50 protein-coding genes (1 of these 50 running past the window's edge) are annotated in these 57,671 nt (G+C 45.4%); 29 read left to right on the top strand and 21 right to left on the bottom strand.

Annotated elements, in window-relative coordinates; all coding sequences use genetic code 11:
• Both ATB76_RS19140 and deoD read left to right on the top strand, forming a co-directional pair.
• Positions 1 to 214: the end of a phosphopentomutase gene (locus tag ATB76_RS19140; protein ID WP_061035958.1), read on the top strand. The gene continues 1,007 nt to the left of window position 1, outside the view; only the last 214 of its 1,221 coding nucleotides appear in the window; the start codon falls outside the window, past its left edge; the stop codon is at positions 212 to 214.
• Between the two features lie 145 nt (positions 215 to 359).
• Entirely contained in the window at positions 360 to 1,079 is a 720-nt protein-coding gene (gene deoD, locus ATB76_RS19135; RefSeq protein WP_038865914.1) for a purine-nucleoside phosphorylase, read from the top strand.
• Positions 1,080 to 1,169: 90 nt separating this feature from the next.
• Here deoD and ATB76_RS19130 read toward each other — a convergent pair whose 3' ends face one another.
• Positions 1,170 to 1,775, bottom strand: coding sequence for a YtjB family periplasmic protein (locus ATB76_RS19130; RefSeq protein ID WP_038866054.1), 606 nt, complete (start codon positions 1,773 to 1,775; stop codon positions 1,170 to 1,172).
• Between the two features lie 91 nt (positions 1,776 to 1,866).
• Between ATB76_RS19130 and serB the strand changes: the two genes are divergently transcribed.
• Positions 1,867 to 2,847 (top strand): phosphoserine phosphatase, encoded by a 981-nt coding sequence (serB, locus tag ATB76_RS19125; protein ID WP_061035957.1) that lies wholly within the window; start codon positions 1,867 to 1,869, stop codon positions 2,845 to 2,847.
• Between the two features lie 56 nt (positions 2,848 to 2,903).
• Here the strand turns inward: serB and ATB76_RS19120 are convergent, their stop codons facing one another.
• Positions 2,904 to 5,252 (bottom strand): PilZ domain-containing protein, encoded by a 2,349-nt coding sequence (locus ATB76_RS19120; RefSeq protein ID WP_038865919.1) that lies wholly within the window; start codon positions 5,250 to 5,252, stop codon positions 2,904 to 2,906.
• A gap of 151 nt (positions 5,253 to 5,403) precedes the next feature.
• Here ATB76_RS19120 and radA point away from each other — a divergent pair, with 151 nt between their 5' ends.
• The gene (radA, locus tag ATB76_RS19115; protein WP_038865921.1) at positions 5,404 to 6,783 is read left to right on the top strand and encodes a DNA repair protein RadA; all 1,380 of its coding nucleotides are present in this window, start codon (positions 5,404 to 5,406) and stop codon (positions 6,781 to 6,783) included.
• 217 nt (positions 6,784 to 7,000) lie between these two features.
• The gene (gene fusA / locus ATB76_RS19110; RefSeq protein WP_038878985.1) at positions 7,001 to 9,088 is read left to right on the top strand and encodes an elongation factor G; all 2,088 of its coding nucleotides are present in this window, start codon (positions 7,001 to 7,003) and stop codon (positions 9,086 to 9,088) included.
• 117 nt (positions 9,089 to 9,205) lie between these two features.
• Here fusA and ATB76_RS19105 read toward each other — a convergent pair whose 3' ends face one another.
• Positions 9,206 to 10,132: a LysR substrate-binding domain-containing protein gene (locus ATB76_RS19105; protein ID WP_061035956.1), complete on the bottom strand. Its 927-nt coding sequence runs from the start codon at positions 10,130 to 10,132 to the stop codon at positions 9,206 to 9,208.
• A gap of 97 nt (positions 10,133 to 10,229) precedes the next feature.
• On the opposite strand from ATB76_RS19105, the gene ATB76_RS28840 reads away from it, so the two are divergent.
• Positions 10,230 to 10,439 carry a DUF1127 domain-containing protein gene (locus ATB76_RS28840; protein WP_038865927.1) on the top strand — a complete coding sequence of 70 codons (210 nt, stop codon included), beginning with the start codon at positions 10,230 to 10,232 and terminating at the stop codon, positions 10,437 to 10,439.
• Between the two features lie 50 nt (positions 10,440 to 10,489).
• Here the strand turns inward: ATB76_RS28840 and ATB76_RS19095 are convergent, their stop codons facing one another.
• From ATB76_RS19095 to ATB76_RS19060, 8 genes are all read right to left on the bottom strand, one after another.
• Entirely contained in the window at positions 10,490 to 11,341 is an 852-nt protein-coding gene (locus ATB76_RS19095; RefSeq protein WP_038865928.1) for a hypothetical protein, read from the bottom strand.
• 3 nt (positions 11,342 to 11,344) lie between these two features.
• Entirely contained in the window at positions 11,345 to 13,735 is a 2,391-nt protein-coding gene (locus ATB76_RS19090; RefSeq protein ID WP_038878992.1) for a fimbria/pilus outer membrane usher protein, read from the bottom strand.
• A 10-nt stretch (positions 13,736 to 13,745) separates the two neighbouring features.
• Positions 13,746 to 14,429, bottom strand: a complete 684-nt coding sequence (locus ATB76_RS19085; RefSeq protein ID WP_038865930.1) for a fimbria/pilus periplasmic chaperone — start codon at positions 14,427 to 14,429, stop codon at positions 13,746 to 13,748.
• A gap of 95 nt (positions 14,430 to 14,524) precedes the next feature.
• The gene (locus ATB76_RS19080; RefSeq protein ID WP_038865931.1) at positions 14,525 to 15,118 is read right to left on the bottom strand and encodes a hypothetical protein; all 594 of its coding nucleotides are present in this window, start codon (positions 15,116 to 15,118) and stop codon (positions 14,525 to 14,527) included.
• A 206-nt stretch (positions 15,119 to 15,324) separates the two neighbouring features.
• Positions 15,325 to 15,960 (bottom strand): response regulator transcription factor, encoded by a 636-nt coding sequence (locus tag ATB76_RS19075; protein ID WP_061035955.1) that lies wholly within the window; start codon positions 15,958 to 15,960, stop codon positions 15,325 to 15,327.
• Between the two features lie 332 nt (positions 15,961 to 16,292).
• Positions 16,293 to 17,984, bottom strand: coding sequence for an AMP-binding protein (locus ATB76_RS19070; protein ID WP_061035954.1), 1,692 nt, complete (start codon positions 17,982 to 17,984; stop codon positions 16,293 to 16,295).
• Positions 17,985 to 18,137: 153 nt separating this feature from the next.
• Complete coding sequence (locus ATB76_RS19065; protein ID WP_061035953.1) at positions 18,138 to 18,953, bottom strand: transglycosylase SLT domain-containing protein; 816 nt, start codon at positions 18,951 to 18,953, stop codon at positions 18,138 to 18,140.
• An 11-nt stretch (positions 18,954 to 18,964) separates the two neighbouring features.
• Complete coding sequence (locus ATB76_RS19060) at positions 18,965 to 19,828, bottom strand: LysR family transcriptional regulator (RefSeq protein ID WP_038865937.1); 864 nt, start codon at positions 19,826 to 19,828, stop codon at positions 18,965 to 18,967.
• Positions 19,829 to 20,160: 332 nt separating this feature from the next.
• Here ATB76_RS19060 and ATB76_RS19055 point away from each other — a divergent pair, with 332 nt between their 5' ends.
• From ATB76_RS19055 to ATB76_RS18990, 14 genes are read left to right on the top strand one after another with little or no spacing between them, the layout of a single operon-like run.
• Positions 20,161 to 20,364 (top strand): Flp family type IVb pilin, encoded by a 204-nt coding sequence (locus ATB76_RS19055; RefSeq protein WP_038865939.1) that lies wholly within the window; start codon positions 20,161 to 20,163, stop codon positions 20,362 to 20,364.
• Between the two features lie 27 nt (positions 20,365 to 20,391).
• Complete coding sequence (locus tag ATB76_RS19050) at positions 20,392 to 20,835, top strand: prepilin peptidase (protein ID WP_061035952.1); 444 nt, start codon at positions 20,392 to 20,394, stop codon at positions 20,833 to 20,835.
• Positions 20,836 to 20,851: 16 nt separating this feature from the next.
• Entirely contained in the window at positions 20,852 to 21,697 is an 846-nt protein-coding gene (gene cpaB, locus ATB76_RS19045) for a Flp pilus assembly protein CpaB (protein ID WP_061035951.1), read from the top strand.
• Entirely contained in the window at positions 21,697 to 23,046 is a 1,350-nt protein-coding gene (locus ATB76_RS19040; protein WP_061035950.1) for a pilus assembly protein N-terminal domain-containing protein, read from the top strand. The genes cpaB and ATB76_RS19040 overlap by 1 nt, the downstream gene beginning before the upstream one ends.
• Positions 23,043 to 23,519 (top strand): hypothetical protein, encoded by a 477-nt coding sequence (locus ATB76_RS19035; RefSeq protein WP_038865944.1) that lies wholly within the window; start codon positions 23,043 to 23,045, stop codon positions 23,517 to 23,519. The genes ATB76_RS19040 and ATB76_RS19035 overlap by 4 nt, the downstream gene beginning before the upstream one ends.
• Positions 23,519 to 24,754 (top strand): chromosome partitioning protein ParA, encoded by a 1,236-nt coding sequence (locus tag ATB76_RS19030; RefSeq protein WP_061035949.1) that lies wholly within the window; start codon positions 23,519 to 23,521, stop codon positions 24,752 to 24,754. Before ATB76_RS19035 ends, ATB76_RS19030 begins: the two co-directional genes overlap by 1 nt.
• Complete coding sequence (locus ATB76_RS19025; protein ID WP_042603172.1) at positions 24,751 to 26,028, top strand: CpaF family protein; 1,278 nt, start codon at positions 24,751 to 24,753, stop codon at positions 26,026 to 26,028. The genes ATB76_RS19030 and ATB76_RS19025 overlap by 4 nt, the downstream gene beginning before the upstream one ends.
• On the top strand, positions 26,028 to 26,930 hold the full coding sequence (locus ATB76_RS19020; RefSeq protein WP_042603215.1) for a type II secretion system F family protein: 903 nt from the start codon (positions 26,028 to 26,030) through the stop codon (positions 26,928 to 26,930). Before ATB76_RS19025 ends, ATB76_RS19020 begins: the two co-directional genes overlap by 1 nt.
• The gene (locus ATB76_RS19015; protein WP_042603173.1) at positions 26,927 to 27,787 is read left to right on the top strand and encodes a type II secretion system F family protein; all 861 of its coding nucleotides are present in this window, start codon (positions 26,927 to 26,929) and stop codon (positions 27,785 to 27,787) included. The genes ATB76_RS19020 and ATB76_RS19015 overlap by 4 nt, the downstream gene beginning before the upstream one ends.
• Complete coding sequence (locus ATB76_RS19010; RefSeq protein ID WP_042603174.1) at positions 27,787 to 28,485, top strand: tetratricopeptide repeat protein; 699 nt, start codon at positions 27,787 to 27,789, stop codon at positions 28,483 to 28,485. The genes ATB76_RS19015 and ATB76_RS19010 overlap by 1 nt, the downstream gene beginning before the upstream one ends.
• 14 nt (positions 28,486 to 28,499) lie before the next feature.
• A complete protein-coding gene (locus tag ATB76_RS19005) occupies positions 28,500 to 28,985 on the top strand; it encodes a TadE/TadG family type IV pilus assembly protein (RefSeq protein WP_038865950.1) in 486 nt (161 codons plus the stop codon).
• Entirely contained in the window at positions 28,985 to 29,509 is a 525-nt protein-coding gene (gene tadF, locus ATB76_RS19000) for a tight adherence pilus pseudopilin TadF (RefSeq protein ID WP_038865953.1), read from the top strand. The genes ATB76_RS19005 and tadF overlap by 1 nt, the downstream gene beginning before the upstream one ends.
• 2 nt (positions 29,510 to 29,511) lie before the next feature.
• Complete coding sequence (locus ATB76_RS18995; RefSeq protein ID WP_042603175.1) at positions 29,512 to 31,020, top strand: pilus assembly protein; 1,509 nt, start codon at positions 29,512 to 29,514, stop codon at positions 31,018 to 31,020.
• Between the two features lie 5 nt (positions 31,021 to 31,025).
• Positions 31,026 to 31,709, top strand: a complete 684-nt coding sequence (locus ATB76_RS18990; protein ID WP_038865955.1) for an OmpA family protein — start codon at positions 31,026 to 31,028, stop codon at positions 31,707 to 31,709.
• A gap of 88 nt (positions 31,710 to 31,797) precedes the next feature.
• On the opposite strand, the gene chrA is transcribed toward ATB76_RS18990, so the two are convergent.
• Positions 31,798 to 32,937: a chromate efflux transporter gene (chrA, locus tag ATB76_RS18985; protein ID WP_061035948.1), complete on the bottom strand. Its 1,140-nt coding sequence runs from the start codon at positions 32,935 to 32,937 to the stop codon at positions 31,798 to 31,800.
• 112 nt (positions 32,938 to 33,049) lie between these two features.
• Between chrA and ATB76_RS18980 the strand changes: the two genes are divergently transcribed.
• On the top strand, positions 33,050 to 33,967 hold the full coding sequence (locus ATB76_RS18980) for a LysR family transcriptional regulator (RefSeq protein WP_061035947.1): 918 nt from the start codon (positions 33,050 to 33,052) through the stop codon (positions 33,965 to 33,967).
• Between the two features lie 52 nt (positions 33,968 to 34,019).
• Here ATB76_RS18980 and ATB76_RS18975 read toward each other — a convergent pair whose 3' ends face one another.
• The 5 genes from ATB76_RS18975 to mrdA all read right to left on the bottom strand — a co-directional run bounded on the left by ATB76_RS18975 (position 34,020) and on the right by mrdA (position 42,685).
• Entirely contained in the window at positions 34,020 to 35,462 is a 1,443-nt protein-coding gene (locus tag ATB76_RS18975; RefSeq protein ID WP_038865960.1) for an amino acid permease, read from the bottom strand.
• 203 nt (positions 35,463 to 35,665) lie between these two features.
• Entirely contained in the window at positions 35,666 to 36,115 is a 450-nt protein-coding gene (locus tag ATB76_RS18970; RefSeq protein WP_061035946.1) for a beta-galactosidase subunit beta, read from the bottom strand.
• A 3-nt stretch (positions 36,116 to 36,118) separates the two neighbouring features.
• The gene (gene ebgA / locus ATB76_RS18965; protein WP_061035945.1) at positions 36,119 to 39,217 is read right to left on the bottom strand and encodes a beta-galactosidase subunit alpha; all 3,099 of its coding nucleotides are present in this window, start codon (positions 39,215 to 39,217) and stop codon (positions 36,119 to 36,121) included.
• 341 nt (positions 39,218 to 39,558) lie between these two features.
• Positions 39,559 to 40,545 carry a transcriptional regulator EbgR gene (gene ebgR / locus ATB76_RS18960; RefSeq protein WP_038879030.1) on the bottom strand — a complete coding sequence of 329 codons (987 nt, stop codon included), beginning with the start codon at positions 40,543 to 40,545 and terminating at the stop codon, positions 39,559 to 39,561.
• A gap of 241 nt (positions 40,546 to 40,786) precedes the next feature.
• Positions 40,787 to 42,685 carry a penicillin-binding protein 2 gene (gene mrdA / locus ATB76_RS18955; RefSeq protein ID WP_061035944.1) on the bottom strand — a complete coding sequence of 633 codons (1,899 nt, stop codon included), beginning with the start codon at positions 42,683 to 42,685 and terminating at the stop codon, positions 40,787 to 40,789.
• A gap of 456 nt (positions 42,686 to 43,141) precedes the next feature.
• Here mrdA and galE point away from each other — a divergent pair, with 456 nt between their 5' ends.
• The 4 genes from galE (at position 43,142) to galM (ending at position 47,787) form a co-directional block, all read left to right on the top strand.
• Positions 43,142 to 44,161, top strand: a complete 1,020-nt coding sequence (galE, locus tag ATB76_RS18945) for a UDP-glucose 4-epimerase GalE (protein ID WP_061035942.1) — start codon at positions 43,142 to 43,144, stop codon at positions 44,159 to 44,161.
• A gap of 95 nt (positions 44,162 to 44,256) precedes the next feature.
• Positions 44,257 to 45,309, top strand: a complete 1,053-nt coding sequence (locus tag ATB76_RS18940) for a UDP-glucose--hexose-1-phosphate uridylyltransferase (RefSeq protein ID WP_045421010.1) — start codon at positions 44,257 to 44,259, stop codon at positions 45,307 to 45,309.
• Positions 45,310 to 45,548: 239 nt separating this feature from the next.
• On the top strand, positions 45,549 to 46,709 hold the full coding sequence (galK, locus tag ATB76_RS18935) for a galactokinase (RefSeq protein WP_061035941.1): 1,161 nt from the start codon (positions 45,549 to 45,551) through the stop codon (positions 46,707 to 46,709).
• A 19-nt stretch (positions 46,710 to 46,728) separates the two neighbouring features.
• The gene (gene galM / locus ATB76_RS18930) at positions 46,729 to 47,787 is read left to right on the top strand and encodes a galactose-1-epimerase (protein WP_061035940.1); all 1,059 of its coding nucleotides are present in this window, start codon (positions 46,729 to 46,731) and stop codon (positions 47,785 to 47,787) included.
• 182 nt (positions 47,788 to 47,969) lie between these two features.
• Here the strand turns inward: galM and ATB76_RS18925 are convergent, their stop codons facing one another.
• Positions 47,970 to 48,968 carry a substrate-binding domain-containing protein gene (locus tag ATB76_RS18925; protein WP_005427398.1) on the bottom strand — a complete coding sequence of 333 codons (999 nt, stop codon included), beginning with the start codon at positions 48,966 to 48,968 and terminating at the stop codon, positions 47,970 to 47,972.
• 259 nt (positions 48,969 to 49,227) lie between these two features.
• Entirely contained in the window at positions 49,228 to 50,637 is a 1,410-nt protein-coding gene (gene ptsG, locus ATB76_RS18920; RefSeq protein WP_061035939.1) for a PTS glucose transporter subunit IIBC, read from the bottom strand.
• A 380-nt stretch (positions 50,638 to 51,017) separates the two neighbouring features.
• Between ptsG and ATB76_RS18915 the strand changes: the two genes are divergently transcribed.
• From ATB76_RS18915 to ATB76_RS18905, 3 genes are all read left to right on the top strand, one after another.
• Entirely contained in the window at positions 51,018 to 52,787 is a 1,770-nt protein-coding gene (locus tag ATB76_RS18915) for an SgrR family transcriptional regulator (protein WP_061035938.1), read from the top strand.
• Positions 52,788 to 52,908: 121 nt separating this feature from the next.
• Entirely contained in the window at positions 52,909 to 53,241 is a 333-nt protein-coding gene (locus tag ATB76_RS18910; protein WP_005436572.1) for a tRNA-binding protein, read from the top strand.
• A 145-nt stretch (positions 53,242 to 53,386) separates the two neighbouring features.
• Positions 53,387 to 53,983 (top strand): outer membrane beta-barrel protein, encoded by a 597-nt coding sequence (locus tag ATB76_RS18905; protein ID WP_061035937.1) that lies wholly within the window; start codon positions 53,387 to 53,389, stop codon positions 53,981 to 53,983.
• Between the two features lie 38 nt (positions 53,984 to 54,021).
• Here the strand turns inward: ATB76_RS18905 and ATB76_RS18900 are convergent, their stop codons facing one another.
• Complete coding sequence (locus ATB76_RS18900; RefSeq protein ID WP_042603193.1) at positions 54,022 to 54,573, bottom strand: gamma-glutamylcyclotransferase family protein; 552 nt, start codon at positions 54,571 to 54,573, stop codon at positions 54,022 to 54,024.
• A 200-nt stretch (positions 54,574 to 54,773) separates the two neighbouring features.
• On the opposite strand from ATB76_RS18900, the gene ATB76_RS18895 reads away from it, so the two are divergent.
• Positions 54,774 to 55,958: an NnrS family protein gene (locus tag ATB76_RS18895; protein WP_061035936.1), complete on the top strand. Its 1,185-nt coding sequence runs from the start codon at positions 54,774 to 54,776 to the stop codon at positions 55,956 to 55,958.
• 321 nt (positions 55,959 to 56,279) lie between these two features.
• Here ATB76_RS18895 and mltC read toward each other — a convergent pair whose 3' ends face one another.
• Positions 56,280 to 57,392: a membrane-bound lytic murein transglycosylase MltC gene (mltC, locus tag ATB76_RS18890; protein ID WP_042603819.1), complete on the bottom strand. Its 1,113-nt coding sequence runs from the start codon at positions 57,390 to 57,392 to the stop codon at positions 56,280 to 56,282.
• Positions 57,393 to 57,671: the final 279 nt, after the last annotated feature.

Below are 57,671 nucleotides of genomic sequence, written 5' to 3'. Positions count from 1 at the left end.
AGAAGACGATGTGCTTATCCTAACGGCGGATCACGGCTGTGACCCAACATGGCCAGGTACAGACCACACTCGTGAGCACATCCCAGTGATTGTTTACGGTAAGAAAGTACCAGCAGGTTCACTAGGCCGTCGTGACAGCTTTGCTGATATCGGTCAAACATTGGCAACGTACTTCGGTATTTCCCCAATGGATTACGGTAAGAACTTCCTATAATTATTTAGGTTTTGAAAACTAGGAGCATCATGCTCCTAGTTTTATGTTCGCAGCATGAAAATGTTGCTTGTCGGAAATGAGAATATTCTAGCCAAAACCGCCAACAGCAGCGCGGATCGCTAGAGACAGGTTAAGGAAAAGAAACATGGCAACTCCACATATCAACGCAGAAATGGGTGCTTTCGCAGACGTCGTTCTAATGCCGGGTGACCCACTACGTGCAAAATACATCGCAGAGACTTTCCTTGAAGATGTTGTTCAAGTGTGTGACGTTCGTAATATGTTTGGTTACACAGGCACTTACAAAGGTCGTAAGATCTCAGTAATGGGCCATGGTATGGGTATCCCATCTTGTTCAATCTACGTGACTGAGCTAATCAAAGACTTCGGCGTTAAGAAAGTGATCCGTGTAGGTAGCTGTGGCGCTGTGAACGAAGACATCAAAGTACGTGATGTTGTGATCGGTATGGGCGCATGTACAGACTCTAAAGTGAACCGCATTCGCTTCAAAGGTCATGACTTTGCCGCTATCGCTGACTACAAAATGGTTCGTGCAGCAGAAGAAGCAGCAAAAGCTCGCGGCGTAGATGTGAAAGTAGGTAACCTATTCTCTGCAGAGCTGTTCTACACGCCAGATCCAGAAATGTTCGACGTAATGGACAAGTACGGTATCGTAGGTGTGGAAATGGAAGCGGCAGGTATCTACGGCGTTGCAGCAGAGTATGGCGCGAAAGCTCTGACTATCTGTACTGTTTCTGACCACATCAAGACTGGCGAGCAAACCACATCTGAAGAGCGTCAAAATACGTTCAACGATATGATGCTGATTGCGCTTGATTCAGTACTACTAGGCGATGAAGAGTAAGACGAAGGGATAGCGTTCTTTTCGCTTTAAAGCATTACAAAAACAGCCCGCATTGTGCGGGCTGTTTTTTTATCCGAGATCGAATGAGAGCTACTTTGTCAGTAACAGGTTTTCACCTTTTTTACGGCGGATTGGTTGTCTGCGTAAAATCATAATGAACAGCATGCCGCACACAAAGCTCATCAGAACCATCATGTACATGTAGCGATCACTCTTGCGGTAATGGTGATCAGAAATCGCTGTTACACGACCTGTTTCAAAGGTCACGCGAACAAAACCAATCACAGCGCCATCAGCCGATACGGGCTCGACCAATTGTTGGCGCCCGATAGAGGCTGTCGCCAGCGGTGTATCTAATCCTAGCACTTCACGTACCGAAAGCGCCTCTTCACTGGAAGCCAAACGTACACCTTGCGCATCATAGATGGTGGCATCAAATACTAAACGGTCTTGCGCAAGTTGGTTGGTTAACTTAAGTAGACTTTCTTGATCTTTATTTATGATCATTTCACTAGCGGATAACGACGCTTGCGAAATCAAAACTTTTGTCAGTGTTTCAAGCTGCTGTGCTTGAATCTTCTCGTTGCCCTTACTGATCACGACACTGTTTTTTATGGTGATAAATAGCATCACGCATAGCAGGATCAGCGCTAGGATTCGTAGGGCATTCCTCACTGAGAACAGGGATTCACTCATGCTGTTTACTCGTCCATTCAAAACAAAACAAAGACTTGCCTTTTTAGCTTGTTGAGGTAACGTTTTAGCAAAGTCACAAGGGATTATATACATGGACGCGTCAAAAAGCTTGCCTATCAGAAGGCATACGACTCTTTTAAAACGACTACCCGAAACTCGCTTTGCCACCCAGCTTGATAAAGCCAAGGCTAACTGGATTGTGTTTGGTGAACATCTTGAGCCCCGTAACTTCGAAGACATCGATTTTTTTACTGGTTTCTACAATCCAATCTTAGACACTTGGAAAGTTGGGCAGTATGAAGTTGCATTGATGGCTGGGCAACTCACTCCAGAGCACGAAATCATTTTGAAGAACCTTAACCTTGATTATGCGTCGCTTAATGAAGTGCCGGATCTCTCTACGCCAGGGCTGGTGGTTTTCGATATGGATTCGACGGCGATTCAAATCGAGTGTATTGATGAAATCGCTAAGCTGGCAGGCGTTGGTGAAGAAGTGGCAGAAGTCACCGAACGAGCCATGCAAGGGGAGTTGGATTTCGAACAAAGTTTGCGTCAGCGCGTGGGTAAACTGAAAGGTTCCGATGAAGCGATTTTGGAACAAGTACGTAGCCAACTGCCATTTATGCCTGACTTTGAAGCGCTGATTGCGACCTTTAAAGCATTAGGTTGGAAGACGGCGATTGCTTCCGGTGGCTTTACTTATTTTTCTGATTTCATCAAAGACAAAGTTGGCTTGGACTTTGCTCAATCGAACCAACTGGAAATTATCGATGGCAAGTTGACCGGTCAGCTACTTGGCGATGTTGTCTCTGCACAAACAAAAGCGGATATCTTGGTTGAACTTGCAGAAGAGTATGACATTGAACAGCACAATACAGTGGCCGTAGGCGATGGAGCCAATGACTTGGTGATGATGTCTGCAGCAGGGCTAGGTATTGCTTATCATGCGAAACCAAAGGTAGAACAACAAGCGCAGACATCAGTTCGATTTGCGGGGCTCGGTGGAGTGTTATGCATTCTGTCAGGTGCTTTGGTTAAGCAACAGAAAATCAGCTGGCAAGCAAAGCCATAAGCTCAAGGTTTAAGACCGACCAATAGAAAACACCGCCTATAGTTGGCGGTGTTTCTTTATTCGGTGAGTTCAAGCCTGACGACGACCTCTTCCGTGATGTCTTCAAACTCACTGTAACCGACGAGAGCAGTCAGTTCTTTTTCTAACTTGCTGGCTTGATGGACACCAAATTGAGTCAGGTCGCTCAAATCTTGGCGCAGCAAAGAGGTCATTGGATCAAAGATCGGCGCGGTTGAAATACGTGTGGCGTAGAACTCGCCCATCATGCGCGCTTTCTTAATAAATTGAATGCGCTCTTTCACACTGGTGAAATCTTGGTGCAGTTTAGACTCGAGGCCCGTGATCTTGCTGCCTACTTTCATCAGGCTGATATAAATGTCTTGATGTCTTGCTTGTGCGCCATCGATACGCTTGATGGGGTCGGCAATCAATGTGCTGGAGCGACCCTTAAACAGAGGTTCTAGCGAGAACAGTTGATTGTGGCCCAAGCGAGCGTACAACTCGATGTGTTTTGGAAGTGGGAAGTTCACCCCTATCACTGGTGTTTTAACCGAAGAGGTGGCACTTTTACTAATAAAGATCGGAGTACTCAAGGTACGAGAAAGTAACACGCTGTGCAGCCTTTCTAGCAGTGGGTTACTTGGTAGCACCTCTTTTTGTTGAATGAGTTTGTCTTGGTTGTGTTCAATAATGCTATTAAAGAAAGCAATCACACGCATGGTTTTGCTGTCTTCGTCTATCACCATTTGCACACTACGGCCATCAGGACTCACTCGAATAATACGATAAGGTACCTCGGATAGGGGCAGTTTCTTATCGTAGAGCTGCAACTCACGGAAATTGATGTGAACCTCTTGCCCTGAACGCAGCGCAGTAGGTTCATCTAATCTGATGCCCAAGCCACGTTTGGAAATATCCATGGTGAAACCAGCGGCTTTTAGGTTGCCAGCATCCAATACCAACGGTGTTTTGAAACGGTAGCGAGGTTCCTTGCGACGTGATTGCGCATCGAAATAGATACCTTTAGGACTGCCAATGATCTTCCTCGGCTGACGAAATGAATTTAATGTGTTCGCAGGAACACGAGGTTTCTCCGTCAGTAGGTAATCTTGACCGGATTTATCATCAGCGATCTCTTGCAAAATACCGACATGTGTTAGTCTTTGTGAGCTTTCAGCAAGCTCAGAAGAGAACGCTGCAAGGTCATTTTTCTCTTGTTCAGAGAGTTCAAAAATTGAAATACGGAACGCGCGCCAACTTGAACGTTTTGCACCTAAGTGCCAAAACAGTTGGCGTTGTTCTCTAGTCGCTTCTGGACGGAGCATTGAATAGAAGTAGGTTTTATTTTCATGCTCATGGGTAAAGGAATAAAGCACATTGGTTGTTCCTTTAACTCCTGGCGTAATAAGCGATGCCATTCTTTGCTCATGGAACAACGAACCAAATACTTGCTGATTACGTTCATCGTGCCAGTACTGCCATAACTTTTGGTTATTTGGCGTTAACATGGCTAACTTAAGTTCGCTACCTTCGAAGAACAGAGGTAGATTGCTCGTGTGCTTGAGAGCAATGTGTTCGTAACCACGAGTTCGAGCGCGAATGATTTTATCTTGGTTGTCATGACGAGCTCGTTTTGCTGCACTATTTAGTGCTTCGTCAATCACACGAGCGATGATGTTGGTTTCCGTCAGGCGAATCGTTCTTAGGTAGCGAATCGAGTCATTTTCATAACAATCATCTACGGCTAGAACACGATAGGTCATTGGCTTTTCAATGCCAGCGACCTGAGACTTGCTCGCAAACTCAGTAAAAGTCACCTGAATGACTTCTCCCAGACTGTATTTAAAAGCGCTAGGGACTTTGAATTTCGCCCCCGAACAAGAAAGGTCGATGCTCAACCCATGGATCACTTGCTCTTTTGAACGAACGATTTCCACTTGGGACTGTACTTTTAAACGCTTCTCTTGACGTTTTAGGTCATACCCAAGGTGCACAGGCTCTGCAAGAAAAGGGCTTTTCGGATCGGTCAGCGATCGTTCTTCACTCTTACCATTATTTTTGCTCATCACACGGAAGTTATTGCGTGTGTTGACCAAAGCCTCCCACATGCCCTCGGTGTAACCACCATACTTTTTCAGGTTCTTGTGGTAAGCGTTAAAGGCGACATCATCCAGCCAATGTGGAATGCCATCTAATAAGTATTCACGACATTCACCTTTCACTCGACCTCGCAAATCAATGCTCTTTTTACAAGGAGCCATGACACGGTTGAGCTCCATCTTTACTAGAATTTTGGCCGATGGTGGCTCTCCTTCAGTCAATTGACCCAGGACGAAATCAAAGTCATCAGCGCCATAAACAGGGATGAGGCGTTCTGCGAGCGAGAGAATTTCAGATTGCTGCATTATTTCTGTTAAAGTATGTCGTTATTCGAATTATATCGGCTAAGCAAAGCAAAACTTGAGTATATCAATAGTTCTGCTCATATAAGGTCTGACATGGCTGTGCTTGGTCACATTTGTTGAAAAAACCGAGTGTTGAAAAAATCGAGGCATCATGGCGAAAGCAAAACGAGCGTATGTTTGTAATGATTGTGGCGCAGACTTCCCGCGTTGGCAGGGGCAATGTAACGCATGTGGCGCGTGGAATACGATTACTGAAGTTCGTATTGCAGCCTCTCCGACGGTTGCGCGCAATGAACGCTTGAGTGGTTATGCTGGTTCAGCAACAGAATCGAAAGTTCAAACCTTATCGGAAATCGATTTACAAGAAGTCCCAAGATTCACCAGTGGTTTTAAAGAACTAGACCGTGTACTAGGTGGTGGTGTTGTTCCTGGCGCTGCGATTTTGATTGGTGGTAGCCCTGGTGCGGGTAAGTCGACCTTATTACTGCAAACCATGTGCTTACTCTCTTCTCAAATGCCAACCTTGTATGTGACGGGGGAAGAGTCTTTGCAACAAGTCGCGATGCGAGCCTCTCGCCTTGGGCTGCCGAAAGACCATCTAAAGATGTTGTCGGAAACGAATGTCGATAAAATTTGCCAAATCGCCGAGAAAGAGCAACCTCGCATTATGGTTATCGACTCGATTCAAGTTATGCACGTGTCTGACGTTCAGTCGTCACCGGGCAGTGTAGCGCAGGTACGTGAATCAGCAACGGCATTAACGAGATACGCAAAGCAAAACAATGTCGCCGTCTTTATTGTTGGTCACGTAACAAAAGATGGTACCCTTGCCGGCCCGAAAGTACTTGAGCACATTATTGACTGTTCAGTTCTGCTCGATGGTGGCACTGACAGCCGCTTCCGTACTTTGCGTAGCCATAAAAACCGTTTCGGTGCTGTGAACGAGCTTGGCGTATTTGCTATGACGGGACAGGGGCTGAAAGAGGTCAATAACCCTTCGGCGATTTTCCTATCCCGTGGTGAAGAGGAAACATCAGGTTCTTCCGTTATGGTGGTGTGGGAAGGTACGCGTCCTCTATTAGTAGAGATTCAAGCGCTAGTGGACTACTCACAACTGGCAAACCCGCGTCGTGTTGCGGTTGGCTTAGAACAAAACCGCCTGTCTTTATTATTAGCGGTACTGCATAAACATGGTGGTCTTCAAATGGCAGACCAAGATGTATTCGTGAATGTCGTCGGTGGTGTAAAAGTGACAGAAACCAGTGCTGACCTTGCGTTAGTTATGGCGCTTTTATCGAGTTTCCGCGATCGCCCGTTACCGAAAGATGTTGTCGTGTTTGGTGAGGTTGGCTTGGCGGGTGAGATTCGCCCAGTACCAAGTGGCCAAGAGCGTTTAAATGAAGCATTTAAACACGGCTTTAAGAAAGCGATAGTGCCAGCGGCGAATATGCCTAAGGGCGGAATTCCTGGTATGCAAATCCATGGTGTGAAAAAACTCTCGGAGGCCATCGAAGCATTTGATGAGTTGTAAATGCCATCTTGTGCCCCAATTTAAGGGGTAACAATAATGTTGAACCCATCCTCATTATTCTTGAATTAAGCACACAAATTGCGAAGTTTGACTATTATTTGAGGGTGGAAAATCGACGTTAAAATTTTTTTTGTTCCAATGGCACGCAAAGGTATCCGTCTTGACAGATTGTGATATACTCTGCGCGCACTTTATACCTTATTAACAGAGTAAGACAATGACTGATTTATCAAAATACAGAAACATTGGTATTTTCGCGCACGTTGATGCGGGTAAAACTACCACAACTGAGCGTATCCTGAAGCTTACTGGTAAAATCCATAAGACTGGTGAAGTACACGACGGCGAGTCTACAACTGACTTCATGGAGCAAGAAGCTGAGCGTGGTATTACAATCCAGTCTGCAGCAGTAACTTGTGAGTGGAACGGTCACCGCCTGAACGTAATCGACACTCCTGGACACGTAGACTTTACAGTTGAAGTATACCGTTCACTTAAAGTTCTTGACGGTGGTATCGGTGTATTCTGTGGTTCTGGTGGTGTTGAGCCTCAGTCAGAAACAAACTGGCGTTACGCGAACGACTCAGAAGTTGCTCGTCTGATCTTCGTAAACAAACTAGACCGTATGGGTGCAGACTTCTTCAACGTTGTTGACCAAGTTAAGAACGTACTAGGTGCAAACCCACTAGTTATGACTCTACCAATCGGTCGTGAAGACGATTTCGTTGGTGTTGTAGACGTACTAAACCGTAAAGCTTACGTTTGGGATGACACAGGTCTACCAGAAAACTACGAAATCCAAGACGTTCCTGCGGACATGCTTGATGACCTAGAACAGTACCGTGAAGAGCTAGTTGAAACTGCTGTAGAGCAAGACGACGACCTAATGGAAGCTTACATGGAAGGCGAAGAGCCGACTATCGATCAACTAAAAGCTTGTATCCGTAAAGGTACTCGTGATCTAGCGTTCTTCCCAACGTTCTGTGGTTCTGCATTCAAAAACAAAGGCATGCAACTTATCCTTGACGCTGTTGTAGATTACCTACCAGCTCCAAACGAAGTTGATCCTCAGCCTCTAACAGATCCAGAAACTGGTGAAGCAACAGGTGAAGTAGCTACAGTAGACGCTGACGCGCCACTAAAAGCACTTGCGTTCAAGATCATGGACGACCGTTTTGGTGCACTAACATTTATCCGTATCTACTCTGGTCGCATGAAGAAGGGTGACACAATCCTTAACTCTGCAACTGGTAAGACTGAGCGTATCGGTCGTATGTGTGAGATGCAAGCTGACGAACGTAACGAACTTACTGAAGCTCAAGCTGGTGACATCATCGCTGTAGTAGGTATGAAGAACGTTCAAACTGGTCACACTCTATGTGATCCTAAGCATGAATGTACTCTAGAAGCTATGATCTTCCCAGAACCAGTAATCTCTATTGCTGTTTCTCCAAAAGACAAAGGTTCTACTGAGAAAATGGGTATCGCGATCGGTAAAATGGTTGCAGAAGATCCATCATTCCAAGTTGAGACTGATGAAGATTCAGGTGAAACTATCCTGAAAGGTATGGGTGAACTTCACCTAGATATCAAGGTAGACATCCTTAAGCGTACTTACGGCGTTGAGCTAGAAGTAGGTGCTCCACAGGTAGCTTACCGTGAAACTATCACTAAACCAGTTGAAGATAGCTACACGCATAAGAAACAGTCTGGTGGTTCTGGTCAGTTCGGTAAGATCGACTACCGTATCAAACCAGGTGAGCCAAACTCTGGCTTCACGTTCAAATCAACAGTTGTTGGTGGTAACGTACCTAAAGAATTCTGGCCTGCAGTTGAGAAAGGCTTTGCGTCAATGATGGATACTGGTGTTCTAGCTGGCTTCCCAACTCTAGACGTTGAAGTTGAACTATTCGACGGTGGTTTCCACGCAGTTGACTCATCAGCAATCGCTTACGAAATCGCAGCGAAAGGTGCATTCCGTCAGTCTATGCCTAAAGCAGGCGCGCAACTTCTTGAGCCAATCATGAACGTTGACGTGTTCACTCCAGAAGACAACGTTGGTGACGTAATCGGTGACCTTAACCGTCGTCGTGGTATGATCAAAGACCAACAAGCTGGTACTACAGGCGTTCGTATTAAAGCTGACGTTCCTCTATCAGAAATGTTCGGTTACATCGGTCACCTACGTACTATCACTTCTGGTCGTGGTCAGTTCTCTATGGAGTTCGCACACTACTCAGCATGTCCAGCAAACGTTGCTGAGCAAGTAATCGCAGAAGTTAAAGAGCGTGACGGTAAGAAGTAATTCTTAAGTTAACTCTTTAAAATCTCAAAGCCCCGCCTAGTGCGGGGCTTTTTACTATCTGTTCTCTCACTTTCTATCAACAGCACTTGTTGCTGGGCTCGTCATTAAATCTTAGTTTTATTGAGCCAAGGTTATGGTCTCAAAGTCTCTAACCGTGGTCTTTTCAAACTCAGCAATCTCTTCTTTTATCCACTGGCTAAACGATAGTGCTTTTGGTCGTTTCAGGTAACCAGCGGGAGCGCAAAGGTAATAAGCATATTTGGGTTGAATTCCTATATCGCCAATTCGAACCAGTTTACCTTCTTGAATATAACGATACGCCAAGCTGTGCTTAACCAAAGCGACACCTTGTAGAGACAGTGCACCTTCCAGTACTAAATGAGATCCACTGTATTTAAGGGTTGGCTTGGCTGACTTATGGCCTAGTGTCTCTAGCCACAAACACCAATCTAAATCTGGCCACAAATCCTCAATCAGTTCTGCTTTGTGTAAATCTTCAACCCGATAGATTCCGTGTTCCTTTTGATAAATGGGATGACAAGCCGGATAAAAAGCCTCATCCATCAACCACTGAGACTCTAAGTTTAGGTAATCGCCACGGCCGTAACGAACACACAGGTCAATCTGACTATCTTGAAATGATACCAGTTCATTGGTGGGCTCCATCAGTAGTGATAACTCAGGGTGCCTTTGTCGAAAAGCGGTAATACGAGGAACCAACCAATGATGGGCGAAAGATGGCAAGGTTGAAATAGAGAGGTGATTCGGGTTGGGATCTTGGTTAATCAAACGCACACCTTGTTGAAGGTGATTAAACCCTCGTTCAGCTTGAGCAAAAAGCAAATTGCCCTCTGGAGTGAGAAGTATCTTACGGTGTTGGCGCACAAATAAATCGGTACCAAGAAAAGCTTCCAATTGACGTATCTGTTGGCTAATCGCTGCTGGAGTCACAAACAAGTGTGTTGCTGCAACTTTAAAGCTGCCTTCCTTTGCTGCGATATAGAAGTAATACAGTCCCTGTAATGGTGGCATCCGCTCTTTCACATTAGTTTTCCTTAACTCAATGTCAGATTCTATCGTTTGAGCATTACAGGGTAGTCGTTGATTATTAAGTGGTCAATGTGAATCAAAAGGAGGAGATATGAACAATACAGCACAAACTTGTGGGCGATGGGCCTCGAAACCACGTCAGCGTTTAGTTCAGTATATCTTTTCCAAGTTAGTCGTATGGAGAAAGAATTACCGTACACGGCGTCATCTATCAGACCTTCCAGAGCATCTTTTGGATGATATTGGTTACAACGAAAGTGAAGTACAAAAGGAAATTCAGAAACCGTTTTGGCGAGATTGAACGCTAGCTAAAGAAAAAGCCAACGGGCAATTCACCGCTGGCTTTGTACTTTAAGGCATCGCTTTCACTTCTACCGTAATCGTGTCCTGGTATCTTCCCGCACGGGCAAAATCAATGTTGCCTAACGTTACTTCGAGAGGTAAACCCCACCGCTTAGTATCTTCATTATTAGAGAAGGTATAAACCGACTTCTGGTTTACCTGGGTATGGTTAAACTTGAGGGTATAGGGAATCGTAAAGTCTGGTTCTGACTTTTGTTTTAACTCACCATACTTTTGTTTAATGACTAAGCGAACGTTTGAATTAGACAGAAGATCAAAATCAGACCGGTAGGTTCGGTTGGATTCAAGTTCACCTAACTGGAAGCGATAACCTGAATTGCCGGAGCGCTGAAGGTTGGGAGTATTCGGTGCAGAGTTAAATGCGACAAAGGCGGGTACCTTTAGTTTTACTTTTGCATTCTTGGTCTCTTCTTTTCTATCTAGTGAAATGGAGGCTTCTAGCAGGCCGGTATAATTCCCAGAGGCAGATGTTTTGGCCTCTGGGACTTTAATCCAAAACTTGGTTCTCTGGCTATTATCAAGTGGAAGTTGGAACCCTTTATTAGGAAAGTGGCTTAATTGACGAAAGTTTTTGTCTAAGATCGTCAGGGGCAAGTTTCCACTTATTGAGCTCAAGTAGCTAGATTGCTTATTGTTAACCGAGACCATGGCCATCGGAAAGCGGCAGCGTTGGATGTCTCTTGAGAGTTCAAGATAGACGGGTATATAAGCGCCTAAATCGCGTTTAAATTCGACGTTACTTCTGTCGACATTGAGCGTCCATTTGCCACTGCATTCCGCCCAGACTGAATGGGAAAGTAGGGCAAAACCAAGCACTGAGAGTTTGATTAGGTGTTTCATTGTTTATCCCTCTTTAATAAGTAAAGTGGGTAGATAAATCAGATTTTCATTTGTATCAGGGACGTTCAGTTTCGTTGGGGAGAAGCCATCTATCATGATGGTGTAATCGCCCGGCGCAACGCCTTCTACAACAAATCTACCTGATCGGTTAGTGAAAAATTCATACGTTTTCTGTTGTCCAACTAACTGACCTTGGAATAGTTTTAATGGTTTATTCTGGCTAAGTTCAATCGTACCAATGATGGTTTTCGATGCCGCAGACCCTATTTTTATGAGGTGTCCGGTTTGAGACCCTGGAGTAATGCTGTACTCACTGTCGCCAAAGTCATACCCGACGGGCGCATCAGGCACATTGATAAATATCGTTGATAACTGGTGCCCACCAGACAATTGAACCGCATTATTTATTGTAGAAGTTGATATGGCTTCTGCGGGATCATCCGCGACAGCATTGATCTCGACGTCTGCGTTTAGTGACTCATGAACTGCGACAATCGCAACTGGGCCATTTATTGGGCGCGACCACGCCAAGTTACCGTCTGCTAATGTCAATGCCGTACTCGCGCGAACGGAAGCCGTTTGGTAACTGTCTGCGTTATCAAATTCTAGGTGGGAGACCTTGGCATCGGCAATAAATCGGTTGGCAACATAATCGCCTTCAACGGAATAGGTTTGTGAATCTGCATCGCCTTCTGCGGTCATAGCATAGCCATAGCTGCCAGTGTAATCATCGGATGGACGTTGGAATTGTGCTCGATAAGTATCGGGCTCATTCGAATAGGAAACATTGGCGTTATATTCCCCAGAAACCGAATTCCAATCCCAATCCGCGGAGAAGGTGAAGCGCGTTTCATCAATATTGTCGTTTGGGTTCTCCTCTTTTTCTACACCAGCAGAGAGCGAGAGGCTATACCATTGCCACGCAATTTCTGACGAAACTAGCCATTCAATTTCCTCTTCTTCAAAATCACGATAGTCCCCAGTTAAGATGAGATTGAGATCATCCGTAATGGTAAATACATAGTTAGAGAACACTCGTAACCCTGTCGCTGAAGGGCCAATTTGCCAAGGCAGTGAAAAATACTGATCTTGATATTCAGCACCTAAGCGAAAGTTTGGTGAGCCATAACTGTCCGTTCCCCAAAGTTGATGAGAGTAATCCAGGCTGTAAATGCTGCCAGTTTCATCATTGGGTTTGTTGTTTTGAGCGGAGGCCCTTAACCCCAAATTCCCCCAATCTGAACCAATGGTAGCGATAACACCAAGTTGTTGCCCATCTGGGTGATACAAGCCGTTTACGCCAAGCGTTAAGGTATCGCTGATACCGTAATCGTAATACCCAGACGTTACCCATTGCTCATCATCGTATTTGAAGTTGTTGTCCTCAATCGTCGAAATCAGTCCTGAGTAAAATCCAAAATCAGAGATGCCTTCACGCAGTAGGCGAGAATTGAAAAATTGGCTATAAACAATGGTGTCTGTGCGGCCTGATTGATAACTGATGTCTAACCGAACATCATTAGTGCCAGAGACCAGCGGAAGGTCATCAAGGGTGTATCGGCCTGGTGGAAGTCGGATTTCGGTGAGGAAAATATCATTGATGTAAATCTCCACATCAGCACTTTCGTTAAGCACTAAAGGTTGTGTACCACCATTTTGAATATTCCGAGTTGGTTGAAGGTCTTGATACAAACGCTCAAATGCAACGCCGCCTAACGGTGTACTAGGTAAATGACCGGCACTGGTTTGAGTCACATCACCGAAGGTTAAACGCCAAGGCGTGCTCGGTTCATCGAAGAAGAGTCTTGCCTCCCCACGATAAACGTCAGAGTCAATATCGTCGCCATCAGTAATAAAACCCGAGACGTCGATATTGGCACCACGAACCCCACCTATGTTGGCCTTCACCAACCATTCTCCTAACCATGTCTGCGTATTTTCACTGTCTGAATCGCTAAACAAGGTGTAATCAGTACTGGCATTGAAGGTGTTTTGCATGGTCCAAAATGCACTCTCTGAATATTGCGCAGGCTCGTATTTACTGCCGAAAGAAAGCAGAAAATCAGCCGCTGCGGATTCATCAATCACGAGGTTGATGCTTTGATCTGATGAATTGAATTCTGCTGCTATTCCCATCTGCTTCAATTGCTCGACCGTGACATACTCATCTGGTAAGTTTCGGAGGGCGTCGAGCGTACCAGCATTGACTAATTGCTCAGTTGCTTGTGTCAATTGTTCTACATTGATGGAGCCAACTGTGATCCCATCCGAATACGCATCGATTTCCCCAAGGGTCCTTTCCCCCCATATCAACGGAAATGGAAATAACCAACTTTGAGCAGTTGCAGTTTGCAAGGTCAGCAAGAAGATAAGGCCTATAATGAGATTCTTCATGAAAACCTCATTAGTCTAATGTTTTTACGGTGACTTTCTTTGGTTGTCCTAACTTGCTAGGAAGGGCGTATTTCACCGTGCTACCCGGCATTAAATAAGCACTACTCTTATTGCTCAACACTTCCCAATCGATAGTCTCGTTTGACTTGCCTCCGGAGAAATTGAATTCCATCCCGTTCATATTCAGTACGCGTTTGCCATCGTTGGTTAACGCAACTTGGTTATTTTGAATCGACGCTTTTGGAATGGATTTACTGGATGCCGGTGAAACGAAGGCAAGGGTCGCAAACTCTAATAGCATTGAGATCGAACTGTCATCCGTCTCGTCTTCGACCTGATTTTCAAGTTCAATCTGAGTAAAGATAATTCGGTAGGTGACTGTCTGGCTGATGTTACCTTTCGGCATATGACGGACGCGGAATGTTTGTGATTTTTGTCCATCGATTTTGGCTTGAGGTGGGAGAACTAAGAAGTCCTCTTCTGATGGCGTTAAGATTTCCTCCCCACTAGAGAAATCAGCTTGATAGACACTCACTTCAAGCAGAATGGGCTCTTCTTCTACATTTGTTACTTTATAAAGCCCTTGGGAACCCCGTCCCACATCATCAAGCTCTAAGTAAATCGGACTTACCTCATAAGCAAATAAGACAGAACTGAACAATAAAGAAAAGAGAAGAGTGGTGATCCTAGCCATAGATTTATCTCCCTATAACAAACTTGGCTCGATAACCGAGCCAAGTTTTTTTGCCTTTACCTTTAAAAGATATTATCTATAAAGATGTCGTTCGGTTAAGGCATTACTGGACCTGATGCAGCAAGGCTTACTTTGATACGACCTTTATATTTACCAGCTCGTGCAAAGCCTGAATCTTCAGGTTTCACGTAAATTGGATGCTTGTTGATCTTGTTCACCAAGTGCTCACCAACTGATGGAAGCGGAGTTGCCATTTGCTCCATGCCATGGTGGTTTTTAGTGTTCGCAACGGTTTCAGAGCCAATTTTTACTTTATAGTTAATTTTCATGCCCATATTGTGTTTAGTAACACCGCGAAGTTTGTAAGCGGTTACTGAGAAGTCCAAATCAGTACCGTAGTTACACCAAGCGCGTAAGTTACCAACTAACACTTTCTTGTTGTTGAACCCGTTATCCCACGAATCTGAGTGCACTTTGTTTGCTTTACGCAGAACATTGTTTTTCACATCTTTCTTACCGATTCGTAGTAAACAACGTTTTGGCACACGACCTTCAATACGAATCGTTTTTTGGTCAGTTTTGCTCAGCGTTGTAAAGTCTACTGGGTTGTTAAACTGAACCGCAGAAGCGCCAAAAGAAAGTGAAGCAGCAGCTGCAGCTACAGCTGAAGCAAGAAGTAACTTTTTCATAACTCAATCCCTCGTTAGTAATGAATGCATATCGTTGCATCGCTCTACTAGCTTATGAGGGGAGGAGTCTCTCAACCTCACCGACAAAGGTGAGATGATGTTATTAGTTAGGGTGAAAAAGGGGTGAACTTGGTTCAACTCTATTTGATTACACCCTGACTAATGTTGAATTAATCAATAATCCTTTTTTATTTCTTATAGTTAGCTTAGAACTGATCTTTTGCCATCGCCATTAACTCGTAGCGAGAATGCACATCTAATTTATGCAATACGTTGGACGCATGAGTTTTGACCGTATTCACACTCACATTTGAGTGTCTTGCGATTTGCGTATTAGAGAGACCTTGAAGCATGAGTTTGCACACTTCACTCTCTCTTTTGGTAAGCAAGAATTTAGAGCTAAGCTCTTCGGCCGCGACGACAGGGTTTTCAGTCCCCTGTTGGTAGTGATGAATGGCTTTATTTAAGATGTGGCGCGGGAACCAAACATCGCCATTTGCGACCGCAGAGACGGCTTTGGGAAGCAGTTCCAGTCCATGGCAAATCTGCCCTGAGTAGCCTTTTTCTAGCCACTCTAATGAGGTTTGGGAGTTGACATTAACGGCGATCCACTTTTCATCTCGTTCGTTAGGCGCAATACCATATCGTTTAGGGCATGGCATGGTCTGTACGTCGAACAATATGATTGAGTTGAGACTGTTTTCATCCAACTGGGTGAAGCGGTCGCTATTGACGAAGTTGACGTATGGAAAGGAAACCTTAATTAAGTCGCGAATCACCCTAGAGTATGAATTATCTCGACTTAAAAGGTGTACAACAAAATGCTGAGTACTGAATTCCATGGCAAATATTCCTGTAGGTCTAGTCTTTGATTTTTTATTAACCTAGTTCTCAACGCGTTGATGTATAAAAGTATTTAACGAATAGACTGCGGCATATGATTCATGCATTTTCATATTGTTGTAAGCAAAACTACGCTAACAAATCATGTGCACCTGTATTAAAAAAGGTTAGTACCAAATGACTAGAATACAAATATCGATAAGACAATAAGTTAGGAAAATAAGCGGTGAAGCTAGAGCGGGCGGAGTATGAAAAGGTATGAAAAGAATCACCCCTGATGCGCAACTTTGTCAGCATCAGGGGTGATATTGGGGTGAGTTAGGAAGGATAATTACAAATCTTCTTCCCAAACAACGAGATCGCCTTTCGGCCAGTTGTGACCAATTTCATGATACTTTTGTTCAAGCACATGACGTTTTATCTTGAGTGTTGGTGTGAGCACGCCATTCTCTATACTCCACGGGTCTTGGATCATCAGTACCCCTTTAATCTGTTCATGAGACTCCAAATCTTGGTTCATTCTCTCAATCACTTTACGAGTGGTACGAGCGTAGCGCTCTCGATCAAAGTTCGGGAAGTCATGTGGCACGACCAACAGAATCGGTGCAGGCAGACCTAAGCCGATCAAGCACATCATTTCTACACGGCTGTACTCAAAGAGCTTATTCTCAATTGGTACTGGGGCAACAAACTTGCCCTTGGCGGTTTTAAAGGTGTCCTTTTTACGACCTTGAATGGTGAGGTAGCCTTCCGCATCAATAAAGCCGATATCGCCGGTATGCAGCCAACCATCGCTGTCAAATGACTCTTGAGTTGCGATGTCGTTTTTGTAATAACCCGAGAATAAGCCGTTACCACGAACCATGATTTCATCATCGTCAGCGATTTTGAGTTCAATACCAGGGCCTGCATTACCAACCGAACCAATTTTATCTGCTCGGAATGGGTAGTTGAGGGTGCTGTAAGCGAAAGATTCAGTCATGCCCCAAGCTTCGGTAATGTTGAGGCCGACACTGCGGTACCACTCCAATAAGGCAGGAGATACTGGCGCAGAGCCACATCCCAATACACGTGCTTGATCAAGGCCAAGGCCGTCAGCCAGCTTCTTCTTAATAAGAGAGTTGACGAAAGGAATCTTCAATAGAATATTGAGCTTTTTCTGTGGCAGTTTGTCTTGAATACGTTGTTGGAACAGCGTCCATAAGCGTGGCACGGAGATAAACAGCGTAGGGCGGTGCATCTTCACGTCTTCGATAAAAGTATCGAGTGACTCTGGGAAAGTAGTCGTTACGCCACCCATGACTGACGAACCAAAGATGTATACCCGCTCAGTAATGTGCGCAAGCGGCAAGTAAGAGAACAAGCGATCGTTTTCTTGTATACCAATATGGTTGATCAGTTGTTGTACAGACCAACTGAACGCGCCATAGGTCAGCATTGCGCCTTTAGGCAGGCCAGAAGTACCAGATGTATAAACCAGAGACATTAGCTTATCATCGTAGTGCTGAGGACGCTCCTCACTCGGCTGCGCATTAGCGATCAATGCTTTAAATTGATGTTGGCACTTGGGCGCGGTATCGTAAGGTAAAGCAATGCTGATTACATCAGGCATGGCATCAATGACTTGTTGGGTCGCGGCCGGATCATCCAACTTACCGCCTATGATCGCTTTGCTTTCACTGTGTGTGAGGCAGTACTCAATGGTATCTGCACCCGCAGTCGGGAAAATAGGTACGCTGACGTAATCGCCAAGCATCATGGCAAGGTCACAGATAAACCATTCGGCGCAGTTTTTTGAAACCAGCGCGACTTTATCGCCCGGCTGAATCCCCAAATTGCGCAAAGCGGTAACCAATTTTAGTGCTTGGTCGGCCACTTCGGCGTAGGTGAACTCAACAAACTGTCGGTTGATGATTTGTTTTAAGTAGACTTCATCTGGGCGCTCCGCTGCCCATTTGAGAATCATTTCATTTGGTGGTGGGAGAGCGCAAGTCTGCTCACTTAACTCGTTAGGCTGAATCATTCTCTAACTCCATGTTAATCGCAGGTTTGTTGTTGTTAATGTAATGTTAACGATAGCATGAGTATGATTATTTGGGGAGAGAAAAAACAGTAACTTGCTGTCAAGGATCACAGCTTATCGATTCTTTGGGCCAAAGTACGGTTAAGTCCATCATTAAGGTGTATTGGTGAGGTGCTTTTTATAGTGCTGATAAAGCTTCATCACTTTCGCGACATAGAGCCGAGTTTCCTCAATTGGCAGTGCTTGTGTCAGTCGAAAATAGACTTCTTCATCATTTAATTTATTCATTTCTTTAGTAAAATTTGGAATGGACTGTGTATAAGACAAGTAGCGCATTAAATTCGATAAACCGCAGTTGTAGGCCGCAATTGCGAGTACGGTTCGACTCTTTTCTGAGTGAATAGCGTGTAAATACTCCGTTTCGAGAATATGTAAATATGCCGTGCCTATATCGATATTAAACTCAGGCTCAAACAATGCTTCTCTTTCTATCCTTCGGCCAAAATAGAGCTGCTGAGAGACTTCTAATGCTCCACCGTTTTCCATCACCTGCATCAAGCCAATTGCATCGGCATGAGATACCGCATTGGGGTTAAATGCGCTTTCCGTATGAATGACAGCAAGAATAAGAGCAGGATCAATCTGCCATTGTTTTGATGCTGCGACGATGGTGGGTAAATACTGTAACGCGGCAGGCGATGTTGGCTTTTTGATGAACGAATAAACGGTTTGGGAAGAAGGCGTATTTTTTCCTCGAAGTTCAATAACGTGATTTCTTGAACTGGTAGAGGCGGTTGGAGCAGGTTTCAGCCTGAGCTTTTTATTGTTCAATGATTGCCGATTTTGTTGAGCAACGGAGTTTTTGTCTACCGCAGTCATTTTTGCTTGAATTGGGTAAGAGGCATAAAGCAAAACAATGCTCAAGACGATGAGAAGGTAGTTTTTGAATAATGGAGAGTAGAAAGACATCTCGACTCCAGTTAAAAGTGTTTGTGCCCTTTTCTTAATTTATCGTGCAACCATTGATGGTATTTGCCGTAGTCAGAGTGTATTGGCCAAATCAACGAGGCGTACAGCTGCTTCCCAAACAACGCACTTTCGCTGGGGGCCTTTGCTAACACCCCCTGATGCATGGAGTTATCAATCGTATGTTGCGGAAGGAACGCCATGCCTTTCTTAGCAATACACAATTCCATGATGGTACTGATGTCATCGAGTATCCACATGTTGTTTTTGGCTACATTCGAAAGGTCGATCAAATCTTCGCACCCATCCAATAAGAGTAGTCGAGACTCTGTGGGCTTACCCTCTTGAATTAACTCTCGATGCACAATCCAATTGCAGTTGACGGTAAAAAGCTCATCAATATTAAAGTCTAATTTGGTGCGGTGATAAGGGTTGCAGATGGCAATATCGATTTGGTTATTATTGACGTATTGACCCAGAATTCGACTTGGTTTAGTGACGACAGTAAGTTCAATTTCAGGAAAGGCTTCTGAGAACTCAATGAGTGCACTTTTGACTTCGTTGTTAAACACCAGAGAATCAATGCCGACTCGCATATGGTATAGATCAGTTCTCAACAGGGATTCGGCGATTTGGCTCAGTTCGTTGTACTTGTTGATGATGGGCGTTGCCAGCTGATAGATCTTCTTTCCCCGTTCTGTTGGTTCAACTTGTTTGTTGCTTCTGTCTATTAGCAGATAGCCTAGCTCCTCTTCTAAGCTCTTCACCGCACCACTTACCGTCGATTGAGACTTACCTAACTTTCTCGCTCCACTGCTAAAAGAACCATAAGTGATCACGGCATGAAAAGAGATCAGATTGTCGAAGGGAAGTTTCATCGAGGTGCTTCCTCTTTCCTCTAGTCCTTAAGTTTTAGCTTAATGGGTATGAAGAAGGCTTAACTAACAATTTAGCTAAGTGTGACATGTGTCACAGTTTGAGTTTATGGTACAAAATCTTATTTTTGCCAGTCAAAGAAGAAGAGTGATAGCTAATTGACTGAACTGTAGATAGAAGTTTTTTCTGATACCTCTAAAGAATAAGGACAATTGGAATACAGAGTATTGGCAGAATCGGTCACACCGATGTTGTTCATTTTTGAGACAGTGATCCGGTGTCTACGATCAAAGTGCTAAGCAATTAGTACGAAACAAGGAAAGAGGGACAAACCATGATTACTAAACTTTATGTAGACATTACAAACTACCTAAATGAACTTAAAAATGATGAGCAGGGCGTTACTGCTATTGAGTACGGATTAATCGGTGTTGCAATGGCGGCATTCTTGATTCTTACCTTCGCTTCTGATGGATCTCTTATTACGGCATTGGATGGAGCGTTTGATGACATTGCTGCTGACTTGGATGCATTCTGAAACTAAAACAGGTTTTCCAAATATTGAATGTTGTTTTTATACATCACGTTAGCAACAGTCTGTCTTGTTGTGTCGCTTTCTGATATCAGAGAGCGAACCATCAAAAACAGTCACGTATTGGTGATTGCCGTTTTAGCGATTGCGATTGGCATTGCAGACTTTTCACTATCAAGTCTTTGGGTTTTAGGCATTTGTTGGTCTGCTTTGCTTTTCCTCCATGTAATTAGGGTACTTGGAGGAGGGGACGTAAAACTTATTGCTGCTTTTTCTTTCTCACTCCCAACTCAAAGCCTTTTAGAGGCATTGATTTTAGTTGGGATATACGGAGGGATATTGGCAGTAACCTACCTGATACTACCGCGACCATCTCACGTTACTGGAGAGGGTAAGAAATCTCAGATCGGGCTCCCCTACGGTGTTGCAATTTGTTGTGGGTTTTATACGGCACTTCTTTTGAAAACATCCGTTTAAAAAACGGGAGGGGCGTATGCGATCTCGTATAGGGATGGTTTTTGCACTGTTAGCATTACTGGTTGGAGGCATCGGACTTTACAACCATATGACTGCCCAGCCTCAACAGCAAAATCCAACCGTATCCCAACCAAGCAATTCAGATGAGCCACAGGCTCATTATGTTCAGGTCTGGCGTGCGAAGAGCAATCTAGAGCGCGGAACACCTATTGAAATCGATGATGTTCAAAAAGAGCAGATGTTGCTTAATATCGCTTTAGAAGAGGGGATCAACTCCGATATAAAGCTGGATTTCTCACCGTCTACTCTCCTTTCAAAAAACATTGAAGCTGGAAAAATCGTCTTCTCTGAATATCAAGTTAAAGAAAACGACCCTCGTTATATCGACCTTCTCATTACCGAAGGGAAAGAGCCGTATTCTTTACTGGTGAGTACTCGTAACTTGGTCAAAGGTTATATCCGTCCAGGTACTAATGTTGATGTACTTTCCGTGGGCTCCCCAAAAGAAAACTTATCCGATGAAGATACCGACGCAATTGATTTTAGTGGCGTGAACGCACAATTGATTTTGAGAAACGTCAAAGTGCTCAGTGTCGGTAATACGAAAGAGCCAGTGGACTCCCGAGTTAAATCAAATGTCTCAAGTGAAGATGATCATCAAATAGTCATCGTTGTTGAAGTCGAGCCCAGTGAGATCGCCAAATTATCTATCGCGCAGAAAACGATGCATCTAGAGGTATATCGAAGCCATCGCTATAAAGATCCTGTTTTCGCGGAAGTTCGTGATGTGATCGGAAATTACAGTGGCGTGACCGAGTTAAGAGGATCTTCTCGTCAATCTGCCCAAGGAGAGGAGCTGTGATGAAAACAAAAAGGATATTCTCATACGCTTGGTTTTTGGTGTTTTTATTTAGTTTTTCCGCTTTCTCTGGCGATCGTTATATCACGGTGAGTGATGGTCAACATATTGAGGTGAAAGAACCGATCTCGACCGTATTTGTCAGTGACCCTGAAATTGTCGACTACAACGTTGTAAATGAAAATACCGTCGTTGTTTTTGCCAAGGGTGTCGGGCAAGCCAGATTCATCATTTACGGTAAATCGAAGAAAGTGCTGCTCTCTGACCGAATTATTGTCGATATTGATCTGTCGTTGGTCCGACGTCAAATCAAGCTTCACTACCCTGAACTCAACATCAAAGTGGAATCGGTGGGTAATCAGGTCGCAGTGAGTGGGGTTGTTGAATCTGAACAGCAACGTGATGATATTTATCGAATGGTCGCTACTTTGCTCGGAAGAGACAAAACGGAGAAGTGGGAAGAGACCCAAGTCTTGGAGTTTGAAAGTGATGCTTACGATGTTGAAGAACCTCAAAGCATGATCTTTGCTCGCAATATGACGTGGGAAGGCATATTAGAACTTATTGAGGTCGCGACGGATCAACAGGTCAATGTGAAAATATCGGTCGCTCAAGTGACAGAAACGTTCGCTCAAACTGTAGGTGTGGATTGGTCTTCTGTTGGGGCGGATGTCGGTGAGTTTTTATTCCAACAATTTGATGCTGCCGATCTCACCACTTTGATCACTGCACTTGGTAATGAAAACGTTGCCCAAGTCCTCGCCGAGCCAAACCTTACCGTTATCTCAGGAGAGTCTGCGAGCTTTCTCGTTGGTGGCGAAGTGCCCGTGATTGTTACCACAAATAATAATATCAACATTACCTTCCGAGAGTTTGGTATCAAACTCGACCTTACCGCGAAAGTCCTTCATGAGGGCAAAATTCGAATGCGCCTCATGCCTGAAGTTAGCGAAGTAGAAAGATACATTCGCTCTGCTGGGCTAGAAGTGCCCCAATTTGCGACTCGAAGAGCGATGACCACGATTGAACTTGGTGATGGCGATAGTTTTGTACTTGGTGGGCTGATGAGTAGTGCCGATTTAGAAGAGCTGCAAAAAATTCCACTTCTTGGTGATATTCCTGTTCTCGGCGCTGCGTTTCGCAAAGCCTCTACAGATAGACGACGCACGGAGCTGATCATTGTTGCTACCGTTAATCTTGTCAAACCAATGAAGAAGAAAGACATCCAAATGCCCTACATGAGCAAAACGTCGACACTTCGCCGTTGGTTGAAAATTTCGGATAGTGAAGAAGGCAACAAAGGCAATGACCCAACCATTCAATTGCTGTCTCAGGGAGGGTTTATTCAATGAAAACTTTATTTGTGGCAGTGTTAAGCGCGTTATTACTTTCTGGGTGTGCTGAGCGTTATTTCAATGGACCAGGAGCGGAAGCGCTTATTTACCCTGAAACCCATATCTATCAGTTTACGGTGAAATCTACTCAACAAACGGAAGAAAAGTTGAACATGATTTTTGACACGGTTGACGAGATAGATTCAGGGGCGAGTTACCTTGTTGAATATCGGAGCAATAAGGGCAAAAAAGTGGTTTATAAATCACTTAAAGACAAGACGGCGTTGCGTTTGAGAGCGGATGAGTTTGTTGTGCGCCAAAACAGTTCGCTGTCGAATGACATCCAACTGACGATTACCTACCACGCATTAGTGACGCACCAGTGCGCACCTTCTGAGATAGAAGAGGTGAATGTCAGTCGGAATTGCTTTTCTGAAGTAGCTCGGATGAAGCAAGTCTCACACAAGGAACGTATCGTGGAGGGATTGTGATGTTTGACTTAGGAAAATCTCTCAAAGAGAGCAAACCGCAAATCATAGAAAGTGCACATGGGCCAACAGGGTGTGTACTGCTTTACCAAAGCTTAGAATGTATGTCTCTGGTTCAAGAAATGTTCGAGTTTGAGGGTTGGAGTGCACCAACGTGTGTGAAACAGAGTTCGGTTCCTAAAGGTTTTTACTCTGAGCAAAGTGGGAATATTGTCATTCTTGAACTCACGGAGTCTTCTGACATTCTCACGGATGCTCAAGCGTTAACCAACCAAATGCCGACCCACAAAGGTATTATTGTCATCGGTACAGAAGACTCCATCTGCGTCTTACGTCAGCTCAAAGAGTTAGGGTTCTATTATCTTTATTGGCCAATCAACAAGCACGAGTTTGCTGATTTCGTCATGAATGTACATCGTAATTTGCAGACTTACACAGGGGTAAGTAAACAGCGAAAAGCAAAGCGTGTTGCAGTTGTCGGAAGCAAAGGTGGGATAGGGACGTCGTTTATTGCCACTGAAATTAGCTCGAAGTTAGCCTCCAATAATATCGATAATGTGTTGGTCGACCATCAATACAATGACAGCAATATTGATGTACTCCTTGCGTTAGATGACTTCAAATCTCGCTCCATCGACGAATACTCTGTCCCTATCCATGAGTTAGATACGGAAGGGGCATTAAGTCATCTGACCAAAGTGCGTAAAAACCTACGTTTACTTTCACTTAATAGTGACCGATCTCAGTCAGACATTTTCAGTTATAGCCAGACACTTTGCGAATTATTGAGTCGAAACACCAACTTTATGATCGAAGACTTCTCGGGAAGCGTCGACTTTCGTGTTGACCCCAATATGTTGATTGAAAATTACGACGTAGTCGTGGTGGTTTTTGAGCCTTCGGTTTCTTCCGTCCGCAATGCCAAAGCGTTACTTGAACAGCTTGAGAATAAGCAGCTTTCAATGAGCAAGCGGATCCGGATTATTACACTTGCAAATCACCACCGACCAGAGAACACGTTTGTTATCGAACAAAATGATCTCCAGAAATATCTTGGTTCTGAAGTCAATCTTGATATGGGGTATTGTCGCTCACTGGCTCACCTTCTTATTGAGGGCAAGCGCGCGCACAAACACGATCGAAATATCAATCATGCTATCGATGATCTTACTCGTTTGATCAATGGACAATCCACTCAACATGCTAGCGGTTGGCTCGCTAGATTGGGGGTAAGATGAGTTCAAATAAAGAGATCTACACGGCTTTTCGGTCACAGATTTTTGAGGCTTTAGATGTTGAAGCAATACAAAGCCTTTCTCGTTCGGAAATTGAAGGGCAAATCCGAAACGCTGTCGATGTTTTAGCGACGAACTTTGATCGTCCAGTCACGACCATGATGAAGTCAAGTTTGGTCAAAAGCATGCTGGATGAACTCTTTGGTCTTGGGCCGATTCAATCGCTGGTTGATGACCGAGCGATAACCGACATCATGGTAAATGGCCCCAATAACGTCTTTTTTGAGAAGCATGGCAAATTAGAAAAGTCGGACATTACCTTCATCGATGAAGAGCAAGTCCTAACGATAGCAAAACAAATTGCTGCGCGGATCGGACGTCGTGTGGATGAGCTTTCTCCTACCGTAGATGCGCGTCTTGAGGATGGTAGTCGTGTCAACATCGTTATTCCACCCATTGCCTTAGATGGTACCTCAATTTCGATACGTAAATTCCGCGAACAAAATATCGGGCTAGAAGAGCTTGTTGATTTTGGTTCACTGTCGATGGACATGGCGAGATTGTTATCAATTGCTTCCCGTTGCCGAATGAACATTTTGATCTCGGGTGGTACGGGTTCAGGTAAAACCACCTTATTAAATTCGCTTTCACAATACATCAGTGAAGACGAGCGTATTGTGACAATTGAGGATGCGGCAGAGCTTCGTTTAGAGCAACCCAACCTAGTTCGCCTAGAAACGAGAGCGGAGAGTGTGGAACACACGGGCTTAGTGACTCAGCGTGATTTGGTTATTAATGCGCTTCGTATGCGCCCTGATCGAATCATCCTCGGTGAGTGTCGCGGCTCAGAAGCATTTGAGATGCTCCAAGCAATGAATACGGGTCACGAAGGTTCCATGTCGACACTACATGCTAACTCGCCACGAGATGCAATATCACGCGTGGAATCCATGGTAATGATGGCGAACTTAAATCAGCCTCTCGATGCTATTCGACGCGCGATTGTGAGTGCTATTGAGCTGGTGGTTCAAGTGAACCGACTGCGTGATGGTTCAAGGAAAATAACCAGCATCTCTGAAATCGTAGGGCTCGAAGGCGATAGCGTGGTGATGGAGGAAATCTTCCGCTTTCAATACGACGAAGTGGGGTATGGTGAAGCGGTAAGAGGACGCTTTATGACCGAGGGCCTTATGCAGCGCTCCGAGCTTGTTAAAAAAGCACATTTTTACGGCTTATATGAAGAGCTAATGCAAGCCTTCCAAGGAGCAAGATCATGATGTTATGGATTGCTTTTATCTTATTTGGTATTGCCGTTTTGCTTTTAACGAGTCACCGAAGAAGCAAAATAGGAAATTACTTTCCAGAGACTGAAGTCGACGAAGATATTATTGCGGCGATTAATTTGAACGCATTGATGGAACAAAAGCGTTGGCAGAGATTCAAAAATAATTTATCTCCCGCAATAAAGGTCTTAGGGCCAAGAGCAAACTTCATTATTTTTGTGTTTATCGTTCTTTCTGCTTATTTAAGTTATTACGTCATTTATGAAGTTCTCAATATTAAATCAATGCTACTTTCTATGGGTATTTTTACATTTTCAGTAGTTTGGGCCTATTACTGGTTGCAAAACAAACGTCGCTTAGATTTCGAGAAGAAATTTCCGGATGCATTGAACATTTTGATGAGTGCCGTAACCGCGGGTGAGAGTTTAATGCATGCTTTTTCTTTTGTTGGCGAAAACATGGAAGGAGAAGTCGGACGAGAATTTAAAGAGATGGGCGATCGACTTAAGCTGGGGGAAAATGCAGAAAAGGTGTTACTTCGCTCTTGTAAAGCATTCCCTTATCCAGAATACATCTTCTTTACCATTACGATACGCGCCAATATTAACCGTGGTGGACAACTAAAAAATGTATTGGCAAGACTAATTCGCATTTTGGTTGATGCCAGAACGTTAGAGTCGAAAAAAATGGCGATGACCTCTGAGGCTCGTATCTCCGCTAAAGTAGTCGCTGCAATACCGATCGCATTTGCATTCATGGTCAATCAAATTGATCCGAGCCACATCGACTTTATTCTTAATGACCCTCAAGGGCGGATGGTACTTTACTATGTTGTAGGTAGTGAGGTGTTAGGTTTGTTCGTTGTTTGGCTTCTTGTAAAAGGAGTAAGACGATGATTTTATCGCTGAGTATTTTATTGATTATTTTTTCGTTGTCATTTTTGATTTATGACTATTATTTCACTCGTAAAAAAGAGTTGGTACTGAGCAAGTATCTTAAATATGGTCAAAAACAACCGACGAAGAAAAAAATCGATTCCTTCATTGTTAAATTTGGTGAAGGCAACAAAAAAGATTTAGAGCAAAAACTTCTTAATGCCGGATACTATAATAAAGATTTAGCGAAATATTACTTCCCTTTAAAAGCAGTTATTTTTATTTTAGTAACCGTATTTATATGGTTGTTAGACATGGCATTAATTAATAAGTTATTAGTTTCAATTATTGCTGTTATTAGTATCATCATTGTTCCAGATCTGTTGCTCGAGATGCGAAAGCGCATGTTAGTGCGAAAGGTTTCGAAAAACCTTCCTTATGTCCTCGATATTATGTCTGTTTGTGTGCAAACCGGTATGACAATTGAAGCGTCGTTTGCGTATTTAGCACAAGAGCTAAAAATCTTCGATAAAGATTTATGTTATCAAATCAATAAAACGTCAGAAGCCGGCAAAGTACATGGGATAGAAAAAGCATTGCATGATCTTTCCGTTCGCTTGCCTGCACCAGAAATTAACAGCTTTGTCTTAACGATTATTCAAAACCTTCACTATGGCGCATCCGTTGCGAATGTTTTAAGTGATTTAGCCGAAGATATGCGTCGGATTCAATTACTCGAAATTGAAGAGAAAATGGGTAAATTGTCAGCCAAAATGAGTGTACCTTTGATCTTGTTGATCATGTTTCCAATCGTCATTTTTATTCTTGCTCCTGGCTTTTTACAAATCGACTTTACGAGCTTTAGAGGGGGTAAATAATGAATAAGGCGACTTTTTTGAGTATTCCACTACTTTTGCTGTTTGGTTGCTCTTCCACAATAGAGAGTGAAGAGAGTGTGGTGCAAAACATGGAGCGTGTTGATAACCATACAGGCCTGATTAATCACTATAAAGGGCATCTAGAAAAGCGACCTGAAGACGTCCAGATCATGCAGGAATTGGCAAAAGTGTATTTTGATAAGGGCGATATCGAGTCGGCTAAGTTTTATGCTGACCATTTGCTCAATCAAGGGGTGAAAAATAGTGAGCTCCTGCAATTAAGAGGTCAGATTCATAGCCAAGATGGTGAAGATTCTTTTGCTCTGAAACGCTATAAAAGCTCGATCGAAATGGGCAACAACAGCGGAGAAATCTATGTTTTATCGGGCATCTCCTATTGCAATACCGACCAGTTCTCTCAAGCAAAAAATGCGTTCAATCAAGCTCGTCTAAAAGGCTATAACGACGTGGCGGTGAAAAACAATTTAGCCGTAGTTTATCTTGCACAACGACAGTATGACGACGTGATATCGCTATTGGTTCCTGTTTATCAAGAGAACCCAAGTAACCAGAAAGTGCGAGCGAATTTGGCTATCGCACTGTTCAAAGTAGGGGATGTCTATCAAGCGAGAGATTTACTTGAAGGAGCATTTACCGATTCTCAAGTAGCGCAAATCTCGAGGAAGTTACACCGGTAATAAGGGTGGACGGTATGGAGTATTCTCGAAGAAAGGTAAAGGGCGTAACCGTAGTTGAATTTGCATTAGGGGCCGGGGTTCTTGCTCTTGCTCTCGTCATGCTTTTTGAAATGGGATTTAGAATTTACGTAACCAACTTGGTTGAGTATGCGTTGAGGGAGTCAGTCAGAAATACAAAGGTGTTTGAAGGCGGAAACTCCTACGATAACTACAACCTAACATTGGATTCGGCGATGAAGGACGGAGGGGCATTATGGACGTCACTCGTTCCTGCTGAAAACTTTGAAGTGTCTGGTCGGTACTATTTGACATACGCCGATCTGATTTCAGGTACCAGTTATTCTGATGCCGAGATGGGAGAAGACGATCAAGGGTATGCAATCGCTGAAATTACGTTGACCTATAACTACACGCCAATTTTGAACGTATTTTCCAACGATGTTATCCCGATTACTAAAAGCACACTGATTAACCTAGAACATGAAGGTTGGGAGGAGTGATGATGAAAATACGATCCCGACAAAAAGGTGTTTTTGCTATTGAGCTGTTTTTTGTTTTGATTGCTCTCATTAGCATCTTTTATTTCATGACGGACATCAGTGACAAGTTATTAGCTCGTGCTCAACTTGATCGTGGGAGTTTTGCGCTAGCTAATATCCTTAAAGAGCGAAGTCGTTATTACGACGAAAGATTACCTTTAAACGCAAGTGATGAAACGGACATGCAGACACTTGCGTCACGTCTACTTGATACGACACCAGGCAGCGTCGCTATCAAAATTGAAGCATTGCACAATAAGGCGACGTTAAATGCTTTTGAAAGTAACGAGTACAAAAATCTCGGCTGTGAGGCTGCGGGTTTAGATACGAAGTCAGAGTTAGCACCCGTTGAGAATGGCGTGATTTTCTCTTTGTATCAAGTAACGCTTTGTCAGCAAGAAAACTCTTGGTTTACCCAGCTTTGGGGGAATTCAGGCGCATCCACGATGACAATCACATCCAGTTCTGTTGTGGTGGGGAGGTAACGATGAATTTCACTATTAAACAACGAGCTCCAATTCATTCAGGTCGCAATCAAAAAGGGATTGCGGCAATTTGGTTCGCACTGAGTTTAGTGCCTGTTTTTGGTATGACATTTTTTGCTGTAGAGGGGACGCGTTATATCCAAGAGACAAGTCGACTGAGAGACGCAGCGCAAACTGCTGCATTGGCCATTACGATAGACGACAAATCGAACCAAGCGGATGCATTGGCGACGATGTACATCAATGACTATGTGCGTGATATTTCCCATGTTGATATCCAAACGGTGAGGACGTACGAAGAGCCAACAGAAGACAACGATAATACGGAAAAAATTCAGTATTCCGTGCAAGCGGTTACCACTCACAATTCTTGGTTTGCCAGTAACTTAATTCCATCTTTTGAGGCTCAAGAGAAACTCGCTGGACAAGCCGTTGCAGCGAAATATCCTTTTTATTTAGGAGACAAAATCATTGATCTGGTTTTGGTGACTGACTTTTCAGGGTCGATGAACAACAGCTGGGATGGCGAAATTAAAATTGATCTCCTCAAAGATGCGGTTAAGCAAATTTCAAATCGTATCTTAGTTCCGCGAGAAGGTGAGAGTGAGGTACTGAATCGTATTGCCATCATTCCATTTAACCTGCGAGTGCAAGAGAAGATCAATGACAACCTCTACTCTACCAGTCAGTTAAGGTACAAAGGTAACTACCGCAAAAGTGTCTCTTCAGTGAAGTATGAGCAGGTAAATTGGGACTATTGGTCTCCTTACTCTGAAGAAGCTGTGGAGGAATGTGCCAACAAACGCACCGACTGCCCAAACAAAAAAAGTTGGGAGCGAGACCAAGCGAAGCGAGTCGCAGATGTGGTGAATATCAATAATAATCGCTTGGAGATTCCTGACTATGTCGGTTACTCAAAATCGGTTAGACACATGTTTGACGATAAAGTCGCGAATAACAATTTGACCTTTCACTTTAGGTCGAACAATAACAAGCTTTATAACTCCAGTATGACGCGGACTGGCCATTCGGGCTTTTATACCATTCCACTGACTGCCAACAAAACAAACCTCGACAAGGTACAAACCATGAGTTCGGGTGGGAATACTGCTGCCTATCAAGGCATGCTGCGTGGCTTGCAAATCATGGAAGATGGACGTCCAAACGGCAATAGCGAAGAAGAAACAGAGCAATACAATGACCGTCTTAAAATGCTGATAGTAATCAGTGATGGTATGGAGTATCCATACACAGAAATCTTGCCCGGTTTAGTGAACAAAGGTATGTGTGATAAAGCGCGTGAGCACTTCCAAACCGAGAACGGCAATTTGTACATTGGCGTCATTGGCGTGAACTTCAGTGCATCTTCGCAAAGCGGTTTCCAAGATTGTGTGTTGAATCCGGATGAAGACATCATCGATGTAACAGAGACGGAAGACTTCATTAAGAAAATCGAAGAACTAATTCAGAAAGGATCTCGTGGTAATGGTGTATCGAGACTATATGGGTGAGAGATATGACCAAAACAATGCTAATTACAGGGATGCTGGTGGCCGGTTTCACGACCGTTAGTGCGAATGCCAGTGAAGTCAGTTCAAAAGTGACCGAATACTGCGGGACGTCATATTATGAATACTCGCACTCGATTCAGGTTGGCGACGTGACGGGTGTGGCATCGCATCGTGATGGTTATTTGCAAGTAACGGATGTGAGTAATGACCCCGCACTGAAGTGGGCGCTGATGAAGAACTCATCACTGCTCACTAACCCGAATGATTGCCTGACGTATATCTCCAATTTAGGTATTGCTCAGTTTAGCGGAGAGGTCAGCGATAAAGGTAAATTGATTGCGCGAGTGCACTTCGCCTTTGACAAGTTTAACCTTACCCCGTTGGCCAGAAATGTATTGAGCGATGTGGCTCGTCAACTTGCTCAAACGAACTATCAAGTAACAGTAGAAGGGCACACCGATTGGATTGGCACCAAAGCGTATAACCAAACCTTGGGTCATAACCGAGCCAAAAGCACCGCTGGTGAACTGCACTATTATGGGGTGAGTGAGCAGAAAACCACGCTTAAATCCTTTGGTGAATCTGAACCGATAGCAACCAACAAGACCTCTTCGGGTCGTTCTAAAAACCGTAGAGCAGATGTTTACATTCCAGCGGATAAACAGGAAAAACCACCAGCAACGGAATAGGTGTTAACTACTGACTCGATGGAATTAAAAACGCCCGCCTTCAATTGGAAGCGGGCGTTGTACTCTTGTCTTTGTCTTAGCGATGCGCTTACATCATGCCTGTTACGATGCCTGCTGTGACAAAGAACACAATCATCCAAAGCACCGACAAGTTAAGTTTCTTATGTAAGTAGAAACCAGCTATCACAAGAGCGATGTCGATTGGAGCAACGACAGCGCTGCTGAATACTGGTTGGTAAAGTGCTGCCAATAGCAAACCAACGACCGATGCGTTTACGCCGTTGATTGCACCTGACACTGCCGGTTTACCAGCCAGCGCTTGCCAGTTCTTTAGCACGCCAAGTAGCAATAAGAAGCCCGGTAAGAACACACCTAATGTTGCGACTAACGCGCCTAGGATAGGTGCATCAGATAGTTCGTAACCAATGTAAGTCGCGAAGGTAAACATTGGCCCCGGTACCGCCTGCGCTGCGGCGTAGCCCGTTAGGAACGCGTCTTGACTTAGTTGATCGCCAACGATGTTTTGCAGTAGGGGAAGTACCACGTGACCGCCACCGAACACTAAGCTACCCGCTTGGAAGAAGTCGCTAAATAGCCCGAGCATTGGCAGGGTGTGAGCCACAAACGGCAAACCAATCAGAAGTACCGCGAACAGTGCCAATGGTGCAATGGTTGGTTTAAATGGTTCGGCAGGTGTTGCGGATTCTTTCTTAAGGTATTGAGTACCAATCAAACCCGCTCCCACAAGCACCAGCATTTGAGTTGCGATGCTCGGTGCAACCAATAACGCAATCGCGGTTGCCACACACAAGCCGGCTGTTAGTTTGCTTTGGCAAAAGTTTTTGTACATTCCCCAAGTCGCATCCGCCACCACAACGACTGCAAGTAACTTCAAGCCGTGAACGATGTTTTGGAACAGCGCGGTATCAGTGATCTGGCTGCTTACCATAGCAAGCGCCAACATGATGATCACGGAAGGCAGTGTGAAGCCAAGAAACGCCATGCATGCGCCGCCTAAGCCTCCGCGTTTGTAACCCAGAGCAAAGCCAACTTGGCTAGAACCAGGGCCCGGTAAGAATTGGCTCAAAGCCACGATCTGTGCGTATTCGCTGTCATCAATCCATTTGAGCTTTTCAACGAACGTTTGGCGGAAGTAACCGATGTGCGCCGCAGGGCCACCGAAACTGATCCAACCAAGCCAAAAAAAGGTTTTAAAAATGGTAAACATGTTGAGCCTGTTAAATCTCCAATAAAACTGCAGCTACTGTAAGAAATGTACTAAGATGATTCAAATTAATAGTTTTAATTTCATCTATGAATAAAATGGGATGAGGTGTTCTGTGAAAGATGATGTTCAGTGGCGCAATATCGACTTAAATCTATTGGTGACCTTTTCTTACCTATATCGCTATCGCAGTGTGAGCTTGGCGGCCGAGAAAAGCTTTGTCAGTCAGTCTGCCATGAGCCACAGCTTGTCGCGCTCGCGAGTGCTGTTTGATGACCCATTGTTTGAGCGTAAAGGCCATAAGATGGACCCAACCGAGCACGCGCATCATATTGCGCCGACGGTGCATCATTTATTGGATTCGATTGCCAAAGACTTACTGACGAAGTCCGCTTTTCAACCAGAAAACTACGCTGGCGTGTGCCGCATTGGTTTAACCGACTACGCCGAATTTATCTTCGCCCCACTGCTTTATGATGAAATCCGTAAGCGTGCGCCAGAAGCCCAAATCAGTTTTATCAACGTCAACCGCAGTAATTACGTGGCGATCACGGAACACGATAAATTAGATGTCATCATCGGCAGTATGCCTGTGCTCGATGATAACTTTGAGAGCCAGTACCTCTACACAGAAAAGCACGTATGTCTGTGTGATAAGCGAGTGTTGAAAGGTGAAACACAACTGTCGATTCATGCTTTTGCCAATATCGAGCAAGCCCTAGTGAGTCCTGATGGCAGCTTGAGTACACAAGTAGACAAAAAGCTTGCGGAGCATGGCTTGAGCCGAAAAGTCACCGTCGCTTCACGTAACTTTCTGACAATTCGAAACTTGCTTAAACAGCGTGAGTTGGTTGCGATAGTGCCGGAAAAAATGGCGCAAGCGGAAGGGTTCTCGGACGATTTGGTGAGCGTCCAGCCGCCGATTGCGGTGGCGGATTTTGATATCGCCATGTTGTGGCATACCAGTCGTAATAACGAGGATAAAGGGATTTGGCTGCGTCAGCTAGTGGCAGAATTGATCACAGGTAATTGATCTTATAAGGGCACCACGAGGGTGCCCTTTAAGTAACCGAGCTATAGGTCGTTTATACTTGCGTTACTGGCTCTTGCGCCTTTTCTTGCGTTGCTTGTTGTTTGATAGCTTGCTTCTTTTCAAAGCGAGAGATCCACCACCAAGCCAGAGCAGAGAAGACGGCAGTCATAAACACGTTGATGAAGAACGCACGTACCAAGTCAACGCCTGTTGGGAATGCCGACGCGGTCATACTCACCACGAAGATTGCAATTAGTACAGACACCACACTCATGCCCACTTTGCGTGAACCCATACGGAAGTCGCGCGGTGTATCATCGTGTTTTAGACGGAACACAAAGTACGCCACCATGATGAAGATTGGCGGTAGCATCGCCGTACCTGCGGTTAGGTTGATCGCTTGGTTCATCATGTCTTGCACGGATTCTGAACCAAAGCCGTTGACGATCAGCATCACCACAACGAACGCGAATTGCCACCATGCTGCACGTACTGGTACACCATGCTCGTTTAGCTCTGTGGTTTTCTCGCCGTATACACCTTTTGGAATTTCAGAGAAGTGAATTTTTACTGGTGCCGCAGTCCACATCATCATTGAGCCAAACATCGCGATGAACAAAATGATGCCAACGAAGCGGCCAACCAATACTGTTGAAATATCGAAGTATTGAGCCATACCGGTAAAGATTTCTACCATGCCGCCTGCGTATGTTAGGTCTTCACGCGGAACGAACACGTTCACCAAAAGTGAGCCAATAGCGTACATCGCACCAATCAAGACGCCCGCCATGATGATCACTTTGATGAAGGCTTTTTGGCCGCCTTTTACATCTTTTAGGTACGCCGCTGCGGTTTCTGCACCGCCTGCTGCTTGGAAGATCCAACACATAATGCCTAACGTTGCCCAGTTAATGGTTGGGCTCATTGCTTCTAGTGTGATTGGCTCTGCTGGCGTGTAAGTGTCGCCGCCCAGCGCCATTAGCGCGCCGAGAACGTAAATGCCGAATAGGGCAAACACACCGTAAGCAACCAGCTCAGAAATTTTACCTAACCAAGATGCGCCTTTGGTTGAAATGTGGGTCGCCGCTGCGAACAGAACGATCGAAATTACCGACGTGACCATTGGTGAGAAGGTGTATTCGTAACCAAGCATCGCGTAAGACGCGTAAGCAATCACGTTTGGTAGCAGAGACACAAACCAAAATAGGTTCACGAACCAGTAGAGGAACGAACCTAGGTAAGCGGCTTTAGAGCCAAGCGGTTGTTTAAGCCAGTCGTACATACCTGACTCAGAGTTTTTGTTCGCCGATACGAACTCAGCAATGATGAATACAAATGGAATGAAGTAGACGATCGTCGCTAACAGGAAGATAGGGGCAGAGCTAAGGCCAAGCTCAATGTTGTTGTTCACGATGTTACGGACGTTAAATACCGCCGCAAATGTCATCGACAGCAAGGCGAATTTGCCAATGGTGCCGCGCATAGATTCAGACATAGAGTCCTCCGATGAATCACGTCAATTCCCTTCGTAACTCAGTGATAGTGCTATTGACCGTTTTATCATCCTTGGGCGAATACTATTTGTAATCGCGTTGGATTGCTGAGGTCTACAACTGATCTGTGATCTGAATTACTTTGGGTTTATTTAATTATTTTGTTGTTAGGCCAGACGCGTTGTCTGGCCTTGCCTGTAAGCCGTTATTTATTTAGGAAATAGCCATCTTCGATGGTCACTTTGAGCACCACTTTTCTTACTCTGTTGTCACCGTGGAAGCGGTACGCTTTATCGTTATCAAAAATTGCCACTTGGCCTTCGCAAAGCTCACGAGTCTCACCTTGACCGGAGAGAAATTCGCGGTCAGTTTCATCTCGGTATACTTGCTCTAGGCGTAAATCGGATTTGTCGGCGAACTCCACTGTTTCGCGACCTTCTAGGTAGTAATGCACGTCGAAGTAGCGGCGGTTCCCTTCAAACAGTTCGGTTTGTTTTGTGCCGTCTTCAATCATGTAAACCAGAGAGTCACCAATCGAATACATCACGCCGTCTTTGATGTTGGCGATGTTCTCAATTGCTTCCACGCAGCGGTTCCATTTACGACCGTCGCGGTACACGACTTTGAATTGTTCTAAGTTGTCTAACACGATCATGGATTACGCCTCGTTTGCTGTTTGAGTATTGGATTGAGTGAAGAACGCATTGTCGAAATCATGGTGTGCCATGGCTTGTGCACTGCAATCGCCGGCTTGAAGTGGCATCAGTGTTAGGCCATAGCGGAACTCGTCCATGTACACGCGGTATGAATCAAGCACTTCGCTGCCCCATGAGTTTGAGCCCAGTCCCATCACTTGATGGTCAAGGTTGAGCGTGATGTAGCCGCTCTTTTCTAGCTCAATGGTGTGTTGCGCTTCGTGCAGGTTTTGGTTGGTGTAGAACCACGCGCTGAAGTTGATTTCTTGTTGTGGTTTCACCAACAAACCCGTGCCATGACGATTCGTTAGTGATGCCCAACGAACGTGTTGGCGGTTGCCGTTGTTTTGTGGGGACGGGTAGGTCTCAAACATGTCGGCTACCGTGCTGTGGGAAACATCAATCAAGTTGGCTTGGCGGCTGTCTTGGTAGTTTTCTTCAGGGCCACGACCGTAGTAACTCACTTGGTCAAAGTTGCCATTGATGCCCAAATCCAAGCCAATTACAGGGATAACGTGCGGGTAATCGCCGTAGCGTTCACCGCTCAGTTCCACATTCAAGTGACCTTGTGCGTTGATTTGGTAGCGGTAGGTACAGCGCATGCCAAAATCGAACACCGGTGGCGCAATGATGCTGGTGGTCGTAATCGAAACCGATTCATCCGTTGCTTCGACTTGTAGCGTGCGGAAGTGCTCTTGCATGATTTGTAAGTGCGCTGGGTGCCACAAACCTTCGTACTCTTGTTTGTGGTTATCAATCATTGGTTTGAAGAAGTTCAGTCTAGGTTCTGACTGAATCAGCTCTTCACCATTGACGCGCCAAGAGGTCAGCTTGCCGTTGACTTTAGAGAAGGTCAGAGTGAAGTTGTGGCCTTCAATCACATGTTCCAAGGGGCTTTCCGTGGTGACTAACGCTTGTGCATTGTGGCTAACAAATTCGCCTTCGCTTGCTGTGCTCTCTTTAAGTTGGAATTGGTACACCGCGATGTCGTGGTTCGCTTCGCTGTACAAAGTGCGGCTGTCTTTACGCACGGTGAAGTTAATAAAGGCTTCACGTTCGTCCAGCTCTGGCAGGTTAATTGTGATTTCACGAGCGCTGTTTGCTGCAAGTTCTTTGACCTTAAACTGCACGCTGCGCAGCGTTTCACCTTCCGCTCGGATATCCGCTGTGATGGTGTAATCATCAAGGTTGGTAAACCACAATTTGTTCTCTACGGTGAAGATGTTTGTCTTGCCTTCTACTGCTTGAATTTTCACTGGAGCGATGACTTGTTTGTACTCTTTCAAGCCCGGTCCAGGTGTTTGATCTGGGTAAATCAAACCATCCATACAGAAGTTGTAGTTGTTCGGGTAATCGCCGTAATCACCGCCGTATTTGTAAAACTCTTGGCCGTTTTCATCACGTGCTAATACGCCGTGATCACACCATTCCCATACGTAGTGACCTTGAATGTGGTCGTGCGCATAGAACACGTTTTGGTATTCCGTTAGACCGCCAGGGCCATTACCCATCGCGTGTGCGTATTCACAAATGATGCGTGGTTTCTCGTGTGGGTGCTCACCAAAGTGATTCATGAGCTGCGCACGCGAGTACATGGTTGAAATCACGTCGACAACTTCTGCATCACGGTCTTCTTCGTAATGCACCAAGCGGGTGTCATCAATCGCTCTGGTTGCGTCGTACATTGCGCGGATATTGCAGCCGTAACCAGACTCGTTACCCAATGACCACATGATGATAGAAGGGTGGTTCTTTTGGGCGTGAACGTGGCGTTCTGCACGGTCAACAAATACACTTTCCCATGCTGCATCGTTGGTGATGCGGCTTAGATCGCCAACGTTCGCGAAGCCGTGGGTTTCTACGTCGGTTTCTGCCATTACGAACAAGCCGTAAATGTCACACAGTTCGTAGAAGCGTGGGTCGTTAGGGTAGTGCGCGGTGCGAACTGAGTTGATGTTGTGTTGCTTCATCAAGATCAGATCTTTCTCGATGCGCTCCATGCCGACTGCACGACCTTTTAGGTGGTCGTTATCGTGGCGGTTCACACCGTGCAGCATTACGTATTGGTTGTTGATGTAGAACAGACCATCACGCACTTTAATGTCGCGGAAGCCAACGCGCTGCGGGATCACCTCAATCACATTACATCGTGCATCTTTCAGTGTGATGAACAGTTGGTATAGGTATGGATTTTCCGCTGTCCAATGGATTGGGTTCACCACATCAATGGCAAAGCTTGTTTGGCTGTTGTCTTGGATAGTCAGTGCATCACATTGGCCACTAGCAATCACTTTACCTTTGTCTTGTAGTGCGTATTCCAGCGTGTAACCAGACGCAACCGCAGTAGACAGGTTTTCTAGCTCAACTTGGCAGCTTAAAGTGGCACTTTGGTAATCGTCGGCGAAATCAGTACGAACAGTCAGATCTTGGACGTGAGCGTGCTCTTTTCCTACAAGGTAAACATCACGGAAGATACCCGCCGTCCACCACATATCTTGGTCTTCAATGTAAGTCGAATCTGCCCATTGCATGACGCGCACAGACAATAAGTTCTCGCCTTGTTGAACGTAAGAAGAAATGTCGAACTCAGCGGTTAAGCGGCTGCCTTTGCTAAAGCCAACGTAATACCCGTTTACGTAAACCTCGAAGTAAGTTTCAACGCCATCAAATTTGATGATGGTTTGTTTGTTGTCCCATTGCTGGCCAAGCGTGAAAGTACGTTGGTATGCGCCAGTTGGGTTGTCGGTTGGGACAAACGGTACGTCGATAGGGAATGGGAAACCTTCGTCAGTGTATTGAAGGTCACCGTGGCCTTCCATTTGCCACATGTTTGGAACGGTAATGCGTCCCCAATCTTCCATTTTTTGAGAGTAAAACGCTTCAGGAACCAAAAGCGGGTTAGTGAAGTAGTTGAATGTCCATTGACCACTCAGCAGCTTAAAGCGGCTGCTCAGCTCGCGTTGGAACGTTTGTGCGTTTTTAACTGAATCGTATGAGAAGAAGTAAGCACGTGGTGCCATACGGTTCTCATGTAGATGGAGGAAGTTTTCCCAGTTGTTCACGTTTGTTCTCCCCTCGGCTTAGCTTGGTCATTTCGGCGCGGTATCGTCAGCGTCGAATCTGCCCAAAAGAAATGAAGCCGATGTATTGTGAAAAGGCTTATTAGTTATCTGGGAAAGATATTAGTAAAAGTTTTACTAAAATAAATCAGTGAAAACGTTTAACTTTAACTCGATCACGTTTTAAATAGCGATCGGTGAGCAAGATGTGATCAGCATAAAGGAATAGCATCCCAAGCTTATTTGCTGGGTAAAATGAGTAAAAAATGACGGGAATTTAGATAAGAGAAATAAAAAAGCACTGAGGATTCAGTGCTTTATAAAATAAGAATAAAGAGGGATAACTACTTAGTCGTGCCGCGCAGCTTGAGTTTGCTTGGTACGTGGACTTGCAATGGCAGCGCACGACCATCGCGGTATTTTTCTACCAATAAGTTTACCCCTTGTATGCCCATCATCTCTGAGTGAATTCGCACGGTAGAGAGCGGTGGGAAGGTAAAGCGCGCGGTTGGAATGTCATTCACACTGATCAGAGCAATGTCTTGTGGAATGTTCAAACCGAACTCATGGATGGCACGTAAAACCCCAATCGCAATCGAGTCTGATGCGATAAAGAGTGCTGTCGGAAAGTCGCCTTTGGCCAACATCACTTTGGCTAAGTCGTAACCCGAGAGGCTAGAAAAATCGCCACGGTAAATGTCATTCTCTGACACGACACCTTTTAGGTTGCCGTATTCCACAAACGCGTTTTCGCGAATGTCCGCGGTGTTTGGTTCGTCTTGTCCACCAATGAAACCAATGCGCTGGTAACCTTGTTCGACGAAGAAGTCGACGACTTGCTTACTGATGCGAGCAAGATCGATATCAACGCTGTCGTACATGCTTTCGCTGTCTGAGAAGTCGATATAACAAATGCTGTCTGCGAGGCGCTTAGGTAGTTTATTGATGATCGCTTTATCGGTTTTACCAACCAAAAGGATGCCGGTGATCTTTTGTGTTTCGACGTCAATTTCGCTGTTGTAGCAATTGGTTAGCGTAATGCCCAATCTATCACATTGGGTTTCAATCCCGTGGCGAATGGATAAATAGTAAGGATCATTCACCTCTGCTTCTTGCTTGTAGTTATACAAAGCTAAAAAGTGGTGTTTTTGTTTCGCCTCTTTGGTGGCTTTTTTCGAACTGCTGGTACGGTATTCCAGCTTTTCAGCAATCTCTAAGATGCGGTGTTTGGTTTCTTCTTTTACGCTCAGAGTCGGATCGTCATTCAACACGCGTGATACGGTTGCAAGTGAGACGCCCGCTTCTGTAGCGATATCTTTTAGTGTTGCCATGTTCACTTCCCGTTGGCAAAGCTCACTGTCCCAGTGAGATAAGCAATAATCCCACCATTGTAAACAGCTACTTATGGATGCACAAATTTTTAGTAAAACTGTGCGAGTGGGTGAAATAAAGTGATTACATGGAAAAGAGGTTTTTTAAGCAAACAAAAGCCCGAGCGGCTAGGACTCTCCGGTCGGGCTTTGTTGTTCACTATTGCTACTTAACATGAGTGGCAAGGCGATAAGGTTAAACCTAAGACTTTTTACCTTTGGTTTTATCTGGTTCGACAAGCAAGTGGTCAAATACATGGCGAATGAACGGTGCCCCGACTTTTGAACCACCGTTTCCGTGCTCAATCACCACTGTCGCCACATATTTTGGATGGTCATACGGAGCAAACGCAGTGAACAACGCGTGGTCAAGTAGGTGGTTCGCGAGCTTTTTCGAGTTATAGACCTCGTCTTTGCGCAGGCCAAATACCTGGGCGGTACCGGATTTGCCACCACTGCTGTATTCCGCGCCTTTAAATGCGCGACGACCAGAGCCATGTGCGCCATTGTTTACCAAGCGCATCGCATTGATTGGAATGTCCCAGTATTTATCTGGCACACCTTCAATTGGTGGTAGATCTTTCGGTGCGACTTCGACTTGGTTTTCAAAATCTTCACCGTGCTCAATCACCGCTCTTAGCAGATGTGGTGCTTTCATCTCGCCATGATTGATAAGGAATGAAGTGGCTTTGGCGATTTGCATCGGAGTGGCTGTCCAGTAACCTTGCCCAATACCAATCGGCACAGTATCCCCTTGATACCAAGGCGCACGGTGACGGGCAATTTTCCATTCTCGTGTCGGCATGTTAGCACTGCTCTCTTCATAGATATCAATGCCTGTCGGTAAGCCGAAGCCGAATTTGTTCATCCATTTAGAGATGCGGTCAATACCCAAATCAAATGCGGTTTGGTAGAAGAACGAGTCAACCGATTCCTCGATTGCCTTGGTAACATCCACGTTGCCGTGACCCCAACGTTTCCAATCTCGCCAAGCTTTTGAATTCGGTTTTGAACCTGGAATACGCCAAGAACCGTGATCGTTACGTACTGTATTTGGCGTGATCACATGTTCTTCAAGCCCAGCGACTGCCATAAAGGGTTTGACGGTTGAAGCGGGTGGATAGACTCCCAGCGTGGTTCGGTTTACGAGCGGGTGGGCTGGATCGTTCAACAATGCGCTGTAGGCTTTGCTGGAAATGCCGTTCACAAATGGGTTTGGGTCATAACTTGGGCTAGATGCCATCGCAAGGACGCTATTATCTCTTGGATCGAGTACAACAGCGCTGCCCTGACGATTATCCAATTGCTGATAAACATACTCTTGTAGTTCGATATCGAGGTTTAAAACGATGTCTTTCCCTGCAATCGGCGGCACGTACTTAATGGTACGAATCACGCGCCCGCGACTGTTTACTTCTACTTCTTCATAGCCTTTGGTGCCATGCAAAATGTCTTCGTAGTAACGCTCCACGCCCAGTTTTCCGATGTTCTGAGTCGCTTGGTAGTTTTGTGCTTTGCCTTCTTTGTCTAAGCGTCGTAGATCGCGGTCATTAATATGAGAAACATAGCCTAGAACGTGTGTTAATTCCTTCCCGTAAGGGTAGTAACGTTTAAGATCTGCAGTTACAAATACACCATCAAATTCATGTTGATGCACCGAAAAACGCGCAACTTGTTTGTCGTTGAGTTCGTTCAAAATGGTGACAGAACGAAAACGGCGAGTGTGCTTGTAGCGTTTTTTGAATGACTCAATTTGTTCTGGTGTGATGTCGATGTAATGAGCGAGTTTCTCAAGCAAAGCATCGGGGTCGCCTGCTTGCTCAGGGATCATATCGAGGTTGTAAACTGGGCGGTTTTCAGCAATCAAAACGCCATTGCGGTCATAGATAAGACCGCGAGTGGGCGCGATAGGAAGAATCTTAATGCGATTGTCATTAGAGCGAGTTTGGTAATCTTTGAAATGATTAACTTGCAAGTTGTAGAGGTTCGCGACCAATCCTCCCAGCAAAATAACCATGCCGAGAAAGGCAACGACGGCACGGTTTTTAAATAACCTTACTTCTTGATTATGATCTCGAAATTCGTTTCGCTTGCGTAGCATGAGGGCCCTTCAGATTTGTTTTTATTCTCAGCATGCCCCGATAAAAGGAAAAAGACGCAGATTTGAGTCTTGTTACAAAAGGTTACATTTGGGGCGGGGCTACTGTAGCGGGCTTTATCTCTTGCTTTGTAAGAGCAATGTCAGGTATCGATTGCGGAAAATTATCTTTCTGGTTTGCGTGAATTACCGTGTTTTTCTTACATTGTGTAAACGTTTATACATGTAAGTATCATAAATCTTTCCCATTTTTCTGCTCTAACTCATTTTCCTTTATTTTTATTGATTTTAAATCGTGATGCAATTTTGTGGAAACGTTTACACTATTTTGAGTTTGATCACGGATCTGGATCGGTTTTGATTGGTAGACTTTTAGCCAGTTAAGAGATGAGCGAATCTGCTTGGTGAGCAGGCTCAACCAATTTCCAAGCATCGAGCAGCAAAAATGGAGAAGCAAAAGTGAAAGTTCTTGTCACAGGCGGTATGGGGTACATCGGCAGTCACACATGTGTCCAGATGATTGAAGCAGGTATGGAGCCAATCATTGTCGACAACTTGTGTAATGCCAAAGTGGAAGTGTTAAGCCGCATTGAAGCGCTAACCGGTAAGCAACCGGCTTTCTACCAAGGTGACATTCGCGATGAAGCCTTTTTGGACTCAGTGTTTGCCAAGCATGACATTCAAGCTGTGATTCACTTTGCTGGCCTGAAAGCGGTGGGCGAATCTGTCGCGAAACCATTGGAATACTACGATAACAATGTGAATGGCTCATTGGTGTTGGCGCGCAGCATGCGTAAAGCGGGCGTGAAAAGCATTGTATTTAGCTCATCGGCAACGGTTTACGGCGATCCTGACATTGTGCCGATTACGGAAGACTCTCCAACGGGGGCTACCACTAACCCATACGGTCGCAGCAAATACATGGTGGAAGAGTGCTTGAGCGATTTGTTCAACGCAGAAAATGATTGGAGCGTGACGTTGCTGCGTTACTTCAACCCAGTTGGTGCGCATCCATCGGGCACTATGGGTGAAGACCCTCAGGGCATCCCAAACAACTTGATGCCGTTTATCGCGCAAGTGGCAGTAGGCCGCCGCGAAAAACTATCGGTATTTGGCAATGACTACCTAACGCCGGATGGCACAGGCGTGCGTGATTATATCCACGTGATGGACTTGGCTGATGGCCATATCGCAGCGCTTAAATCGGTAGGTGAAAAAGCCGGTTTGCACATTTACAACTTAGGTACGGGCAAAGGCTCTAGCGTGCTTGAGATGGTAGAAGCGTTCGCAACGGCTTGCGGTAATCCAGTGCCTTACGAGCTTTGTCCTCGTCGCCCGGGTGACATTGCTGAATGTTGGGCAAGTACAGATAAAGCGGAGCGAGACCTTGGTTGGAAAGCGACGCGCAGTGTTGCGGAAATGACGGCAGATACGTGGAAGTGGCAGTCAAATAACCCGCAAGGCTATTCCCCTGCGTAATTGATGCTGCAGCGTTGTTGATTGACCGCCTAGCTGCAACTCCAATTTCATTGGGGAATGCAGATGAAAGAAATTTTAAAAGTTGAGTAAGTAAGATGTCGAATGTTGAATTTAACCCAGTGGATCACCCACACCGTCGTTACAACCCACTAACGGGGCAATGGATTTTGGTGTCACCGCATCGTGCAAAACGTCCTTGGAGTGGCGCTGATGAGAAACCTGCAATTGATGAGCTACCAAGCTACGACGAGAAATGTTTCCTTTGCCCGACCAACGAGCGTATTTCTGGTGATGTAAACCCAGATTACCAAGGCACGTATGTGTTCCAAAATGACTTTGCAGCACTGATGGTGGACTCTCCAGATGCACCTGAGTCAGACAACCCTCTGTTCAAAACACAAGGTGTGCGCGGGTTGAGCCGAGTGATTTGTTTCTCGCCTGATCACAGCAAAACTTTGCCTGAGCTACCGGTCGACAAAATTCGTGGTGTGATTGACACGTGGAATGATCAAATCGAAGAGCTGGGTAAAGACTACGTTTGGGTTCAAGCATTCGAGAACAAGGGCGAGACCATGGGGTGTTCTCAGCCTCACCCGCACGGTCAAATCTGGGCAAACAGTTTCTTGCCAAACGAAATCGAGCGCAAAGAACACAACTTAAAAGCGTACTACCAAGAGCATGGCAGTAACTTGCTGGTGGATTACGTGCAAGCTGAGCTTAAAGATGGTTCACGCACAGTGGTTGAGACTGAACATTGGATTGCTGTTGTTCCTTACTGGGCGGCGTGGCCATTCGAAACCATGCTACTTCCTAAAACGCATATTCGTCGAATGAGTGAGCTAACCGATGAGCAACGCGATGACCTTGCGGTTGCTATCAAAAAGCTAACCAGCCGTTATGACAACCTATTCCAATGCTCTTTCCCTTACTCAATGGGCTGGCATTACGCGCCGTTCTTTGAAGAAGGCACCGATATCGACCATTGGCAACTGCATGCGTTGTTCTACCCGCCACTGCTACGCAGTGCAACGGTTCGTAAGTTCATGGTTGGCTATGAAATGCTGGCAGAAAGCCAACGCGACCTAACGGCAGAACAAGCGGCGCAGCGTCTGCGTGACCTAAGCGATGTGCATTACAAAGAGCAATAAACCAATTAATGAATAGCCGGAGTTATCGCTGGTTTTACCTAAAGCTCGGTCAAATTCCCTTTTATTCGGGAGGGGAGGGTTAACCCCCTCTGGCTCCCCCTTGATAAGGGGGAGGACTAGACCCCCTCTAACTCCCCCTTATTAAGGTGGAGGATTAGACCGAGTGAATACGAAACTGGAAATCAGGATTTAACGCTGGTTACACCAATACCAAATTTATAATTTAAGAGAACGTCCCTATGTCTGATCTAATCCAAAATGTGAAAACCTCTTTTGAACAAGTGCTGGGTTACGCCCCAAGTCATATTATTCAAGCGCCTGGTCGTGTAAACCTGATTGGTGAGCACACTGATTACAACGACGGTTTTGTATTGCCATGTGCGATCAACTACCAAACCGTTGTGGCGGCAGCGAAGCGTGAAGACAACCTAGTACGCGTGGTTTCTGTGGATTACGGCAACGCCGTTGATGAATTCGACATCACGCAAGAAATCACATTCCAACAAGACAAAATGTGGGCGAACTACATTCGCGGTGTGGTGAAGTGTCTTCTTGCTCGTGGTTACCAATTCTCTGGTGCGGATATTTCTGTTAGCGGTAACGTGCCTCAAGGTGCGGGTTTAAGCTCGTCGGCAGCGTTGGAAGTGGTGATTGGTCAAACGTTCAAAGTGCTGTTCAATCTTGAAATCAGCCAAGCGGAAATCGCGCTAAACGGCCAACAAGCAGAGAACGAATTCGTTGGTTGTAACTGCGGCATTATGGACCAAATGATTTCGGCAGAAGGTCGTGAAAACCACGCGATGCTGTTGGACTGTCGTAGCCTAGAAACTGAAGCGGTATCAATGCCTGAAGACATGGCGGTGGTGATCATCAACTCAAACAAAAAACGTGGCTTGGTCGACAGCGAATACAATACGCGCCGTGAGCAGTGTGAAGAAGCGGCGCGCATCTTCGGTGTAAAAGCGCTGCGTGATGTGACCATTGAACAGTTCAACGAGAAAGTCTCTGAGCTAGACGAAATGGTCGCAAGACGCGCTCGTCACGTGATCACAGAAAACGATCGCACGGTAGAAGCGGCGCAAGCACTTCGCGCGCACGACATGAAGCGTATGGGTGAACTGATGGCTGAGTCTCATGCGTCCATGCGTGATGATTTCGAAATCACAGTCAAAGAAATCGATACGTTAGTTGAGATGGTGAAAGAAGTGATTGGCGAGCAAGGCGGCGTGCGCATGACGGGCGGTGGCTTTGGTGGTTGTATCGTTGCAATGGTACCGCCAGCATTGGTTGACGAAGTGAAAGCAACGGTAGAAGCGAAGTACCAAGCAGCAACGGGTTTGAAAGAATCCATCTACGTGTGCCAAGCGAAAAACGGTGCTGGTTTAGTCAAAGTGCTTTAAGACGCAGTAGGGGCGAGAGATGACTGAGCCATTAACTATCACGATGACACAGCAGGTCGCCTTTGATGGTGCGCCTGCCAACGTGGTCGAACTGAAAAATAACACAGGCATGAGCGTTACCTTTATGGATATTGGCGCGACATGGCTGAGTTGTCGTTTACCTTTGGCGAATGGGGAGTTGCGTGAAGTGCTTCTCGGAGTGGGGACGATGGGGAGTTTCATGCAGCAACAGTGTTACATGGGTGTCACTGTTGGTCGCTACGCAAACCGCATCGCCAATGGTCTTTTTGAAGTGAATGGCGAAGTATTTCAAGTGTCTACTAACCAAGCGGGCAACTGTCTGCATGGTGGTGAAGAAGGCTTTGATAAACGTCGTTGGAAGATTGAGTCTCACTCAAATCAACAAGTGACGTTCTCTTTATTGTCTGAAGATGGCGACCAAGGTTTTCCGGGCAATCTAGAAGTGCAAGTGACGTATACGCTGACTGATGATAACCAAGTGAGCATTGCGTACTTCGCTAAGACAGACAAAGCGACACCGATCAACTTGACCAACCATGCTTACTTCAATTTGTTGGGGGCAGAAGCGGACTTAGATTGTCGTTCGCATCGCTTAACCATCGTTGCAAGCCAATACTTGCCAACCTCTGAGGTCGGTATTCCGCTTGGTGAATTGCAAGATGTGAAAGGCACTGGGTTTGACTTTAGAAGTGAAAAACCAGTTTCAGAACACTTCTTACAAGATGAACAGCAGGTTGCCGCCAAGGGGTATGACCATAGCTACCTATTTGATGCTCATCGTGATGTTTCAAAACCGGTTGCGTTGGTGGTTTCTCCTGATGAAAAAGTGCACCTGTCAGTGGTGACAAACAAGCCTGCGATGCAATTGTACACGGGCAACTGGTTAGCTGGCGCACCAAATCGTCGTGGCGGTGAATATAACGATTACGCGGGTCTGGCGTTAGAAACGCAGTTTTTACCAGATTCGCCAAACCATGCTGAGTGGGCGCAGCCAAGCTGTATTCTTGAGCCTGAACAAGAGTACCGCTTCTGCACCACTTATCAGTTTGCTTTCTAGGTAAACTGAGCATTTTCGAGCTTTTGGGTTGCTGTAGGCTTTTTGCTCGCAGTAGGTCAAAAGCTCATCGAAAGTTGGCAAAATAACGCTCTCTACAAACACCCCAAAAAGAAAAAGCTCTGTCACTTCGGTGGCAGAGCTTTTACTTTGTAACCTTTCTTGGCACTGACTAGCGCGATATCTTAAAGACGATCCACCGAGTTACGGCGCACTAAAGTCGGGCTAAAGATGATGGTGTCATCTTCCACTTGCTCATCACGTGATAACGCTAACGCCAAACGCGCAGCCCGCTCTGCCATCATTTCGATTGGGTAACGAATCGTGGTCAAACTTGGGTTGACGAAGCGAGCAATTAAGCCATCGTCGAAGCCAACCATGGACACTTTTTCTGGTACGTCGATACCATTTTGGTCTAACGCCGCCAGCGCACCTGCTGCCATGTAGTCGTTGTACGCCACCACGCCAGTGATTGCGAGTGACTTGGTCAGCAGATTGGTCATGGCTGTTTCGCCGCCGTCACTGTTTGGCTCACCATATTCGACATAGCTTTTTGATAGCTCGATATCGTGATCTTTCAGTGCCGCTTGGTAACCTTGTAAACGCTCGTCGGTATCTTCGATGTCATGGGATGAGGCGATACACGCGATCTTGGTGTGACCATGGCGAATCAAATATTCCGTCGCTAAGTACGCGCCCTTGCGGTTATCAAGAGAGATACAACGCTCGGCCAATTCTGGGATATGGCGGTTGATCAACACCATGCCTTTGACTTCTTTGGCGTAACCAATCAGTTCTTCGTCTGATAAGCCTTTAGAGTGAATCACAATGGCTTCACAACGACTGTTGATCAGAAGTTCTAGCGCTTGGCGTTCGTCTTCTGGGTTGTGGTAGCCATTACCAATCAGTATATGTTTGCCGTTTTCACGCGCCACGTTATCTACCGATTTCACCAGTGTGCCGAAGAACGGGTCTGAGACATCACCGACAAGTACGCCCATGGTGTTGGTACTTTGGCTGACGAGTGCACGCGCCGCTGCGTTTGGACGGTAGCCCAGTTTGCTCATTGCTTGCGTCACTGCGTCGATAGAAGATTGGCTTGCTTTCGGTGATTTATTGATCACGCGAGAGACGGTCGCGACCGATACGCCGGCTTCTTTCGCGACATCCTTGATTGTTGCCATGAGGGACCTTTCGTGGGCTAAATAACGTTAATTGGAGTATTAAACACCCATTGTGTAATAAGTGCAATCAACACCATTTTTATATTGCGATGAATTTGGTCTTACTCTATGAATTTATTGAATATATGTGATGTGTAAACGTTATCTTAGCTAGGGCGTTGATTAGTAGTATGAAAACAAAAAATCGCGGTCATTGATGCGACCGCGATTTGTCGTTTCTATTTCTCTTTACAGGCCACAGAAAATGGCGCTCAGAAAGCTAGTTGTTGTTCATCCAATCAACCATTTGGGTTTTGTACACATCGCTGTTGCCGCCAAAGATAGCTTGTACGCCTGTACCAACTCGCACCACACCTGCTGCACCAAGTGCTTTCAGTTTGGCTTCGTCGACTTTGTCTTGCTCTGCGACTTGGATGCGCAATCGAGTGATACAAGCATCGGTGCTTAAGATGTTTTGTTTGCCGCCAAACGCGCTAACCAACTCACTGGCAAACTCTGAACTGGTGTCATTGACGGCTTTGCTGCTGTCTTGATCTTCACGCCCTGGTGTTTTCAAATCGAACGTCTTAATGAACCAAGTGAACACAACGTAGTACAGCGCTGCGTATGCCAAACCTAGTGGGATGATCATCCAACCTTTGGTCGAAATACCAAAGAAGGTCACGTAGTCGATAAGACCTGCACTAAAGCTGTAGCCATGTTTAACGCCCAGCATGATACACAGTGGGTAAGCCAGACCCGCAATGATCGCGTGGATCACGTAAAGCACAGGCGAGATGAACAAGAACGCAAACTCGATAGGCTCAGTGATACCAGTTAGGAACGACGTTAGCGCAGCTGAGATCATGATGCCCATAACTTTGGTGCGGTTCTCTGGTTTTGCTGCACGGCCAATCGCAATTGCCGCCGCAGGAAGACCAAACATCTTGAATAGGTAACCACCCGCTAGGTTGCCCGCATTTGGGTCACCAGCGAAGAAGCGAGGGATCTCTCCGTGGAATACTTGGCCAGTAGCGTTCACAAACTCACCAGCTTGAAGCTGAATAATCACATTGATCACATGGTGCAGACCAAATGGGATCAGAGCACGCTCTGCGGTGCCGTAAGCCCAGAATGCCACCAATGGGTTTTGCTCGGTTGCCCATGTGCCAAACCAATCAATGCCAGAGCCAATTGGTTGCCAGATAAAGGCAATCGCAATGCCCAAAAACAGCATAGAAAATGACGTCACGATCGGGACAAATCGTTTACCCGCGAAGAAGGCCAAGTAAGCTGGCATCTTAATGGTGTAGAAGCGGTTAAACATATACGCACCAACCGCTCCGGAGATGATGCCGCCGAGCACACCTGTGTCGATATGGTCCACACCCAGCACGCCAGCCATGACTTTTAGCGTCGCGACTAATACGTAATAACCAATACCTGCCGCAACTGCACCAACACCATCATTGTTGGTAAATGAGATGGCAACGCCAAGCGCAAAGATAAGCGGCAGGTTACCGAAGACCGCGCCCCCCGCTTCTGCCATCAATTCAGAAACTACGGGTGGAATGAACCCAAATTGCGCCGAGCCAATACCCAAAAGGATACCTGCCGCGGGCATTGAGGCTATAGGCAACATGAGCGCCTTACCGACCTTAGAAAGGTTGGCAAAAAAGTTAGCAAACATAAAAATACTCCAACTTGTTAGATAAAAATCTTGAGTGGCGCAGTCATGAATAAACTGTGGGAAGCGGGGAGATTAGCGATAGCATCGTGATTATGGTTTGCGGGGGTTGGAGCATAAACATAAAAACTGGTTGCTATCGCTAAAGCTTTATAAGTGGTGTGCTGAGCTAAAAATAGAGGGCCTTAACCAATTGAAGGGCACTGTCTCGATCGCTCAAACATAGGACTGCGTCAGAATCTAAGAGTATTTTGGGTAAAAATAAGGCATGAAAAAACAGAGTTAATTTTGTTTATCTTGTTCCTGATAACTAAGTTTTTAGACCTTTTTATTTGAATGAAGGCAATAAACGCTAATATAAGGAACAGGATCTTAGTTTTGGAGTGCCTGTTTTGGAGAGTATTAATCTTTTTCGCTATTACGAACGTGTAGAGAGCTTTGAGCTGCGAGAGGAATATGCGGTGACGCTTGCCGAGATTGCAGACAAGATGTTCACCAGCCCAAGGCATGCCCGAGCTATTCTCAAGCAGATGAATGCGCTCAACTGGATCGCTTGGATACCCAGAGTGGGGCGTAACCAACGTTCGACCTTAATTCGTAACATCGATCGTACAGAGGTGAAGCGCTCTATTGCTCTGGAGTGGATCAAAGAGAGCAAATACGACCGGGCACTTGAGTTTCTTGACTTCGACCAAGTGGTGTTTGAACAATTACTTAAGCAGACTTCCGGCGCCCAAGTGACAGAAGGCAAAGTCAGTGTTCAACTCACCTATAACCGCTCTTTTGCTACGCTCAATCCAATCACACCGCAACGAAACAGCGAACGTTTCTTAATTCGTCAAATTCACGCTTGCTTGGTTTCCATGACACCGGAAGGCGAGTTAGTCGGAAACATTGCGCACCATTGGCAAGCCGATGAAGAGTGGCGAACTTGGACGTTTTATCTTCGTCCTTCCGTTTGCTTTCATCATGGCGGTAAAGTGGATGCAGAACTAATGGTGAAGCTACTAAACCATTGGCAGCAGCTTCCATATTATCAAAATGAACTCGATCACCTTGAAGCGGTTTCTGTTGAGTCGCCTTATCGATTTTCCGTTCAACTTACTCGGCCAGACAAAGGCTTCGCTGCATTGTTGAGTGATCTAAAATACTCTTTACAGCCTGTCGAGCAACTCAATAACTTATCCTCCGACAGCATCGGCTGTGGCATTTTCTCTCTGGAATCGCACACGAACAACAAACTTACCTTGGTGGCGAATGAGCGCTTTCACGGATTTCGCTCCCTCACTGATAAAGTCACCATCTGGTCGTTAAACAGTGGCAAGAAGGAAGGTGCAAAGGCTTCCAATTACCCCCACGATTTACCTAAGACAGAGCAGTACTCGAAAAAGGTCATCACCAACTCTCCAGATGAAGAAGTGGATGAGCGCATCATCGATGCCAAACACACAGCATCGAAAGATCGCGTGGAAGAAGGGTGTTTGTTTATGATTTTCAATCACAATCATCCTAACTTATCGCACGCTCAGCGACGTTGGCTGAGTGATGCCTTGAGTGGTGAGAACATTTGGCAGCAGTTAGAACGCAACGAAACCACCTTCGGGGCTGAGATCGCACATAACTTTTTCCCCTTCTGGCACAACGTTAAATATCTGAGAAGCGATGAAGTAGCGCTACCGAGTTCAATCCGAATCGCCTGTTATTCCCATCTTGGTATTCAACGCAGTGCGAGAGCCGCTGAGCAAATCTTGATGGGACATGGCATCAAGGTTGAAGTAAACGTTTATTCGTTTGATGCATTCATTGAAAAAGCGTTTGGAGAGGGCTTTAGTGAAGAGATTGTCTTAAGCAGCTTTAACTTGGATGACAATCGACAAGTCTCGGCTTTACTGTTTTTCCTCAGCGATCCCATTTTGCACGCCACGATCGGATTTGATGTCAGCGACTGGGTGGTGGCTGAGATCAACCAAATTCGACAGTTTAGCGCTCCGGAAGATTACCTCACTAAGTTAGAGCAACTTGGCTCTGTGCTGATCTATGAAGGTGTGGTCAGCCCTATGCTTCACCACCGACAAACACTTAGCTTTCAAGACATATTCAAAGGTGTAGAGATCACGGCGTGGGGGTGGCCGAAGTTGAGTGAGATTTGGTAAAGGGTGATTGTAATCAGCACGATCTTTGCTCATCAAAATGCGATCTTCACCTCTTGTATTTAAAGTACTAACTGATAATGTAGAGTTTGTTTTAGTAAAATTTTACTTGGGGTTTTAATCAATGGAAACGATCGCTTACTCAGACTTCGCAAAGCTAGAAATTCGCACCGGAAAAATCATCGAAGTAGCTCGTCACGAGAACGCTGACAAGCTTTACATCGTGCAGATCGACATCGGTGAGAAAACACTGCAAACCGTCACCAGCTTGGTGCCTTACTACACAGAAGAAGAGTTGATGGGGAAACAAGTGGTGGTGCTGTGTAATCTTGCGAAAGCTAAGATGCGTGGCGAAACCTCCGAGTGCATGCTGCTTTGTGCCGAAACCGATGATGAATCAGAAAGTGTTCTACTAACGCCTGAGCGTGCGATGCCTGCTGGTGTGAGGATCGTTTAGTACCTAATCATATATTGTTTGTATAACATTTATTTATGTTTTAGATCTCATTTTATAAATGAATCAATAGAATCATATTCACCTTTATTTATAATCTCCGCGCTTTTAAAAGCTGTCTAACAGCATGAAAAATTAGGATATTATAATGAAAAAAGTATTGCCATTATTGGCTTTAGGTGCAGTGGTTGCTTCAGCGTCGGTTCAAGCAAATGGTAACTGGTACATTGGTGCCGATATTTTAAATTCAGACCTTAAAGTTGAGGGGGACTCGTCAAGCTCTTCAGCGACTGGTCTTGGTATTGCGGTAGGTAAAGAGTTGCAATACTCAGAAAACTTCAAACTGGCACTAGAGGGCGAATACGTCTACTACGGTAGCTTTGAAGAAAAAGCGTCAGGCATGGGGAACTGGGCAAAAGTGACTGTTGATGGTTACGGCTTCAACCTGAATGCAAAACCGAAATATCAATTCTCTAGTACTGGCTTTTATGTTGGTGCCGTGGCTGGTCTTGGCGTAATGGGTGTCGATTTTGAGTCTAAATCAAACCTTTCACACCTTAATGTTAAAACCGATGGTAGTGATATTGGTTTCAACTACGGTGCAGAAGTTGGCTATGAGTTCGCTTCAGGCCTAATTATCTCTGGTGGTTACCGTGTTTCTACAGTAACGATCGATGTTGAAGGCGGTGGTGATATCGACTTTGATTTCGACAGCCTATACGCTGGTGTTGATTACAAGTTCTAATCCCACACAAACAGAACATGAATAGCAAAAGGGAGCCACTAGGCTCCCTTTTTAATTAGGTTATCAATCAACTTATAATGATGATCTTGTACGCCCGCTAAGTTGCCGTATTTTGGCTGGTGGCGGTCGTTTTCTTTGGCATGATGCCAACCAACGGTATGGCGAACGAAGTGCTCAGCAAAGGCGTGAGAGACTTCCAAGCATCCAGCGAGAACCGTATCAACATAGCTTTGCATGATGGGACTGAGTGAGCAGGGTGGTAACGGATCGTTTTTCACATAAACCCAAATGCTGTGCTCAGAGTTAAAAGTGGCCTCTGTTTCAATCTGATCAGGACGGATTTGAATGCGATGGTAGCCACGCTCGCGTCGGTCAAAATCCGCTAGCGCTTGATCGTCGACTTCAAGCAGTACGCCATTGACTTGCCCTTCGCCTTCATTCACAACCAAGGGTGACAAGATATAGCTGTCGTCAACTTTGCCCCAATAGCGCACCAGACCATGAGCGATGACTGGGATGGCTTCTCCCGTTTGCCCGGTTAACTTGCGCGAGGCGGCATTGATTAAACTGCCGTAGCCAAATATATACATCTCGATTGCTTCCCTTACTTCGACGAAATCACTGTTATCCGTTATACCTAAACACTACCAACCAAGCAACGCATGAAGCACAGGTTTTACCTCGAAAGGATAGTTTGATTTTATAACATGTATTTTTTATACATGTTTGTGTTAATATCGATCGCGTAAAATTTTTGAACGGTATCAAATGTGTACTTAAGGGCATCACAATGCTGAATATCACCGATAAAAAAGTGGAAGAGAAAATCCCTGCATGGCTGCGATTAGGGTTTAGACCGTTTTTCCTGTTTGGCTCTATTTATGCTGTTATCGCAATTGCGGTATGGGTATGGATGTTCCAAACCGGACAGCCAAGTACGTTGAGTGTTCCGGCGTTGTGGTGGCACGTTCATGAAATGTTATTTGGTTTTTCAATGGCAATAGTGGTGGGCTTTGTGCTGACTGCAGTGCAAAACTGGACGGGCATTAACGGCACGAAACACTACACCTTGTTAGCGATATTTACATTGTGGCTTGCACCGAGAATACTGCTTTGGACACCAGCACCACTTTGGTTAACCAGCAGCATTGAAGCGCTGTTTTTACTGTTTGTGGCGTACGAAGTGGGCATTCGTGTTTACCGCGCGAAAGGCTGGCGTAATCTATTCTTTGTGCCGTTATTCTTGCTTGCCATCTTTGCCAACTTTGCCAGTTACGCAACGGTGAAAGGCATGCCGCCATTTACCTCGTCAGCGGTATGGCAAGCGATGCTTTGGTGGTTCACTCTGCTGCTTTCCGTCATGGGTGGACGAGTGATTCCATTTTTCACAGCCCGTCGCTTTAACTTCGAAAAGGCTCAACCGCTAATGTGGTTAGATTGGTTAGCAAACCTACCTTTGGTCATGTTGTTCGTGTTGAGCTTCTTCCCTGTGACGTTTGCGGAACTTGGTCAGCCACTTATGTTGTTTGCCGGTGTGGCGCAGTTGGTTCGATTCCTGCGCTGGAAGCCTTGGCTGACACTTAGCGAGCCGTTGGTGTGGTCTTTACATGCAGCTTACTTGTGCTTGCCTTTGAGTCTGATTCTACGTGGTAGTTGGGATAATGCGTTTGCCAATCATAACTTGATTCACCTATTTGCTATCGGAGCATTAGGAGGCTTGATCTTAGCAATGATTTCTCGAGTGACCATGGGGCACACCGGTCGTATGATTTACAAAGGCCCAAACATGAGCATCGCTTTTGCTGCCGTGATTGGAGCGGCATTAGCAAGAAGCTTAGGCGTGATTTTTGACCCTTCACACATGCTACTTTGGATTGATGTCAGTGCAGCCTTGTGGATTCTGGCTTTCGGTATGTTCGTATGGCGATTCGGAATGATGCTGATGAAACCAAGAGTGGATGGCCATCCCGGATAGCCACAGTACAAATTCGATAAACGAAGGGCTCAACCAACGGTGTGGGCCCTTTTTATTTGAGCTTGCTTCCGCAAATGACCCACAATTAGTAAGGTAATTGTTAAGAATGTGAAAAACGTTGAATTCTAGAGTGGGATTTGAGCGTGCTAGAAGAGGCGGACTCCGCTACTCTGTAGGTGTTATTGCTCGTATGCACATGAGTGATTAACTAGCCAATTGACGTTTTAGACCCATAGGTGTCTTTTCGTGTAATTACATGGCCGCTTAGTTCTATACCTCCGTGGAACTAAGCGGCGTTTTTCGTTTTGTGGCTAGGTAAAATTAGATATTCCCTTCACTAAAGTCTTTTTGGAAATACAGCACTTTCTGTAGGTAGCGTCTTGCTTCCCCTTTTGGGTGTTGAGTGGTCAATGCATCATAAACCTGAGTCGGGTTAAGGCTGTTAAGCTCATTCATTGCGCGTTTTCGGTCACTATCGAAAGTAGAAAGCACGCCACCTGTACCGCCGTTATAGGCGGAAATCATACTAAAATGCTTCGAGGTAGGGTGTTTCACATCGCGAAGATAACGGTTCTTCAAGATGTAGAAGTACGCCGCGCCTGTATCAATGTTATTGGCAGGATCGAACAAGTACTCTTTGGTTGGAATGCCCGGTTTGTTTTTCACCAAATTAAACACATCTGCCCCTGCTGTTTTGGGGATTACTTGCATCAAGCCGTAAGCACCGGCATGAGAAACAGCATAAGGGTTAAAGCTACTTTCGGTTTTGATCACGGCAAAGATAAGGTCTTCTGGCAATCCATACCGTTTAGCAGCATCGCGAACCAAGCCTGCATATTGATACTCACGTTGCTCTAGGTGATCTTTCACCATATTGATTTCGACATAGTAAGCACTGCCGCGTTTGATGGCTTTCTTTTGTAGCTTATTTTCGATCAGGTAATCCGAATAACGGTTAGCACGCCATTCCCACTCTATTGGTTTACCATCTTGATCAAGCACTTGGCCAAGCAAGAAGGGTTTTCCACGCAGAACCGCTTCTTTGTCACTAAACAATTCTGCATGAGTTGGATCGGCAGGCATGAGCAGAGTTTGAACGATGGCTTTTTGCAGCTTCTCCGTTGGTTGGTACTGAGAAATTGTCGAAACATAAATCTTACCCGTTTCGAAGTCGATGTGTGCTCGGGTGTTGTAACCGTCAAGGTACTTCACGTAACGGTGTTTGCCTGCTTCAACGAACTCATCTTCACCCCAGCGATCTTTGGCTTTTTGAGCGATGTAAGCCAGTAACTGTTTGATGTTGTCTTCGTTCGCTGCGCTTGGCGGCTTTACATAAGGAGGAACGTAGTCATCACATGCGCATGGTGGTGTTTCTTCAGGAGCGACAGAACAACCACCGAGAAGGAGTAAGCTCAGGATTAGCGATTTCTTCATCGGATACCGATTAAATTAGAGGTGAGGGCAATTGCCGGCTGAAGAAAATAATAAGTAAGAGTGCTAATCGCCTGAAATTAAAACTTTTTGTGCTTTCGATAGAAGCGTTTGATGCTGAGTATTCACCGAAAAAGAAAAAGCCTGCGGGGTGCCTGTCTCTTGATCACAAGTCTAGTGATCAAGAGACATTGCGAGTTCGTAGCCTTCAAGGATGGTTTGTAGTTTAAACCACCCTTCCCAAAGCACCTTTATTGAAGCTCTACCCGTCCTCTTGGTATC

Source organism: Vibrio sp. MOR3 (assembly GCF_001557775.1).
In the GTDB taxonomy this organism is placed as follows: domain Bacteria; phylum Pseudomonadota; class Gammaproteobacteria; order Enterobacterales; family Vibrionaceae; genus Vibrio; species Vibrio jasicida.
The sequence above is the reverse complement of the archived record's forward strand: the minus strand, read 5'-3'. Positions and strand labels throughout refer to the sequence as shown.

Coding starts and splice junctions, on each gene's coding strand:
- deoD (WP_038865914.1), top strand. CDS start 360: ATGGCAACTCCACATATCAACGCAGAAATGGGTGCTTTCGCAGACGTC.
- ATB76_RS19130 (WP_038866054.1), bottom strand. CDS start 1,775: ATGAGTGAATCCCTGTTCTCAGTGAGGAATGCCCTACGAATCCTAGCG.
- serB (WP_061035957.1), top strand. CDS start 1,867: ATGGACGCGTCAAAAAGCTTGCCTATCAGAAGGCATACGACTCTTTTA.
- ATB76_RS19120 (WP_038865919.1), bottom strand. CDS start 5,252: ATGCAGCAATCTGAAATTCTCTCGCTCGCAGAACGCCTCATCCCTGTT.
- radA (WP_038865921.1), top strand. CDS start 5,404: ATGGCGAAAGCAAAACGAGCGTATGTTTGTAATGATTGTGGCGCAGAC.
- fusA (WP_038878985.1), top strand. CDS start 7,001: ATGACTGATTTATCAAAATACAGAAACATTGGTATTTTCGCGCACGTT.
- ATB76_RS28840 (WP_038865927.1), top strand. CDS start 10,230: ATGAACAATACAGCACAAACTTGTGGGCGATGGGCCTCGAAACCACGT.
- ATB76_RS19095 (WP_038865928.1), bottom strand. CDS start 11,341: ATGAAACACCTAATCAAACTCTCAGTGCTTGGTTTTGCCCTACTTTCC.
- ATB76_RS19090 (WP_038878992.1), bottom strand. CDS start 13,735: ATGAAGAATCTCATTATAGGCCTTATCTTCTTGCTGACCTTGCAAACT.
- ATB76_RS19085 (WP_038865930.1), bottom strand. CDS start 14,429: ATGGCTAGGATCACCACTCTTCTCTTTTCTTTATTGTTCAGTTCTGTC.
- ATB76_RS19080 (WP_038865931.1), bottom strand. CDS start 15,118: ATGAAAAAGTTACTTCTTGCTTCAGCTGTAGCTGCAGCTGCTGCTTCA.
- ATB76_RS19075 (WP_061035955.1), bottom strand. CDS start 15,960: ATGGAATTCAGTACTCAGCATTTTGTTGTACACCTTTTAAGTCGAGAT.
- ATB76_RS19070 (WP_061035954.1), bottom strand. CDS start 17,984: ATGATTCAGCCTAACGAGTTAAGTGAGCAGACTTGCGCTCTCCCACCA.
- ATB76_RS19065 (WP_061035953.1), bottom strand. CDS start 18,953: ATGTCTTTCTACTCTCCATTATTCAAAAACTACCTTCTCATCGTCTTG.
- ATB76_RS19060 (WP_038865937.1), bottom strand. CDS start 19,828: ATGAAACTTCCCTTCGACAATCTGATCTCTTTTCATGCCGTGATCACT.
- ATB76_RS19055 (WP_038865939.1), top strand. CDS start 20,161: ATGATTACTAAACTTTATGTAGACATTACAAACTACCTAAATGAACTT.
- ATB76_RS19050 (WP_061035952.1), top strand. CDS start 20,392: ATGTTGTTTTTATACATCACGTTAGCAACAGTCTGTCTTGTTGTGTCG.
- cpaB (WP_061035951.1), top strand. CDS start 20,852: ATGCGATCTCGTATAGGGATGGTTTTTGCACTGTTAGCATTACTGGTT.
- ATB76_RS19040 (WP_061035950.1), top strand. CDS start 21,697: ATGAAAACAAAAAGGATATTCTCATACGCTTGGTTTTTGGTGTTTTTA.
- ATB76_RS19035 (WP_038865944.1), top strand. CDS start 23,043: ATGAAAACTTTATTTGTGGCAGTGTTAAGCGCGTTATTACTTTCTGGG.
- ATB76_RS19030 (WP_061035949.1), top strand. CDS start 23,519: ATGTTTGACTTAGGAAAATCTCTCAAAGAGAGCAAACCGCAAATCATA.
- ATB76_RS19025 (WP_042603172.1), top strand. CDS start 24,751: ATGAGTTCAAATAAAGAGATCTACACGGCTTTTCGGTCACAGATTTTT.
- ATB76_RS19020 (WP_042603215.1), top strand. CDS start 26,028: ATGTTATGGATTGCTTTTATCTTATTTGGTATTGCCGTTTTGCTTTTA.
- ATB76_RS19015 (WP_042603173.1), top strand. CDS start 26,927: ATGATTTTATCGCTGAGTATTTTATTGATTATTTTTTCGTTGTCATTT.
- ATB76_RS19010 (WP_042603174.1), top strand. CDS start 27,787: ATGAATAAGGCGACTTTTTTGAGTATTCCACTACTTTTGCTGTTTGGT.
- ATB76_RS19005 (WP_038865950.1), top strand. CDS start 28,500: ATGGAGTATTCTCGAAGAAAGGTAAAGGGCGTAACCGTAGTTGAATTT.
- tadF (WP_038865953.1), top strand. CDS start 28,985: ATGATGAAAATACGATCCCGACAAAAAGGTGTTTTTGCTATTGAGCTG.
- ATB76_RS18995 (WP_042603175.1), top strand. CDS start 29,512: ATGAATTTCACTATTAAACAACGAGCTCCAATTCATTCAGGTCGCAAT.
- ATB76_RS18990 (WP_038865955.1), top strand. CDS start 31,026: ATGACCAAAACAATGCTAATTACAGGGATGCTGGTGGCCGGTTTCACG.
- chrA (WP_061035948.1), bottom strand. CDS start 32,937: ATGTTTACCATTTTTAAAACCTTTTTTTGGCTTGGTTGGATCAGTTTC.
- ATB76_RS18975 (WP_038865960.1), bottom strand. CDS start 35,462: ATGTCTGAATCTATGCGCGGCACCATTGGCAAATTCGCCTTGCTGTCG.
- ATB76_RS18970 (WP_061035946.1), bottom strand. CDS start 36,115: ATGATCGTGTTAGACAACTTAGAACAATTCAAAGTCGTGTACCGCGAC.
- ebgR (WP_038879030.1), bottom strand. CDS start 40,545: ATGGCAACACTAAAAGATATCGCTACAGAAGCGGGCGTCTCACTTGCA.
- mrdA (WP_061035944.1), bottom strand. CDS start 42,685: ATGCTACGCAAGCGAAACGAATTTCGAGATCATAATCAAGAAGTAAGG.
- ATB76_RS18940 (WP_045421010.1), top strand. CDS start 44,257: ATGTCGAATGTTGAATTTAACCCAGTGGATCACCCACACCGTCGTTAC.
- galK (WP_061035941.1), top strand. CDS start 45,549: ATGTCTGATCTAATCCAAAATGTGAAAACCTCTTTTGAACAAGTGCTG.
- galM (WP_061035940.1), top strand. CDS start 46,729: ATGACTGAGCCATTAACTATCACGATGACACAGCAGGTCGCCTTTGAT.
- ATB76_RS18925 (WP_005427398.1), bottom strand. CDS start 48,968: ATGGCAACAATCAAGGATGTCGCGAAAGAAGCCGGCGTATCGGTCGCG.
- ptsG (WP_061035939.1), bottom strand. CDS start 50,637: ATGTTTGCTAACTTTTTTGCCAACCTTTCTAAGGTCGGTAAGGCGCTC.
- ATB76_RS18910 (WP_005436572.1), top strand. CDS start 52,909: ATGGAAACGATCGCTTACTCAGACTTCGCAAAGCTAGAAATTCGCACC.
- ATB76_RS18905 (WP_061035937.1), top strand. CDS start 53,387: ATGAAAAAAGTATTGCCATTATTGGCTTTAGGTGCAGTGGTTGCTTCA.
- ATB76_RS18900 (WP_042603193.1), bottom strand. CDS start 54,573: ATGTATATATTTGGCTACGGCAGTTTAATCAATGCCGCCTCGCGCAAG.
- ATB76_RS18895 (WP_061035936.1), top strand. CDS start 54,774: ATGCTGAATATCACCGATAAAAAAGTGGAAGAGAAAATCCCTGCATGG.
- mltC (WP_042603819.1), bottom strand. CDS start 57,392: ATGAAGAAATCGCTAATCCTGAGCTTACTCCTTCTCGGTGGTTGTTCT.